Raw genomic sequence first — 56,321 nt, 5'->3', positions numbered from 1 at the left:
CAGCGTCGACTGGCGATAGACCGGCGGGCTGACGGGGGCGCCGGGCTGGCCGTGCGTGCGGCCTTCGTGGGCCAGGACGGTGTCGGTCGAATGCAGAGCGTTCAAGGTGTCATCCTTTTGTCGTCGATCGAAGCGAATTGATTCGGGAATCGCGTGCGCATCGTGTGTTGCGTCAATCGCGTTTCTGAAACCATGTTAATTGCGCGAGGACGAAAATTGTTTTCAAAGAATGGCGTGTCTCTGGGTATGATTAGGAATATTTTCTAAATTGGAGACGACATGGACAAGCGCGACACGCAGATACTCACGATGCTCCAGGAGGACGCGACGATCGGGCTCAACGATCTCGCGAAGGCGGTGAATCTGTCGCCGACGCCATGCTGGCGCCGCTTGCAGAAGCTGCGGGAAGACGGCGTGATACGCCAGCAGGTGGTGCTTTGCGATCCGGCGAAGCTGAACCTGAGCCTCACCGCGTTCGTGACGGTGCGCTCCAGTCAGCACAGCGACGAATGGACGCGGCGCTTCATCAGCGGCGCCCGTTCCATTCCGGAAATCGTCGAAATATATCGCATGACCGGCGACGTCGATTATTTGCTGAAAGTGGTCGTGCCGGATATCGCCGGATATGACAGCGTTTACAAAAGGCTGATTAAAAGCGTCGAATTACTCGACGTCAGTTCGGCATTCGCGATGGAAGTCATCAAATGGACGACCGCGTTGCCGCTCGATTACGTCGAAGCGGCGTGACGCAGGTGCGCCGCCGAAGGGCGGCGCGGGAAATGCCGGCACGCCGCGTGCGTGCCGGATTCCGATGCGCGCCGCCGATGCGGCATGGCCGGCCGCGTCGGCGGCGGCCACGCCGGTGACGGCGCCGCGCGTCAGGCGGCGCCGAACGCGTCGCGGTACGCGAACAGCGCGGGCGCGCCGCCGGTGTGCAGGAACAGCACCGGATCGTTGCCCGCCACGCGTCCGCGCGTCACGCCGTCGATCAGGCCGGCCATTGCCTTGCCGGTATAGACGGGATCGAGCAGCAGTCCTTCCGTTTCCGCGAGCAGGCGGATCGCGTCGAGCCCCGCCTGGTTGGGTTCGCCGTAGCGCGGCGCGAAGTATTCATCCCACAGCACCACGCGCGTGTCGGCCGGCGTGTCGATGCCGAGCAGCGCGCTCGTGCGGCTCAGCAGATCGTCCACCTTGGGGCGCTGCGCCGCGTCCGTGCGCGACACCGTGACACCGATCACGGGCGTCTGCGGCAGCACGTGCGCGAGCGCCAGCGCGAGACCGGCGTGGGTGCCCGCGCTACCCGACGCCAGCACGACCGCCGAGAAGTTCAGGCCCGCATCGGCAATCTGCTGCGCGAGCTCCAGGCCGGCGCGCACGTAGCCGAGCGCGCCGAGCGCGTTGGAGCCACCGATCGGGATCACGTACGGACGTCGGCCTTCGTCGCGCAGGCGCTGCGCAGCGGCCTCGAGCTGCGCGTCGGCGTTGTCCAGGCTGTCGACGTCGATCACGCGGGTGCGGAACAGGTCGAGCAGCAGCCGGTTGCCGTTGTGCAGGTAGTCGGCCTGGGTGGTGCCGGTCGGGTTCTCCAGCAACGCGACGCAATCGAGCCCGAGCCGGGCCGCGAGCGCGGCGGTCTGTCTCACGTGGTTCGACTGGATCGCGCCGGCGGTCACGAGCACGTCCGCGTTGTGCCGGATCGCGTCCGCGCCGAGGAACTCGAGCTTGCGCGACTTGTTTCCGCCCATGGCGAGCGGCATGAAATCGTCGCGCTTGACGTAGATGTCGCGGCCCAGGCGTGCCGACAGCCGGGGCAGCGGTTGCAGCGGCGTGGCCGCGTCGATCAGTTCGAGGCGCGGAAAGGCGCCGAGCCTGGCGGAGAGGGGCGTGTGTGTCATGTCGGGCATGCGAACAGGGTTGGATATCGCGCGTGCCGGCGGCCGCCGGCGCGGCGGCGATCAGTGCAGGATCTTGTCGAGGAAGTCCCGCGCGCGCTCGGAGCGCGGCGCGTGGAAGAACGCGTCGCTCGCGGCGTCTTCGACGATCACGCCGCGATCCATGAAGAGTACGCGATCGGCGACCTTCCGGGCAAACCCCATTTCGTGCGTCACGCACACCATCGTCATCCCTTCGCGCGCCAGCTCGACCATCACGTCCAGCACCTCGTTGATCATTTCCGGATCGAGCGCGGAGGTCGGCTCGTCGAACAGCATCGCGACCGGGTTCATCGACAGCGCGCGGGCGATCGCCACGCGCTGCTGCTGCCCGCCGGACAGCTGGCCGGGATACTTGCGCGCGTGCGCCTTCAGGCCGACACGCTCGAGCAGCCTGAGCCCGGTGGCGTTCGCCTCGTCGCGGCTCCGGCCGAGCACCTTGACCTGCGCAAGCGCGAGATTGTCGAGCACGGACAGGTGAGGAAACAGTTCGAAATGCTGAAACACCATGCCGACGCGCGCCCTGAGCTGCGACAGCCGGGCCGCCGGATCGTCGAGCCGCGTGCCGTCGACGGTGATGCGGCCCTTCTGGAACGGCTCGAGGCCGTTGATGGTCTTCACGAGCGTCGACTTGCCCGAGCCGGACGGCCCGCAGACAACGACCACTTCCCCTTTCGAAACTTCCGCGGAGCACTCGGAGAGCACCTGATGCTTTCCGTACCACTTTGACACGCTGTCGAGAGAAATCATGTTCTGGTTCACCGTAGATGGGGAGATGCGCACGCCGGCCGGCGTGCGGACCGGAAAGCGCAGCTCAATGCACGGACGGCAGCGCGAGCCGGGTTTCGACGCGCACCTGGAGGCGGGTGAGGACCGTGCTCAGGAGCCAGTAGATCGCGGCCGCGGTCAGGTAGAGCGGCAGCGGCTGGAACGTCGCGGCGATGACTTCCTGCGTCGAGCGCAGCAGCTCCGTGACGGTGATCACCGACACGAGCGACGTGTCTTTGATCAGGCTGATGAGCGTGTTGCCGAGGCTCGGCACCGCGAGGCGCAGCGCCTGCGGGCATACGACGTGGCGCAGCGTCTGCAGGTGCGTGAGCCCGAGGCTGTGCGCGGCGGCCCACTGGCCGCGCCCGATCCCGAGGATCGCGCCGCGCATGCTCTCGGACAGGTACGCCGCCGCGTTGATCGTCAGCGTGAAGATGCCGGCCGTCGTCGGGTCGAGCGAGATCCCGAGGTCGGGAAAGCCGTAATACACGACGAACATCTGCACCAGCAGCGGCGTGCCGCGCATCAGGCTGACGTAGCCTTGCGCGACGCCGGCCGCGAGCCGGTTGTGGCTGATCCGCATGATCGCGATGACGAGGCCGGCCATCAGGCCGAACACCATCGACGACACCGCGAATTTCAGCGTGAGGGCGGCGCCTTTCGCCATCGCCGGCAGGGTATGGATGACGAGATCGAGGGCTTCCATGGCTTGTCTCCTGAATGTTGTTGTCCGGCGCGCCGGCGCGAACGGCCGCGCGGCGCGCCTGCGGGCCGCGCGGGCCGCGCGGGCCGTGCGGGTTATTGCGTGACGGGCTTCGACGTGTCGGCGCCGAACCACTGCATCGAGATCTTCTTCAGCGTGCCGTCCTGCTTCATCGATTCGATCGCGTCGTCGATCGCCTTCGCGAACTTCGGATTGCCCTTGCGGAACGGGATGCCCATCTGGTCGTCGCCGCCCGGCACGACCGAGCCGGGGCGCAGCGGCAGGTGCGAATTCCGGATCAGGTAGCCGAGCATCAGCCGGTCGTTGACCGCCGCGTCGATGCGGCCGGCCGCGAGGTCGCGCAGGTTTTCGGGGGTGCCCGGGTAGACCTGCAGATCGATCGCGGGAACCGTCTTCACGAGATCGACGTAGTTGCTGCCCATCGTCACGCCGACCTTTTTGCCTTTCAGGTCGTCGAGCGACTTGAACGCGCGTGAGTCGTTTTCCCGCTGCAGCAGTTGTGCGGACGAGTACACGTACGGCTGGCTGAAGTCGAGCGCCTGCCTGCGCGCCGGCGTGATGGCGACCTGGTTGACGATCACGTCGAACTTGCCGGCCTGCAGCCCCGCGATGATCCCGCTCCATTCCGTCGTGACGAATTGCGGCTTCACGCCGAGGCGCGCGGCGACCGCCTTCGCGACGTCGACGTCGAAGCCGTCGAGCTGCCCTTCGCCGTTGCGGTAGTCGAACGGCGGGTAGGTGCCTTCCAGTGCGATCCGCAGCACGCCGGCCTGCTTGACGGTGTCGAGCAGGTCCGCCGCGTGGCTCGAGGTGGCGGCGACGCAGAGCAGGGCGGCGGCGAGTCCTTGCTTGAACTTCGGGTTGAAGCGCTTCATTTTTCTCTCCATTGGCAAAAGTCAGAGCGTGCGAGCCCCCACGCCGTCAGCGCGTTGACGGCGGTCTCCTTGAGGGGGCGGGAAGGGTGTCGCGTTACGTGCGCAGGGGCGCGTGCCGCGGTGTCGGACAGGGGGGCGGGCGACCGTGCGTCGCGGCGCCGGCAAGCCGCGCGACGGGCCGCGTACCGGTGTTGCCGGAGGCGGGCCGGAGCGCGGCGATGAGTTCAAGCGTGCTGTTCATGATTGCCCGTGCGACGAAGTGAGTCCGGTTGACCGGAGGACGGCGGCGGCGCCATCCGGCGGTCAAGAATGCCGAACGACTGAGGGCAATCTTAGTTTTGCCAAAATGGAAAGTGTTTCCAAAGATATGCGGGTACGCCGCGCTTCGTGAAAAATTTTTCTAGTGCGGGGCGGCGTGGCGCAACCCGTCTGCTGCGAGTGGCGCTGATCGGAGTGGCTGTTGCGCTGCGGGCCGGCCTGCGTCGCTACTTCGCGGCAGGGCGATCCGCGCGTGCGTTGCCGGCAGGGCAAGGACGCGCATGGCTGGTATGGCGGTCAGGCGGGTACGGCGACACGGCGCGACGATCGGGCGCGAGGGGGGCTGTGCGGCGGGTGTGTGCCGGCGCGCGGCAGGGGAAGCCGGACGCGCCGTCCCTGCATGAAGCAGCACGGCGGCCGTGGCGGGTCACGGCACGCGGTGACGCTCGCCGCGCGCGAATCGGCCGGCGTCGCGCGGCCGGCCCGGCGAGGCGAGCGGGAAGCGGCGTTACGCCTGCAGCTCGAGCGCGAGCAGTTCGTCGATCGTCTGCCGGCGGCGGATCAGGCGCGGCACGCCGCCATCGACCAGCACTTCCGGCGCGAGCGGCCGGCTGTTGTAGTTCGACGACATCGACGAGCCGTATGCGCCCGCGTCGTGCAGGAACAGCAGGTCGCCGATCTGCGGCTGCGGCAGCTTGCGGTGCGTGACGACGCCGCCCGCGTCCTGCGTGAACACGTCGCCGGATTCGCACAGCGGCCCGGCGATCGCGATGTCGGCGAGCGGCCGGTCGGCCGGCGTCGCGCCATCGGGCGCATGCACGGACACGCCGTGATAGCTGCCGTACATCGCCGGGCGCATCAGGTCGTTGAAGCCCGCGTCGATCAGCACGAAGTCGTGCTTCGGGCGGTGGTTGATCGCCTGCACCTGCGTGACGAGCGTGCCCGACTCCGCGACGAGGAAGCGGCCCGGCTCGATCTCGATGCGCACCGCGTGGCCGAGATGCTGCTCGATCCGCTTGCGCGCGGCGTCCCACTGACGGAAATAGTGATCGACGTCGACGCGCGGCTCGCCGTCGCGATACGGGATCGACAGGCCGCCGCCCGCCGAGATCGCCTCGATGTCATGCCCGAGCGACGTGACGACGCCGACCATCGCGTCGCACACCTGCGACAGATGGTGGTAGTCGACGCCCGAGCCGATGTGCATGTGGATGCCGACCAGCTTCAGCCCGTGGCGGCGCACGATCTCGATCGCGCGCGGCACGTCGTCGATCCAGATGCCGTGCTTGCTCTGCGGGCCGCCGGTGTTGGTCTTGTTGCTGTGGCCGTGGCCGAAGCCCGGGTTGATGCGCAGCCACACGCGGTGGCCGGGCGAATGCTCGCCGACGCGCGCGAGCATGTCGAGCGAGCCCGCGTTGACGGTGACGCCGTGCTTCAGCACCGCCGCGAGCGTCGGCGGGTCGATCAGGTCGGCGGTGAACACGACGCCTTCCGGCTCGCCGTCCGGGCGGAAGCCGGCCGCGAGGCTGCGCTCGATTTCGCCGAGCGACACCGCATCCACGAGCGCGCCCTCGGCGCGCATCAGCTTCAGGATGTGGACGTTCGAGCACGCCTTCTGCGCGTAGCGGATCACGTCGAACTGGCGCAGTTGCGCGATGCGGTCGCGAATGACGTCGGCGTCGTACGCCCAGAGCGGCGTACCGTATTGCTGCGCGAGCGCGGCGAGCTGGCGGGAATCGAGGGACATGGCGATGGAGTCGGGTCGAATGAACGGATGGTTCGCATGATGCGCCGGATCGGTCATCCAGTAAAATGCCAATTCATCGCGATTCGATTCATTCCTGATATATGTCCGCACTCACGCATCGCCACATCGAGGTTTTCCGCGCGCTGATGCTGACCGGCAGCGCGACGCGCGCGGCCGAGATGCTGTTCACGTCGCAGCCGACGGTCAGCCGCGAGCTGGCGCGGATGGAGCAGGTCGTCGGCTTCACGCTGTTCGAGCGCGTACACGGGCGGCTGCGGCCGACGATGGCCGCGCTGACGCTGTTCGACGAGGTGCGGCTCGCGTACGTGGGGCTGGAGCGCGTCGCCGCGACGGCCGCGCGGCTGCGCGAATTCCGCGACGGCCAGCTGTCGGTGATCACGCTGCCGGCGTTTTCGCATGCGATCCTGCCTGGCGCCTGCCGGCGCTTCCATGCCGCGCACGCGGCCGTGAGCGTGTCGGTCGCGACGCAGGAGTCGCCGATGCTCGAGGAATGGCTGACCGCGCAGCGCTACGATCTCGGCCTGACCGAGCACGACGTCGCGCCGGCCGGCACCGTGCTGACGCCGCTGCTCGAAGTGGACGAGGTCTGCGTGCTGCCGAACGGCCATCCGCTGCTCGCGAAGGACGCGCTCGACCTGGCCGATCTCGCGGACCGTCCGTTCATCAGCCTGTCGTTGAACGACCCGTACCGGGTGCTGATCGACGAGGCGTTCGCGCAGCTCGGCGTCGCACCGCGGCCGGTGGTCGAGACGCCGTCCGCGGTGTCTGTCTGCGCGTTCGTGCGTCAGGGGCTCGGCGCGGCGATCGTCAATCCGCTGACCGCGCTCGATTTCGCCGGGCGCGACCTGCATATCCGGCCGCTGACACGGTCGTTCCCGTATCGCGTGAGCATCATCGTGCCGGAGCATCGCCCGAAGAACCTGCTCGTCGATGCGTTCGCCGGCGCGCTGCACGACGAGGCGAACGCAATCCGGCGCAAGCTCGCCGCGCAGCTCGGCTGACGCGGCGCGTTCAGGCGTCCCGCTGGCTGCGCCGCGCGTAGCCAGCGCGATCGCGCGGCGTCAGTTGGCCGCGAGCCGGCCGGCGGCGAGCAGCAGCAGGCCGCCAGCGGTGCCTTCGACCCAGCGGCGGCGCATGTCGCTGAAGGTGCCGCGCTGTCCCATCGCGCCCATCGCGATGCCGACCAGCGAATAGACGATCGCGCACGACACGATGAAGATCGACGACAGCGCGAGCGCCTGCACGGCGACGCTTTCGCCGGTATGGATGAAGTTCGGCAGGATCGCGAGATAGACGAGCATGCCCTTCGGGTTCAGGAAGCTGGTCATGAAGCCCTTCGCGAGCAGCCGCTGCGCGTTCCCTTGCGGCAGCGCGAGCTGGCCGGTGCGCGACGCCGACAGCAGCATCCGGATGGCGAGGTAGATCAGGTACGCGACGCCCCCCCAGCGCACGGTTTCGAACAGCAGCGGCGACGCCGCGACGAGCGCCGCCACGCCGAGCGCGCCGAGCACCGCGTGCGCGACGTAGCCGCCGAGGATGCCCAGGTTCGCGCGCGTCGCCGCGCCCGTGCCGCCCGACAGCCCCTGCGACGCGACGAAGAGGATGTCCGGCCCCGGCGTGCAGACGAGCGGCATCACCGTTGCCCCAAATACCACCATCGTTCCCAACTGCATGTTCGTCCGTCTCCGTTTCGCTGATGCCCGGGCGAAGGCGCCGGCGGCGCGCCGCGTTCGGGCATCGAAGTGCGTGAAATCTTAAGCCTTTTCACCCAAAATTCGGTTTCAAAGTTGCCAGTATTTCGGTCAGGATTGGAGTACGATGCCAATTATTGAAAAATAGTGGAACTGGATGCCAATGAAGCTCGACGAGATCGACAAGCGCATTCTGCGGGCGCTGCAACGCGACGGGCGCCTGCAGAACGTGGAACTGGCGCGCGAGGTGGGGCTGTCGCCGTCGCCGTGCCTGCGGCGGGTGCGGCTGCTGGAGGAAGCGGGCGTGATCAGCCGCTATGTCGCGGTGCTGGACGGCTCGAAGATCGGCGCGAGCCTGTCGCTGTTCGCGCGGGTGTGGTTCAAGGCGCAGGACGCCGAGACGACCAACGGCTTCATCGAGGCGATCAAGGCGATGCCGCAGGTGGTCGAGTGCCATGTGATGGCCGGCGAATGCGATGCGCTGTTGCGGATCGTCACGGAGGATCTGGCGTCGTACCGGCGCTTTCACGCGGACCATCTGACGCGGATTCCCGGCGTGCAGAGCGTCAAGACGGAAGTGCCGATGGAGACCGTGAAGCTCACGCACGCATTGCCGCTGTGACGCGGCGCGTGCCGCCGCGCGCCGGAGATTGCCGCCCGTTGTCGCAGCCTGCAGAATAGCGAACCAGACAAGCAAACGGGCAGCGCGTGGGCATCAACTTCGACCTGACCGACCTGCAGGCTTTCCGGGCGGTGGTGCAGCTCGGCAGCTTCCGCAAGGCGGCGGACGCCATCAATATTTCACAGCCGGCGTTGAGCCGGCGTATCGAGAAGCTCGAGGAGGCGCTTGGCGTGCGCCTGTTCGAGCGGACGACGCGCAGCGTCACGCTGACGACGGTCGGACGCGTGTTCGCGCCGAGCGCCGAGCAGCTGCTCGACGATCTCGACGTCGCGCTGCTCGGCATCCGCGACGTGTCGTCGAGCCGCCTCGGCCACGTGACGATCGCGTGCGTGCCGTCCGTCGCGTACTACTTCCTGCCGAACGTGATCGCGCGCTATCGCGCCCGCTATCCGAAAATCCGCATCAAGCTGATCGACGCGAGCGCGAACGAGGTGCTCGACGCGGTGATGAGCGGCGAGGCGGATTTCGGCGTCGGCTTCATGGGCAGCCAGGAGAGCGGCGTCGAGTTCAAGACGCTGCTGCAGGAGCGTTTCGTCGCCGCGTGCCGGCGCGATCATCCGCTCGCGGCCAGGAAGCGGGTCACGTGGAGCGAGCTGTACGAATACGACTACGTGTCCGTCGACAAGACCTCCGGCAACCGGCTGCTGCTCGACCAGGCGCTGGCGGGGGTCGCGCCGCGCACGGCGAGCGTGTGCGAGACGCGCCACGTGACGACGATGCTCGGGCTCGTCGAGGCCGGCCTCGGCGTGGCGGCGGTGCCGTCGATGGCGATGCCGCTGCCGACCCACCCGATCCTGACGAGCGTGCCGCTCGTCGATCCGGTCGTCACGCGCCGGGTCGGCATCGTCCGGCGGCGCGGGCGCGCGCTCACGCCCGCCGCGCAGGAATTCCTGCGTTGCGTGATCGAGGGCAAGCCGGCCGGGCCGCGCAAGCGGGCGGCGGGAGCGTCCGCGTGATGCGCATGCGGCCGTTCAGGCTGCTCTACGTGCAGGTGCTGGCCGGGATGGCGCTCGGCGTCGCGGTCGGGCATCTCTTTCCGCACGCGGCCACCGCGATGAAGCCGCTCGGCGATGCGTTCATCGCGCTCGTGCGGATGATGGTCGCGCCGATCGTGTTCTGCACGATCGTGACGGGCATCAACTCGGTCAGCGACGGCAAGCGCGTCGGCCGCACGATCGTCAAGGCGCTGGTGCTGTTCTACGCACTGACCGCGGCGGCGCTCGTCGCCGGGCTGGCGGTCGCGTTCGCCGCCAGCCCGGGCGCGGGCCTGCACGTCGCGGCGAGCCGCCTGGACACGTCGGCGCTCGCGTCGCTCGCGGCTCACGCGCCCGCGCGCGGCCTTGCGGCGTTCGTCCTGCGGATCATTCCCGATACGCTCGTCGGCGCGTTCGCGACCGGCGAGGTGTTGCCGGTGCTGCTGGTCGGGTTGCTGTTCGGCTTCGCGCTGAACGCGACGGAAGGGCGCAACGGCGTCGTGCATGCGTTCGTCGACGGCGTCGCCCAGGTGCTGTTCCGCATCCTCGCGCTCGTGATGCGGCTCGCGCCGCTCGGCGCGTTCGGCGCGATGGCGTTTGCCGTCGGCCGCTTCGGCATCGGGTCGCTCGGCTCGCTCGGCAAGCTGATCGCGTCGATGTACGCCGCGAGCGGCCTGTTCGTCGTGCTCGTGGTCGCGCCGCTCGCGCGCTGGCACGGCTTTTCGCTGTGGCGGCTGCTGCGCTATCTGCGCGAGGAGCTGCTGATCGTGCTCGCGACGTCGTCCACGGAGCCGGTGCTGCCGCGCCTGCTGGTCAAGCTCGAGGCGCTCGGCTGCGACAAGGGCGTCGTCGGGCTCGTGCTGCCCGCCGGGTATTCGTTCAATCTCGACGGCACCGCGATCTATCTCACGCTCGCGGCGATGTTCATCGCGCAGGCCTGCGACATCCCGCTGTCGGCGACGCAGATCGTCACGCTGCTCGCGGTGATGCTGCTCACGTCGAAAGGGGCGGCGGGCGTGTCGGGTAGCGGCCTCGTCGCGCTGATCGCGACGCTGACGGTGGTGCCGGATCTGCCGGTCGCGGGCGTCGCGCTGCTGGTCGGGATCGATCGCTTCATGTCCGAGGCGCGCGCACTGACGAGCGTGATCAGCAACGCGTGCGCGGTCGTCGTCGTGTCGGTCCGCGAGCGCGCGTGCGATCGTGCAAGGCTCAATGAGGTGCTGGATGCGAAGCGGTAGCGGCAGCGGCGCGCGTCATGTGCAGAGCATCGAGCGGTGGGAGGCGAGTGGGGTGTAACGAACGGTGCGCTGCGGACGGCGGCGCGCCGCGTGCGATGCGTCAGTGCATGCCATGCAAAACAGGCCCGGCGCGAGGGCGGGCCTGTCGGCGGTCCATGCGCGCCGACAGGCCGTTCAGCGGGGCGTGACGGAATCGAGCCCGGTCGCCTGCACGACCGGCTGGGCTGGCGACGACGCGAGGTAGTCGAGCAGCCGCTTCGCGCGGTCCGGATGCTGCGCGCCGGCCGGGATGCCGCCCGCGAAGCGCGTGACCGACTGCACCGGCTCGGGAATCTTGCCGGCATACGTGACGCCCTGCACCGGCAGCAGTTCGCTGACCTGCTGGAAGCCGATCTCGTAGTCGCCGTTCGCGACGACCGACGCCACCGGGATCTTCGGCACCATCGCCGCCTTCGGCTTCACCTGCGCTTCCACGCCGAGCTTCCTGAACATCTCCCGCTCGATATAGACGCCGCTCGCGCTGTCGGAATACGCGACCGATTTCGCACCGAGCAGCACATTCTTCAGCCCGTCGACGGTCCGGATGTCGGGCGCCGGCGCGCCCGCGCGCACGACCATGCCGATCCGCGAATCGGCCAGCTCGACGCGCGAGCCGGGCACGACCTTGCCTTGCCGGATCAGGTCGTCGAGCGCGTAGCCGACCATGATCACGACGTCGGCGGGCTCGCCGCGCGCGAGGCGGTTCGGGATGGCTTCCTTCGACTGGCCCATCGACGGGCCGGGGATGGTGTCGAGCATGTCGCCGGTCGCGGCCGTGAAGCCCGGGCCGAGCTGCTTGTAGGCGGCGGTGAAGCCGCCGGAGATCATCACGCGCAGCGTCTCGGCCTGCGCATGGAGTGCGACGCTGGCGAGCGCGGCGGCGAGCCAGAGCGCCGCGCGGCGGGGGAGCGGATGGCGTTTCATCGTGCGTGGGTCGGAAAAGGGGGAGGCGGCGCGGCCAGCGCCGCGCCAGGGAAACGTCAGGCGGCGCGCATCGCGGCGCCGCGGCGGCTGTACAGCAGGACCGTCGCGCCGAACGCGCAGGCGGCGGCGAAGCCCATCCAATAGCCGGGCGCGGCCTTGTCGCCGGTCGAGTGGATCAGCGCGGTCGAGATCGCCGGCGTGAAGCCGCCGAAGATCGCGGTCGCGAGGCTGTACGCGAGCGAGAAGCCGGCGACGCGCACCTCGGCGGGCATTACCTCGGTCAGCGCGGCGACCATCGCGCCGTTGTACATCCCGTACATGAACGACAGCCAGAGCAGCACGAGCAGCATGTTGATGAAGCTCGGCGCGTGCGCGAGCAGCGACAGCGCGGGGTAGGCGGTCAGCACGTTCAGCGCGGTCATCGCGAGCAGCACCGGGCGCCGGCCGAAGCGGTCGGACAGCGTGCCGCCGATCGGCAGCCAGATGAAGTTCGACACGGCGACGCACAGCGTGACCAGCAGGCTGTCGGCGGTGCTCAGGTGCAGCACGGTCTTGCCGAAGGTCGGCGCATAGACGGTGATCAGGTAGAAGCTGGTGGTCGTCATCGCGACGAGCAGCATGCCGGCCAGCACGGTCGACCCGTTGCGCATCAGCGTCGAGAACACTTCGCGCGTGCCGGGGCGGTGGGTGCGCTGCGCGTATTCCTCGGTTTCCTGCAGGTTGCGGCGCAGCAGGAAGATCAGCGGCACGATCATGCAGCCGACCAGGAACGGCACGCGCCAGCCCCATGCGGAGATCGCCGATGCGCTCAGCGACTGGTTCAGCGCGAAGCCGAGCGCCGCGGCGACGACGATCGAGACCTGCTGGCTGGCCGACTGCCAGCTCGTGTAGAAGCCCTTCTTGCCGGGCGTCGCCAGTTCGGACAGGTAGACGGACACGCCGCCCAGCTCGGCGCCGGCCGAGAAGCCCTGCAGCAGGCGGCCGATCAGCACGGCTGCCGGCGCGAGCAGGCCGATCGTCGCGTAACCGGGCACGAACGCGATCAGGATGGTGCCGCTCGCCATGATCGACAGCGTGACGATCAGGCCCTTGCGGCGGCCCACCTCGTCGATGTACGCGCCGAGCACGATCGCGCCGAGCGGACGCATCAGGAAGCCTGCGCCGAACACCGCGAACGTCATCATCAGCGACGCGAAATCGCTGCTCGACGGGAAGAATACCGACGCGATCTGCGTCGCATAGAAGCCGAACAGGAAGAAGTCGAATTGTTCGAGGAAGTTGCCGGCAGTGACGCGGAACACGGCCGCGGCCTTCGAACGGGGTGGGGTCGCCACGGAATGTGACATCGGGTTGTCTCCAGGATCTTGTGTTGGATGGCGACGACTGATGGATGGGTCGCCGTGCCGATGTTCCTCCGGAATGGCGCCGCCGATAAGTGCATTTTTCAGAATGATTGATGCACGTTCGTTATCAATCTGTGCGGTGTGGTGGCGGGCCGATCCAGTCGCGTTGCCGCGAACCGGCGAGCCCGCCGAGCCCGGCGGCGCATACAATACGCGCTCTTTGAAACAGGGAAGCGCATCATGACCGAACAGGAAGCCGAACAACTCGCGACGCACCGCCATTACAAGGGCGGGCTGTACCGTGTGATCGGCGTTGCCCGCCATTCCGAAACGGAGGAGTCGCTCGTCGTGTACGAGCACCTGTGGCCGCGTGAACGCGGATTGTGGGTGCGGCCCGAGGCCATGTTCAACGAGACGCTCGAAGACGGCACGCCGCGCTTCCGGAAGCTGCGCGACTGAGCCTCACGCGCCAGGGCCGGCGCAAGCCCGTTATTCCCGGGAGCAGGCCCTGGCCTGGCCTTACCCGGCGCTGTTTGACTTGCCGCCCGACGTGCTCCGGTGCAACGCGAGCGTGAAAAATCGCCGGATCTCATCCATCAGTTCCGCTTTCACCGCCGCGAAATCGAACGTGTGCCGGCTTTCGTGCGCGTAGCGCTCGCGCCATTCCTGCGCGGCGTGCCGCGCGTCGCGGGCCCGCAGCGCATCCAGATCCGGCGTGCGCAGCGCGTGATCGGCGATCAGCATCACGCCGTCGCGGGTCACTTCCAGCACGCCGCCCGCGACCAGAATCCGGCGATGCTCGCCCGTGCCCGCATCGGTGATCGTGACGATGCCGGGCCGGATTCGCGTAAACAGCGGCGCATGCCGCGGATAGATGCCCAGTTCGCCGCTTTCGCCCGGCACGACGACGAACCGCGCGTCGCCGGAGTACAGCACCTGCTCGATGCTCAGGATGTCGAGTTTCAGCACGGAATCCATGTTTCGCCTCCTTCAGACAGCCGCCGCGCCCGCGACGATCTCGCACAGCTCGGTGGTGATCTGCGCCTGCCGGGTCTTCTGGTACAGGCGCTTCAGGTCCCGCAGCACCCGGTCCGCGTTTTCCGTCGCGGTCTGCATGCTGAACATCCGCGCGCATTGCTCGCATGCGTAGTTCTCGACGATGGCCTGATAGAGCACCGCCTCGACGTAGCGCAGCAGGATCGTGTCCACCACCTGTTTCGGGGCGGGCTCGTACAGATAGTCGGAGCCCGCGTGATTCTCCGCGGCGCCTTCGTCGTCGAGGCCGGCAAGCGGCAGCACCCGGTCGATGCGCGGCTCGTACGTGAGCGCGCTGGTCAGGCGGTTGTATGCGATGTGGACTTCGTCGAGCTCGCCGTCGATGAACGCGGTGAGCGGCACGAGCAGCGCGCCGAGCAGCGCGTCGAAGCGCGGCTCGCCGGCGATGATGCTGGCGCGCGCGACGATGTTCGCGCCGTAGCGCGCGAGCGGCGTGATGCCGCGCGAGCCGATCACGCTCAGCTCGGCCGCCACGCCCGAGCGGTTCCACGCTTCGAGCGCTTCGATGCAGTCGACGAGGAGCCGCGCGTTGAGCGGGCCGCACAGCCCCCGATCGGTGCTGACGACGATGAGGCCGACGCGGCGCACCGGTTCGCGACGCGCCGTCAGCGCCGACACGTAGTCGGGCCGGTCGCGCATCATCCGGCCGGCCATCGCCGTGACCTTTGCCGCATACGGCCGGAAATCGTGCGCGCGCTTCTGGGCGCTCGCCATTTTGGTGCGTGCCATCATCTCCATCGCGCGGGTAATCTTGCGGGTGGACGACGTGCTGGCGATCTTCGAACGGATTTCTCGAACGTGCATGCTCTTTTCGGCGGCTGGACGCATCCGGTCATACCGGCGCGTGTTGGGAACGTGGCGCAGCCGGGTGTCGGCGCGCCGCGCAAGGCTATCACGGCGGCTGCCGGTCGGCATGCCATCGCGGCTTCGATCGATGCTATAGGGACTTCACCTGAAACTTCTGATGGAAATCAAATTTTCGTTGGACGGATGCCACAGAATGAACGGCATGCCGCGCGCTCTTCGCATCGGTAGTTCGGGATCACGCGGCGCCGTGCGGCGACCGTCCATGCAGCCGGGGTGTCATGGGATCGTTACATTTCCCGGCGTATCCTGATCCTCCCGCATGCTGGTGCGTCCACCTCAGCCGTCATCGATCAGGGAGCCTTGCCCGATGTCCGATTCCCGTCAGCATGAGAAGTACGATGCACTGATCGCGCGCTGTCGCGCGCTTTCCCCCGTCACCGTCGCGGTCGCGCATCCGTGCGACGAAGTATCGTTGCGCGCCGCCGTGGATGCCGCCCGTGCCGGCATCATCGAGCCGGTGCTGGTCGCGCCGGCCGCGCGGCTCTCGGCGCTCGCCGATACGCTCGGTCTCGACCTGTCCGGCTACCGGCGCATCGACGTGCCGCACAGCCATGAGGCGGCGGCGCGCGCGGTCGAGCTGGTGCGCGCCGGCGAGGCGGATGCGCTGATGAAGGGGAGCCTGCACACCGACGAACTGCTCGCCGAAGTCGTGCGCGCCGACACCGGCATCCGCACCGAACGACGGCTCAGCCACGTGTTCATCATGGACGTGCCGACCTATCCGAAGCCGCTCTTCATCACCGACGCGGCGGTCAACATTCGCCCGACGCTCGAGCAGAAGGCGGAAATCGCGCAGAACGCGATCGACCTCGCGCGCGCGCTCGGCGTCGACACGCCGAAGGTCGCGATCCTGTCGGCCGTGGAGACGGTCAGCTCGAAGCTGCCGTCGACGGTCGATGCGGCCGCGCTGTGCAAGATGGCCGAGCGCGGCCAGATCACGGGCGGCCTGCTCGACGGCCCGCTCGCGCTCGACAACGCGATCAGCGCGGAAGCGGCCCGGCTCAAGCATCTCGGCTCGGCCGTCGCGGGCGATGCCGACATCCTGCTCGCGCCCGACCTGGAGGCCGGCAACATGCTGGCGAAGGAGCTGACGTTCCTCGCCAACGCGGATGCGGCCGGCATCGTGCTCGGCGCGCGCGTGCCGATCATCCTGACGAGCCGTGCCGACAGCGAGCGCACGCGCATGGCGAGCTGCGCGGTCGCCGCGCTCTATGCGCGCTCGGCACGCGCGGCGGCCGCCGCGCGCGATGCGCGTTCACAGTGAGCGGGGCCGACATGCGACATCCTGTTCTCGTCCTGAATGCCGGCTCGTCGAGCCTCAAGTTCTCCGTCTACGACACGCGCGAAGACCGCTCGCTCGGCGAGGGCGTCCACGGGCAGGTCGGCGGCGTGTACACCGCGCCGCGACTCGTCGTGAAGGACGCACGCGGCGCGGTCCTCGCCGATCATCCGGTCGAACGCACGGGCCATCACGGCGCGATCGAGGCGATTCACGCGTGGTTCGCGCGTCACGTCGGCGACGAGGCCGCCTTCGACGGCGTCGGGCATCGCGTCGTGCACGGCGGCCGTCATTTTCTGGCGCCGGTGCGGATCGACGACGAGGTGCTCGCGATCATCGAATCGCTTGCGCCGCTTGCGCCGCTGCACCAGCCGCACCACGTCGACGCGATACGCGCGGTGAGCGCGGTCGCGCCCGACCTGCCGCAGATCGCCTGCTTCGACACGGCGTTCCATCACACGCTGCCCGAGATCGAGCGGGAATTCGCGCTGCCGCGCGCGCTGACCGGGCAGGGCATCGTGCGCTACGGCTTCCACGGCCTGTCGTACGAGTACATCACGACGGCGCTCGCCGAAATCGACGCCGACTGGGCGCAACGCAGGACGGTCGTCGCGCACCTCGGCAACGGCGCGAGCATGTGCGCGCTCGCGCGCGGGCAGAGCGTCGCGACGACGATGGGGTTCACGGCCGTCGACGGCCTGCCGATGGGCACGCGCACCGGCGCGCTCGACCCGGGCGTGATTCTCTACCTGCTGCGCCACGAAGGGCTTTCCGTCGACGACGTCGAGCACCTGATCTACGAACAGTCCGGCCTGCTCGGCGTCTCCGGCGTGTCGAGCGACATGCGCGCGCTGCTCGACAGCGACGTGCCGGCGGCCGCGCATGCGGTCGACCTGTTCGCGTACCGCGCGGCGCGCGAGCTCGCGTCGCTGGCCGGCGCGCTCGGCGGGCTCGACACGCTCGTCTTCACGGCGGGGATCGGCGAGAATGCGCCGCCCGTGCGCGAACGCATCTGCCGTGCCGCGGCGTGGCTCGGCATCGCGCTCGACGACGCGGCGAACGCCGGCAACCACCCGGTGATTTCGGCCGGCGCGTCGCGCGTGACGGTGCGGGTCATCCCGACGGACGAAAACCTGATGATCGCGCGTCATACGCGCGCCCTGCTGGACCATGCCCTCCTTCAACCTTCGAATCAGGACGCCTGAGCGAACATGAATCATCCGGAACACACTGCCGCCGCCAAGATTTCCGTCCCCGTGTTGCCGATCTTCTGGCCGTTTGCCGCTGCCGCGGCGATGGTCGAGGCCGGCAGCGAGTTATCGGCGCGCAATCTCCGCTTTCTCGCCGAAGAGGAGAAGCTGCACTTCGAAATGCATCCTTCGCTGGCGTCCGGGAACCGGCCGCTGCTCGATCTGCGCACGATGACGTTTCGCGATTACTCGATCGCGCCCGCCGACGGCCTGCCGACGATCGTCGATGCGCCGTATGCCGGCCACAGTGCGATGATTGCCGATTACCAGCCCGGCCAGAGCCTGATGGAGACGCTGCGCAACAACGGCGTGACGCGTCTTTACCTGACCGACTGGAAGTCCGCGACGGAGGACATGAAGGATCTGGAGATCGACCAGTATCTGGCCGAGCTGAACGTCTGCGTCGACGAGCTCGGCGGCCGCGTGAACCTGGTCGGCCTGTGCCAGGGCGGCTGGATGTCGGCGATGTATGCGGCGCGCTTTCCGGACAAGGTGGCGAGCCTCGTGCTCGCGGGCTCGCCGATCGACACCGAGGCGGGCGACGGCCCGGTCAAGCGGATGGCGCACTCGTACCCGACGTCCTTCTACGAGGAGCTCGTGGAAATGGGCGGCGGCCTGATGCGCGGGCGCTTCATGCTCGACGGCTGGAAGAACATGCACCCGGATCAGCACTACGTGAGCGAGCACGTCGATCTGTACGAGCACATTGACGATCCGGCCTATCTGCGCAAGGAGGAGGCGTTCGCGAGCTGGTATGAAAGCCCGATCGATCTTCCCGGGCGGTGGTACCTGCAGGCGATCGTGCAGCTCTTCAAGGAGAACCGGTTCGCGAAGGGCACGTTCGTCGCGCTCGGCCAGCAGCTCGACCTGAAGAACGTGACGTGCCCCGTGTACCTGCTGGCGGGCGAGGCCGACGACATCACGACGCAGGAACAGGTGTTCGATGCGCGCAAATACCTCGGCACGCCAGAATCGCAGGTGACGAGCCAGCTCGTGCCGGGCGGGCATATCGGCCTGTTCATGGGATCGCGCACGCTCAAGGATACGTGGCCCGGCATCGCCGCCTGGATCGCGAAGATGGCGTAGGTGGCGGGCGCGGTGCGCGTCCGGCGGCGAGCGTTCCATCGCCCGTCGGCATGCGGCCGGACGCGTGATGCGCTCACGCGACGCATCTGACAATCGTTGACAGATGCGTCGATCGAGATTCCTTATAGTGGGTTCATGCGCGTGCTGCGGCGCGCGCACCGATGACGCTTCCGACGCACGATACGTCCATGGCACGCAGGAGGCGGATCCGGCAACCTCACCCCCCACGAGGCCCGGAACCCTGAGCGGACATCCAGGCGGGTGCTTCACCGGCCCCGCATGGATGTCCGCTGATTTTTTTGGTTCATCGCGCCTTGTCGTTCGCTTTCTCGTTCAGCCATGACATGAAAACCGATATTCGGAGCGGCATGTCGGGAGCGGGCGGGTGCACCAGGTAGTAGCTGTATTGGCTGCGCTGGGAAAAGGCCCCGAACGGCAAGACCAGTTCACCGCGATCGATTCCCTGTTGTGTGAGGCGTTGCCGCCCGATGGCAACGCCGCAGTGGTTCAGGGCGGCAATGGCACACAGGTCCGATCGGTCGAAGGTGAAACTCCGTTCCGGCAAGTCGACGTCCGGCATATTCTGACGCGCCCAAAGCGCCCACTCCGCGTCGTGCGCCGCATGGTTCCAGGCAAGCGCATCGTGCAACAGCGTGCAGTGGGCGATATGTTCCGGATGACCGTGCAACCCGTGGCGTTCCGCATACTCGGGGCTGCACACCGGGGCGATGCGCTCGTCCATGAGCTTATGGCTGACGAGGCCCGGAAACTCGCCATTGGCATAGTCGATGGCCAGGTCGATGTTTTGCGTCCTGAAATCGATGTTGTCGTTGCCGACCCGCAGATCGATCGACAGCCCCGGATACCTGTCGGAAAACTCGCCGAGTTGCGGCACCAGCCAGCACTGCGCGACAGACGGGCGGGCGTACACGGTAATCCGGCCTTCGACGTAATCGCCCGACGCCGGCTCCAGCGCCTCGGCCAGTTCGGTCATCGCGCGTTGCAGGATGTCGAACAGGCGCTCCCCGTCGGAGGTCAGGGCGATTTTCCGGGTGAGCCGCTGAAACAGGTTCATTCCCAGCGCGGTTTCGAGGCGTCTGATTCGGTGGCTGACCGCGCTGGCGGTCAGGCAAAGCTCTTCCGCCGCGCGCAGAAAGCTCATGTGGCGTGCGACGGCCAGGAATGTGTGCAGATTGGCGAACTGGCTGCTGTCGAGACGATTGGCTATTCGTGGCGGCAGGTTGTGCATGATGTCTGTTTCCTCTGTCGTCGGTAAAGTCTCGACGTATCGCCGCTGCCGCGTCGATGTCGTGCGGCCGCCAGCCCCGGAACCGGCTGGCGGCCGCGCCGGTCAGGCGCTCAACGCCTGCCGGCCTTTGGCCAGGTAGGCCGCCATTTCCTTTTCCGGGACCATGCTGCCTCCTGTCGCCCACACGAGGTGGGTTGCGTTGGCCAGGATGTCCGGACGCATGCCCATGCGCTGGCGGTAGCCTTCCTGATCGTTGGCGAGGACGCGCGCCATGCCCGGCGCGCCGGCCAGCGCGGAAGGCTCGAGGCAGAGGCCTTCTTCTCGTTCGAGCAGCGCGAGCAATGCATAGAGCGCCTCGTCCGTGACGGTATAGTATCCGTCGACGAGCCGCTGCATTGCCTTGCCTGCGAATCCGGACGGCCGCCCCACTGCGAGTCCGTCGGCCGCCGTGACGTTATCGATGCCGAAATCCTGCACCGACACCTCGTCGTGCAAGCCCGTGTATACGCCGAGCAGCATGCACGGCGAATGCGTGGGCTCCGCAAAGACGCAGTGCACTGCGTCGCCGAACGCCAGCTTCAAGCCGAATGCCACGCCGCCCGGACCACCGCCGACGCCGCAGGGCAGATAGACGAACAGCGGATGCCCGGCATCGACGACGACTCCGGCCGTGTCCAGTTGCGGCTTGAGTCGGTCTGCGGCCACCGCGTATCCGAGGAACAGATTCCGCGAATTCTCGTCGTCGATGAAGTGGCACCGGGGATCCCTGGCTGCCTGCCTCCGTCCTTCGGTCACTGCCGTGCTGTAGTCCGACGCATGTTCGACGACTTCCACGCCGTGTGCACGCAACTTGTCCTTCTTCCACTGGCGCGCGTCTACCGACATGTGGACCGTCACCTGGAACCCGAGCGTGGCCCCCATGATGCCAATCGACAGCCCCAGGTTTCCGGTGGAGCCCACGGCGATTCGGTATTTTCCGAAAAACGCGCGGAACGCTTCGCTGTTGATCTTCGAATAGTCATCATTGATGTTCAGTATTCCTGCCGACAATGCGAGATCTTCGGCATGTTTCAGAACCTCGTAGATCCCGCCACGTGCCTTGATCGAGCCGGATATCGGCAAATGGCTGTCCAGCTTGATCCATAGCTGGCCCGGCAGCGCGCAGCCGTATCGTTCGCGCAGCGCCTCGTGGAAACGGGGAACGGGCCGGACCGGGGACTCGATGATTCCCGCCGCCTCCACCGTCTGCGGGAATACCTGCGCGATGTAGGGGGCGAACCGCGCGAGTCTTGCGCCGGCGTCCTCCACGTCCTCCCGGGTCAATCCTGCGTCGGACAGCGCTTCTTTCGCGGGCCGTACGGCCGGATTGAACCAGGCCGTTTCTTTCAGGGCGACGAGGTCTTCGATGAGTGGGTGGCTTTGCTTCCACTGCTCGACGGATTTTCCGGCAATCATGTTTCTGTTCCTCGTTTCAACAGGAATGGTGGGTCAGCGAACCCGGCAAGACTTCGCGTCTCCGATTCCCCGGAGAAGCAATGCCGGGATTTGACAGGTGAATTGCCGTGCTGACAATTGATGAATGATCAACGGACAGGTGATCTGAATTCAGCTGTGTGCCGTGTGGGCGAGGAGGCAGGGCGTCATGGCGCTCACGGACGGGCAGGAAGCATCTTGCGATTCGTGTCGTTCGGACGATCGCTATCAGGCTGCAGGAGCCATTTGAATGTTTTGTCCTTGCAACACGCAGCGGTACCCGCTGCGCACCGGCGTCGCACGACGATCACGCCATTCAGGCGACTGAGCGGCTGCTATATCCGCCGCTTGATGTATATACGCCGGTAAACGATCGTCCATACCGTCAGTCCAGCGTAGGTTCCGTATCTGACGAAGGCAGAGAGCAGATGACCGTGTTGACCGGCCATGCAGCAGGTCATCCAGAGCCGTACCGCGTTCTCGCCGACCAGACCTGCGCCCCAGACTGCCGTCATCAGGCGGATAGACTTCGCCAGTGCAGGGCGGGTCTGCCACATCATGTCGAATTCCCGTTCCCGCCCGGACCGCTCGCGGGCCACTGTCGACCTCGCAAGATAGAACACCAGTGGCCGATCCATCAGAAGCGACAGCAGAAAAAGCACGCCGATGATGCCGCTCACCAGCGGCTCACGCGCTTCGCGTACCCACCGCGAGGCGCCTGAAACGAGCACGAGCAGTGACATGGCGATACCCGCGAGAAACACCGCGCTCAGCGCATCGAAGTGTCGAAATCGCACGAGGTCGATGCATATCCATGCAAGCAAGGGGATGGCCGACGCAATCAGCCCGCCTGGCAGCCCATAGTGAACGTATCCGATCCGGTAGGCCAATACGGGCAACGCCACGTTGACGACAAATGCGAGTGCATAACGGGCAGAGGGAATCATCGGGGCGTCTCCCGCCTGGACATGGCCGCGCAGCGATCCGATGTTCATCTCTGCCCGGCAAGCGATGCTTTCAATGGTCAACGATCTGCACCGCGCTGCCGATCGACTCAAAGCGGCCGCCTGTTTCCCGGCGAGGCCAAGCCATGGCGGACCCGAATGGGGCACTGAAACAGACGTCGGGGCCGTCAGCATTCGCACGAACGGCATGCGAATGCATTGTCGGCGATATGAGGTGGATTGTCGAACGGCGGCTCTTGGCCGCTCTGACCGTTTGCCGGCCGTCGCAGGTATTGGGCTACCACTGCGCTCCCCGGTGATCCTCCGCTTCGTCGTATTGCCGGAGCGCGAGGTCGAGCGCCGCGACCGCACGCTGATAGCCGACGATGCTGTCCACGTGTTCCGGGTGTCTTTCGCGGTGGGACGACAATGCGGCGACAGCGACGGCATGACGCGTGATCAACTGCCCGCGCGTGACCCACTCGCGACACTCGCCGGTGTGCGAGGTCTTGATCAGTTTCAGGGGGCCGTTTCCCAGCGCCTCGGCGGGCGCGTGCCCGTTGATGAACTCGGCATAATGCCCGGAAAAGATCCGGTCCCACTCATCCGTGCGGGATTCGAGCTGATACGCGAACAGATGTCCATTGACGTCGATCGCGTAGCGATAGGACAGATCCTTGTGCCCCTCGGGTGAAGCCAGCTCCGCATCCTTGTTCACGCGATGGAACCTGTCGGCAAGCGATGCGGGAGCGTCCGACAGGTGCGCGGCAAGCAGGTAGAGGGCAGCGCCAGTCGGATAGCCGTCGTGTCGCATGTAGAACGTCGCAACGCCGCCGTACCGCAATGCGAACATGTAAGTCGCGCGCATACTCATTTCGATTTTCCCGGGGCGCTCACGAAGGTGGCTGCCACCCACACAAATGCACATCCTGCCGAGGGGCCGTCAGGCGCCTCGACTGGTTTGGTTGGCCGCACACGCGCACGCCGCGTATATCACTCCCGACGATAACTCGCGTGGCTGAACCCGTAGACGGACTCCTGCTTTTCAGCCGGCGGAAGTTAGCCTGACAGTGGCGACTTTGAGCCAGCACAAAGCAGGCGCGGTGCCGTCAATGGGCCGGTGTCCAGACGACAGCGTGTCCTGCCCCGCCCGCGGTGTATGCCACGCCGGACACATGCCAATCGTTGTCAATGCTCGTCGCATAGCTGTTGCTGCCACCGGGCAGGGCGCCGAGATCCGTCATCACGCCGTCTCGATACAAAAAGGCGTGATATTGCTGGCTCGAGGTGAGCGCGTAGCCGACTACCTCATCGCGTCTGGTGATGCCGGTGCCAACGCTGAAGGTTCCACCGGGAAGCGTGCCAAGATCGGAGATCGTCAAAACCTGGTCGGCTGCTGCCCTGTCTGCGCCAAGCGCCAACAGGGCAGTAATGCCCATGACAAGGCTCACACCGTAAATCTTTCTCAAGAGCGCGTACCTGTCATTCATTACGAACTCCTATCAAATGTAGTGGCCGCCATGTCAACCAGCGGCACACGGAACAAGCGGGCCCGATATCCCGGCGCTGCCGAGGCCCGTGGTCCGTTACTTGCACATGTTTCATCCCTTTGAACAGAGAAACGGCCCTGGCGTCGTAGCCTGGGGAGCCGAATCGGGGTGGCACGGGCGGCGGCAATGGTCAACGTATTGGCGTCAATCCCGGTTGGGTCACTGGCTCACAAGTCGGGCAGTTTCGGGCATGCATGAATCGCACCATGGCCGTCCGGTCACGGATTCCGAAATCCCGCCCCCGGGCGCGTGCGAAAAGCGTTTCAGCGGCGAAACGTGTCGGCTCGGGAGCAAATGTTCGGTGCGTGATGCGTGGACGCCGATTGGAGCCGAGGCGGGAAGTTCGAATGATCGGGATCGACCGACTCTGTTCGCAAGGACTTCCCGCAGGGGCCAAGATCGCGCTCGTTGCGCAAGAACTCGACTGAAGTACGGTACACGCTGGAATCCAGACAGGGGGCAGGACGGGAAAGTACCTGTTGGCGCCAATGCCTCAGAGCCGCCGTCATTCACGGACGGAAGACAGATGAAACTTTTCTGGCACGTCCAGTCCCAATTTATCCAGGCAGGGCTTGGTCGAGCCCCCGATGTTACGGCCTTGGCCCTGGCCAATGGCCGCGCCGGAGTACTGATAGCAGCTCATCGATTCGAGGATGATTTCAGTCGTGACACCCTGACGATCAAATTCAATGATCATTCGGCGGAATCGCATGTCCACGGCACCTACGGCAGCGCCTCCTGAACCCGCGAACACGACCAGTATCAGCCCGCCCAAGGTGTAGCTGCTGCCATACTCCACCCATGATTCGTCGACCGCCACAGTATCGGGCTCGCCGAACTGCATCAGGACGTCTTCGCGGGTGGATTCGCCTTTCTTGATCGAATCCGGAACGGTCGCGGGTACGTTGGCGCGGGAATCGTAGTCATAGCCCCGCCAAATGGGCACGGGGCAAGCGGCCAGCAGCAGCGTGGCACTGGCCGCGGCGCAGAGGGTCCTGAGCAGGTTCGCGCGCATCCCCGGCATCTCGATCAAGGCGAGTTTGGAAGATCCCGGACTCTGACCAACGCGTGGCGCCGCAGCACGCCGTGCTCGTCAAAGGCCAGTACCAGACTGAACTTGCCGTTCCATGCTTTCTCCCGTCGTCGCATCAGAATGTAGCCACCCTTATCCTCATCCAGCAGGTAGCTCAGGATGCGCCCTCCCTCAAACGTGGCGCTGGGCTCTGCCAGGTGCAGGTAGACATCTTCACGTGTCGTCGCGCCGTCCTTCAGGAACGCCAGCAGTTGCGGGTCGCCCACCGGAGTGACACCGCATCCTGCGAGGATGGTCGTCAGTGCGACCATGACGTTCAAGCATGTTTTCGATCGCATCCATTGCCCTCCGCACGCATGGGCAATGGGCGGTACATCACCTCTGTTCTTAACGGGATCGTCACCGCCTGGAGGCCCGCGCATCGCGCCTGGCTTTTAGCATAGGCGATTGGGGGCAGCACGCAACATACTCCGCCGTACTCGTCTTCGTCGAACCTTTCAACTCGCTGCGAGCGGGCGGTTGCCGGAAGTCATATTCCCGCTTACTCGTCCTTGCCCCGCGTCCCCCGCGCGACTTCGTCGCCGGCATCCGGCGCGAGCCGCCGCGTGATCGGAATCGATGCGAACGAGCACAGCCCGACGACGACGAACGCCGGCCAGAAATCCGACCAGACGATCGCCTGGTGCCCCTGAATCCAGTGCGACACATGCAGCACGAGCCCGGCGACGGTGACGCCGAGCCCGAGCGACATCTGCTGCACGACACTGCCGAGGCTCGTCGCGCGTCCCGCGTCGCGCGGCGAGATGTCCGCATAGATCATTGAATTGAGGCTCGTGAACTGCAGTGCCGGGAACACGCCGCCGACGAGCACGATCAGCCAGATCGCCCACACCGGCATGCCCGGATGAAAGACGCCGTACGCGGCGATCGCGAGCCCGGCGAACGCGGCGTTGTACATCAGCACGGTGCGGAACCCGAAGCGGCGCAGCGTGCGGGTGGCGGTGGAGCGGCTGACCGCGCCGCCGAGCGCCGACGCGCAGGTGATGAGGCCCGAATGGAACGCGCTCATGCCGAGCCCTTCCTGCAGCGCGAGCGGCAGCAGGAACGGCACCGCGCCGAGGCCGATGCGGAACAGCGAGCCACCGACGACGCTTGCGTGATACGTCGGGATGCGCAGGAACGCGAGATCCAGCACCGGCCGCTCCTTGCGGCGCGCATACGGCACGTACAGCGCGAGCAATGCCACGCCGCCCGCGCACATCGCCGCGGCGTTCCCGCGCGAAGTCAGCGCGCCGTCGAGCAGCGTGAGCCCCATCAGCAGCAGCGCCGCGCCGCTCGCCGACAGCAGGAAGCCGAACCAGTCGAGCGGCCCCGGGTCCGGCTCGTGCGTGTTCGCGATGTGCTTGTTCGCGAGATAGATGCCGTACAGGCCGATCGGCACGTTGATGAAGAAGATCATCCGCCAGTGCAGATAGGTCGTGATGAAGCCGCCGAGCAGCGGCCCGACCGTGGGGCCGAACAGCGCGGGAATCGCGAGGTAGTTCATCGCGCGCACGAGATCCGAGCGCGGCACCGCGCGGAAGATGATGATGCGGCCGACGGGAACCATCATCGCGCCGCCGATGCCCTGCACGAAGCGCGCGAACGTCAGCAGGCCGAGCGAGCGGGACGCCGCGCACAGCAGCGAGCCGGCGACGAAGATGCCGATCGCGGTGCGGAACACGGTGCGCGCACCGAAGCGGTCGGCGAGCCAGCCGCAGATCGGGATGAACACGCCGAGGCCGACGACATAGGCCGTGATCGCGATGTTCAGCGTGACGGGGCTATGACCGAAATCGCGCGCCATCGCCGGCAGCGCCGTGACGATGATGTTCGCATCCACGCTTTCCATGAACAGCGCACAGGCAACGATCAGCGGCGCAATGAAGGCGTGGAGGGCGAACGGCATGGGAAGGACGCGCGGTAAAGGCGCCATTATGCATCGCCTGCTGTCGGCGCGTCATCGCCGGCAACAGTTGTTTCCTGCGCGCCGCGCAGCAGGCACCGCCTCTCTTTCGTCAGAACGTGATCGTCGTGCGTACACCGACGATCGTTTCGTCGCCGACGCGCGCGCCCGGCGCGTTCGGGTTCGGGATGCCGCCCGACGGATGGAACACGTGCTGCAGGTCGGCCTGCAGTTGCCACCATGGCGTGACCTGGAATTGATAGGTTGCTTCGATCAGCGTTTCGGCGCTGCGCACCGGGTAGCCCGGCGTCGTGCGCCCGACGTTTGCATCGAACGCACTCGCATGCGAGCCGATCCTCGCGTAACCGACCGCGATGCCGGCGACGTCGTTGTCGCGGCCCGCGAACGGCGCCTTGAGCGTGACGCCTGCGTTGAAGCCGAAATCGACGACATTGCGATCGCCCGGCGCGCCCATCAGGCGCGCGAACACGCCGAGCGAGCGCGGGCTGTCGGCGGCGGGACGCCAGACCATCTGGTCGGCCACCGCATAGAACCCGTAGTTGCCGCGATGGCTCGCCGCGATGCCGTTGGCGTCGGTGTTCTGGTCGGCGAAGTGCAGCGTGTTGTACCAGACGCCGAGCTTGTAGGTGCCGGGCAGGCCGCCGGGTTGGGGGTCTTTCGGATCGGCGCTCGGCGCGTTGATCGCATACTGCACTTCGCCGATCAGCAGCGCGCCGCTGCCCAGGTTGAAGTTCGTGCCGTGCGCGTTCAGCACTTGCGGGTCGCCATTGATGCTGCCCGCCGGATTGCCGTCGTAGACGCCCGCGAGGATGGTCCACGAGTCGGACGGCTTCAGGCGCAGCCGCACGCCGAGCGACGACAGCGGGTATGCCGGGCCGCCCGCGGGCATGTCGGTCGACGGCAGCACCGGCCAGCCGAACGTCGCGTTCATGAATGGCGTCGCGTACTGGCTCATCATGAATTCCTGGTCGAGGCTCTGCTGGCCGATCCTGACGTCGGCCTTGCCGCCCGCGAACGCCTGCTGATACCAGAGTTCCCAGAGACGTGTCGTCGAATTCGCCTCGATGCCGGTCGCGAATTGCAGCGCCTGCAGGTTGCGCTGCGTGAGATTGGTGCCGTGGATCTGCAGCCCGGACGCGAAGAATGTGCCGCCCGGCAGGCCGACCGCCCGGTCGGTGTCGACGGTCACGCCGAGCTGCGTGATGCCGTCGTATGCGCCGCCGCGGTTGGTGCCGCCGGATACGTTGTTCAGGTACTCGCTGATTTCCTGCAGGCTCAGCGTGACGCCCGCGTCGCCGAGCTTGTCGCGCAGGCCGCCCATGTTGCCGAACAGGTTCGGGCGCTCCCAGAAGCCGGTCGGCGCGGGCGCGGCGGTGTCGCTCGCGCCGGCAGCGGCAGCTGCGGGCGCAGCAGCGGGCGCGTCCGATTGCGCGAACGACGGCGCGACGACGCCGAGCGACAGCAGCAGCGTCACACAGGTGCAAAGGCCGTTCCTGCGAAGCGTGGAATCGAATTTCTTATTCATGTAACTTCCGCGATTTGTTTAGTCTGGCTAATGAAATATATGGGGGCGGAGCGGCGACGGGGCGGACACTCACGAGCGGTCGCATGCGTGATGCGCATGGCGCTTGAGTTTGACCACGAACGATTGAATGAACATGACGAAGCTCCCGCCCGGTCCGGCGATGCCGGACGACGTGAAGAATCCCGGGCGCGCGGCGCGGCCTGCGATCGACGATTGAAACGTGACGGAGTGTGCGACGGACGAACCGGCCAAGGCCGATCCGGAGTGAAGCGCGCTAACCCGACTGGTGCGAGTCAGCGGCGAAGGGCATACCCTGGCGGCTATCTCGCGAATGCGTGGCCGGCCAGTGCCGGCATCGAACTGCCACTACCAGGGGATGTGTCCATGGACGGACTCCTTCTTTGAATTGCGGCGGATTGTATTCGCGGGCCGCGCGGTAGTGCAAGTAAAAAACGCGTAAAGGCGCGGCACGTTGCATCGATGCGATCGGCCTGCGCGATTTCCCGCACCGGCCCGTCCCGCGGGCGCTTCCGGCCGCGCGCGGATCGTCGCCGAAGCGCTGCTGAAAGGTTCGGGTACGTATTGGCGGCGTCAAAACTTTCAGTCGTCGAACCCCGAAAAATAATTTTGAGAAAGAGCGGGCAAAGGGGTTGACTTCCATTTCGGCCGATCCCTAGAATCCGCCATCTTCACAAATGGGGCAGATGCCTTGGACGCTTGCAGTAGTCGATCTTCGACTCGAATTTCCGCCTGAGCGACAGACGTCCGCGCCTCTTCAGAAGCCGCCGTTTGTCGTCAAGGCAAACGGTGCGCGCAGCAGTTTTCCGCAGTAACACTCCTCGTGCACCCTTTTCGCGCCAGATAGCGCCGTGCCGTCGCGCATGCGCAATCCGGCTTTGCCGCCGCTCGTTCGCGGCCGCGTTCGCGCACGCCTGTTCGCAGGCCGGCGCGCACCCGGCTGCGTCCGTCGTGGCGGCTCAACCGTTCTCCGGAACACGAACAGGAGCTGACATGAACGACAGTGACAGTTGCCCCTTATGCCGCTTGACCCTTTCAACCATGGGTCGCAGGGGCAATCCGGCCGAGTAGCCTGACCACGAACGGCACTCCGGATTGGCTCGCGCCCAGCCATGCGGCGAGCATGTCTCGTGCCGCCGCCCGGAGCCAGATCATGAATTTCGGCCTTTTGCTGCCGCAACTCCCGCAAGTCCCGGAATCGCGTCCGCACTACGAAGCGATGCTGTCGCTCGATTCCCGGAAGCCGGCGCTCGTGCGCCTGATCCGCCAGCTGAAATCACTCGTTTCCTGAACCGTCGAGCGTTCCTCGGCATAGGCACGCCTGGCCGCCGCGACGCGGCCGGCACGCGTGCATATGCCGAGGGCGAGCGCTTGCCTGACAACCTTTAGCCCGTACGGAACACATCATGTCCACGCCATCCAACGTTTCTCCACCCATCGCCGCGCAGCGCAGCGCCGTCCTCGACGACGCGCACCTCGGCGACATCCACGGCGCGCTCGGCTCGATCGCGCACCATGACACCGCGCCGCGCAACACGTGGTGGGCGCGCTTTCGCACGCTGCTCGCGATTCTCGGGCCGGGACTCATCGTGATGGTGGGGGACAACGACGCCGGCGCGTTCGGCACCTATACGCAGGCGGGCCAGAACTACGGGACCACGCTGCTGTGGACGCTGCTGCTGCTCGTGCCGGTGCTGTTCGTCAACCAGGAAATGGTGCTGCGCCTCGGCGCCGTTACCGGCGTCGGTCACGCACGGCTGATCTTCGAGCGCTTCGGCAAGTTCTGGGGCGCGTTCAGCGTGATCGACCTGTTCATCCTCAACGCGCTCACCATCGTCACCGAATTCATCGGCATCACGTTCGTGCTCGATTTCTTCGGCATGCCGAAGGTCGCGGGCGTGTGTGTCGCCGCGGCGCTGACGATGGCCGCGGTCAGTACCGGCGACTTCAAGCGCTTCGAGCGCTTCGCGGTGCTGCTCTGCGTGCTGAGCCTGCTGCTCGTGCCGGTGCTGGTGGCGATCCATCCGCCCGTGTCGCAGATGACGCGCGACTTCCTCGTGCCGAACTGGCCCGCGCACGCGAAGCTTTCCGACGTGATGCTGCTCGTGATCGGCATCGTCGGCACGACGGTCGCGCCGTGGCAGCTGTTCTTCCAGCAGAGCTACGTGATCGACAAGCGCATCACGCCGCGCTTCATGAAGTATGAGAAGGCCGACCTGTGGATCGGCATCGTGCTCGTGCTGATCGGCTCGGTTGCGATGATCTCGTTCTGCGCGGCGCTGTTCGCCGGCCACCCGGAATCCGGCAACTTCACCGACGCGGGTGGCGTGATCGCCGGCCTCGAGAAGTATGCGGGCCGCACGAGCGCGACGCTGTTCGCGATCGCGCTGCTCGACGCGTGCATCATCGGCGCGGCGTCGGTATCGCTCGCGACGGCCTACGCGATCGGCGACGTGTTCAAGATCCGTCACTCGCTGCATCGCGGCGTGTCGGACGCGAAGGGCTTCTACCTCGTGTATTTCGGGATCGTCGCGGCGGCGGCGGCCATCGTGCTGATCCCTGGCAGCCCGCTCGGCTTGCTGACCGAAGCGGTGCAGACGCTCGCCGGCGTGCTGCTGCCGAGCGCGACCGTGTTCCTGCTGCTGCTCTGCAACGACAAGCAGGTGCTCGGCCCGTGGGTCAATTCGAAGACGCTCAACGTGTTTACCGGGGCGGTGATCTGGGTGCTGGTGATGCTGTCGATCATCCTCACCGCTTCGGTGATGTACCCGGACATCAGCGGCGAAACTATCATCGAAGTGCTGGTGGGCGGCACCGCGTTCGCCATCGCCGGTTACGCCGCGATGCTGCTGCTGCGCCGGGGCAAGGCGAGCGCCGAGCCGGTGGTCGACCGTTCGCTGCGCGACACCTGGCGCATGCCGCCGCTCGACACGCTGCAGCCGCAGAACATGACGCTCGCGACGCGAATCTGGATGGGCGTGCTGCGCGGCTACCTGGTGATCGCGGTCGGTCTCGTGATCGTCAAGGTCGTGCAGATGATGTTGCTGAAGTAAGCGGAAGCAAGCGGCGGAGTGCGCGAGTCAGCGTGCTTCGCCGAGCCGAACGCACATGCCGGCCTTCGAGGCCGGCATGTGCGTTTACAGCGGTGTGGTTCGTGACGGGGTGCCGTCAGATCAGCTGGAGCCTGAAACGAACGGCCGCCCACCCCGGGGCGAGGCGCCACGTCGTCCCGACGGCCGGCGATCAGGCGTAGTCCGCGACCATCGTGTGCTGCGGCACCGCGCGCGCGATCGGAGCCGGCTCGTGACGCTCGGCATGCGTCGTCGCCGCGCCGAACAGCACCAGCCGGTAGCCGACCGCATAGATCGGGATGATGCGCATGTTCTTGTCTTCGTCGAGACGCAGCTTCGAGCGGATGCGCGAGATGTGCGTGTCGAGCGTGCGCGACGAGACGCCCAGCTCGCGGCCCCAGACCGCTTCCTGGATCGCCTGTCGCGGCACGATCTGGTTCATGTTGTCGAGCAGGAATTCGACGACGTCGAATTCGCGCGGCGTGACGTCGATCTCCTTGCCGTCGATCTCGATCGTGCGGCGCAGGAAGTTGATCTTGATGTTGTCGATGTACAGGTATTTGCAGTCCATGGCAGCCCTCGCATGTCCGGTTGAAGTCGGTGACGAGGGGATTACTGCAATTGTCAGGCCAGGCGCATCGGAAGTCGCTTCGAACCATGGCTCAGCATTGAATTCAAACGAATTTTCGATATGGGGACGTGACGTTCCCGGTCGGGGGCAGAACGATTATGAAGGATTGTTACGTAGCATTGCCCGGTGACGTTACGTGACGTGACGGCTGGTGTTACGGCTGGTTCGGTCCCGCCCGCCGCCATCCGCACCGGGCCGCTACCGCGTGAGCGAGCGGTTTCGGGGAATGGGACCTAGAATTGAACCTGACGCCGGGTCATCGGCGTGGAACCCGTCGCGTTTTCTCCTTCCATCGACAGCAGCGGCCATGAACATTCGCGATACGCGTTTCGTTCGCCCGGCGCTCGGTGCGCTTTGCGTGGTGGCGCTTGCAGCGCTTCATGCGTGTGGCGGCGAAGCGTGTTTCGGCTTCGACAACTGCGTCGGCGGCACCACCATGCCGACCATCGCCATCTCGGGCACTGCCGCCACCGGCCGTGCGCTGGCGAGCGCGACGGTCATCGTCAGCTGCGTGCAGGGCTCCGGTTCCACCCTGTCGGACGGCGGCGGACATTACAGCGTCACGGTCAATGCGACGCTTCCCTGTGTCCTGACGGTGACCTCGGGCGGCACGACCTTGCATTCGCTGGCGTTTTCCGGCGGCACTTTCAATACCACGCCTGAAACCGAGTTGATGCTCGTCTATCTCGCGTCGCAACTGGGCACCGACACGGCCCACCTGATCGGCGATTTCCCGGGCAATTCCCGCTTCCAGCAAGTGCTGGCGAGCCAGGTCGACGTGCAGGCGGCGCAAGCGGCGGTCGTCAAGAATCTGCAGCAGCACTATTCGGTCACGCTGACGGTGTCGGCGTTTCTGACGACACCGTTCTTTGTCGGGCAAGCGGGCGTGGATAGCGATCTCGGCGCGCTGGCGGCAGCCGGCGCCATCGACGCGAACGGCATGCCCGATCCGGCCGCCGTGACGCTGTTGTCGCAGGCGGGCGCCGCTCGTCCACTGGCGGCAGCGCCCGCGCCGGGGATGTGAAGTCAGGTTCCGACGGCACGCGCCACCGGCGACCATGGGCGCGGGCCTCGCGAGCATGGCGCTCGCGGGCCCGATCGGAGCGGGCGGGGTGCCCGTGCCGCCGCGTGACCGGTGGAACGTCCAGCGATCAGCGATAGAAGGCGGCGACGACGCCCGTGCGCTCGTCGAGAATCCATCGGCCTGCGCGCGGGCCGCCATCGAAATCGAAGAGTCCGTTCAGCGACCCGGCGACCGCGTCGGCGGAACCATTGCCGATGCGTGACAGGCGCCAGTTGTCTTCGATAAAGCGCGTGATGGAAGACTGATCGGTCACCCGATGGTCGATGAAGTTGGTCTTCGCCCAGGGCGATATCACCAGCAGCGGCAACCGCGGGCCATAGCCGCAGCGCCCGTTTTGCGTGCCGCCTGCCGGGTCGGTCGGGCGCGGTTGGCCGCAGCTCCCCGGCGCCAGCAGTTGATCGTCGCTCGTGCTGGACTGGTAGACGACCGGTCCCATCACATGGTCGTACCATCCGTCGGAATCGTCGTAGGCAATCACGATCGCGGTCTCGCGCCACTCCGGTGAACGCATGAGGTCGTTGACCACGCCGACGATGAACGTCTGCTCGTCCAGCGGATCGGAGTATCCGGCGTGTCCGTCCTGGAACGCGCGCGCCTTCAGGAAGCTCACCGCCGGCAGGTTGTGATTCGCGAGCGCGGTGTGGAAGCGGCTCAGGTCGTATTGATGGTTTGCCTGGTCGGTCTTGCCGATCGCCGCATCCGAGCCCGGCGGCAAATGCTGCGCGTTCTGCGTGCTCTTCCAGTACTGGAAGAAGGCGTGGTGCGGAATGTAGTCCGCGCCCGCGCTGGCGCCCGACACATTGTTGTGCGCCAGCGTGCAGTTGTCGAAGCCGCCCATGAATGCGCCCCAGCTGATGCCCGACGCGTTCAGCAGGTCGCCGATGTTCGTGCCGGACATGGTGATCTGGGTGCGCTTGGGATTGGAGCAGACGTCGCCGGCCGGGTCCGGATCGCCGATCACCGCGCCGGTGGTAGCGCCGTTGGCGATATTGCCCGCTGCCGACAGGCCGTTGGTGATCGTTCCGCTGTAGGTCGTGCCGGCGACGAGGTTCAGAAGACCGGGGGTGGACGGGCCGAAGCTCGTTCCGAACGAGTTGTCGCTCATCGCATAGTGCTGCGCGTAATTCCACAGCGCAGTCACGGTGTTGCCGTCGTAGTAGCCGAGCGTGCTGTTCGGCCCGAGGTTCGCGTCCTTGCAGCTGTGCGTGAGGAAGCGGTCCATGAGACCGCCGTGAAACGCGAACTGTTCGTCCCCGTAACCGTGATCCTGATCGCACGTCACGGGCACGCTGCGGTCAATGCGAAACGGATTCGCCCCGTTGGGGTTATGGGTCAGCAAGCCGGCGCTCAGCAGGGTGTTGGCCGTGGGGGTGTCGTCCCTCGGTTTCTCGAAGAGGCGCGATCCGTCCTTGTTGGGCTGCGCATGCGGATAGGTGCCGAAGTAATGATCGAAAGAAACGTTTTCCTGAAAGATCACGACCATGTGCTTGATCGGGGTCCTGGTGGGAAATTCGCCGGCCGATCGGGCCGGCGTCGATATCAACAGTCCCGCACACATCATCGCCGCTGCCGTACCGGCCAGCGTCAACCCATCAGGCATCAACGTCTTCATGATCGGACTCCTGTCTATCAGTCATCGAAAGGGGATGCTCCCGGAAAACGCTTTGTCGAGGCTATCTGGGTGAGGCGATTGGATCGGGGGCTGGACTCAGCGTAGGCGGCGGGCATGGCACTTCGGTGACATCCGGCATGGCGGCGATGGAATTTTTTCGCCGTGCGTGGGGTCGCGTGCCGGTGTGACGGCGCGATGACGCGATCGTGTCGACAGGCTTCCTGTTGTGATTGCGCTCGATCGAGCACCAACAAAAAGCCCGCATGGCTTGTCATGCCTGCGGGCTGGTGTGCATCTCGTTTTTCGGGGCGAAACCGCCCCACCTCATCGTGAACAGGCGTCCCCCAGATTGCGCTGCGGGTTTTTCGTCAGCATGCGAACGTTCCGCTCCACGATTTCGAGCACCACGACCGAAGGCGATCGCCGGCGCACTTCGCTTCCGTCGACGTCGCGCCCGAGGTAAGACCACATGTGCGCGAAGTCTTCGGACAAGAACGGCATCAGCTCGCCGGAGAACGAGTCGCGATAGAGCAGCAGGCCGCCCTTTCCTTGCGGATTCTCGGTGAACTGTCCTTCGTCCGGCTGCGCATCCGCGGGCGCCGGAACCGAGCGCGCAAGCCTTGGCGTGCGCTTGTCGAACGTGGTGTTGAAATCCTCGAAATAACCGGGGAGGGACAGCAGGTTCACGGCGATGTCTCCCTGATCGAACGGATGCTGGGTGACGTGCCACTGATCGAGATCGGCCCACGGCGCGCCGGCAAGAACACCGTCACGCACCAGGCGGCCCATGATCGCGCGATAACCGTAAAACGCGCCGAGGGAGTTCCAGTGCGTATCCGTGCGCTTGTAAATCTCGTAGGGCGCGCTCGCCTTCGCATCGATCACGGGCCCGCGAAGATCGATCACGCGCAGATCGGGATCTCGTTCGCGCAGGAATGCGACGACCTGATCGGTTTCCGTCCGGGCGTCAGCCGGGACATGAACGCCCAGCTTTTCCGGATACACAGTCTGCTTGTCCGGCGCAATCACAAAATAGAACGGGATCTTGCACGCCGCCAGCGCCTTGTGGATGTCGCGAAGGTTGTGCCCGATATCCTGAAGTTGCGACGACGACAGCGGATCCTTGCCGAGCAGATCGGCAAAGTGAGGCTGTCCGGGCACGTGATACGGATCGAAAAACAGCCACCGGCCCGGCCCGACGACGACGTCCTGATTGGTCGGTGTGCCCGTGCGAGCCATCTGTAGCCGCGAACCGTAGTAAACGAGCGCATCGCGCATTCCGTATCGGTCGCTGAACCACCGCTCGAACTGCTGCAGCGTGTGGATCGACAGGTCGGGAAAGGGCGTCATGACGCGATTTTCGTGAAGCGGCGCGGGTGCGAAGCTCGCGCGCCCGAACCACACGACAGGCAGCGCGAGGAGGCCGAAGAAGACGGCCGCCACGATCGCCCGATTCACAGCGGCCGCCCAACGCCGCTCGCCGGCAGCCGCCGTGGATGATTCAACATTCTCGAACATGGCCGACTCAGAAGCGGAAGTAGATGAACGGGTTGTACTGGCCAAGCGCGATCGACATGGCCGAGAGAACGAGTGCCGGACCCACGAAGGCCGCGGCGATCCAGCCGTCGAGACTGCGGGCGCGAAGGACGGCGACGATCGGGGCAAGCCGTACCCGAGCCGCATGGAATGCGCCGCCGGCAAGCATCACCGCGCCGGCCAATAACCAGCCGAGGTGCGTCGAATAGAGGCTGTCGAACGTGACGGAAGGATTGGCCGGCACATGAATGCCGAACAACGCGCGATAAAACTGCGTCGCATGCTCCAGCGTATCGGCGCGGAACAGCACCCACGTCATCATGATGGCGAAGATCGCGTACGCATGACGCAAGCCCCGCCAGACAGGCCGGCCGCGTCCGTCGACGCCGGGCATGACGCGTTCCAGCGTGAGCAGCGCACCGTGCGCGGCGCCCCAAAGGACGAAATTCCACGTCGCGCCGTGCCAGAAGCCGGTAAGCAGGAACACGATCCACAGATTCAGCAGCGTGCGGCTCGCGCCGCGGCGATTGCCGCCGAGCGGGATATACACGTAATCGCGGAACCACGTCGACAACGAAATGTGCCACCGGCGCCAGAAGTCCTGCATCGAGCTGGCCACGTAGGGGTAGTTGAAGTTCTCCGGAAACCGGAACCCGAACATGCGGGCGAGGCCGATGGCCATGTCGGAATAGCCGGAGAAATCGAAGTAGATCTGCAGCGTGTAGCAAAGCAGGGAAAGCCAGGCCACCTGCGGCGCCAGCTCCGCCGAAGGAACGCTGAAGCCCGCATCGGCGACCACGGCGAGCTGGTTCGCGATCAGCACCTTCTTGGCCAGGCCCATCGTGAATCGAAGCGCGCCTGCCGTCACGTCGTCGAGAGACGCAACCCGGGATCGAAGCTGCGACTGGATGTCCTTGTAGCGGATGATCGGGCCTGCGACCAACTGCGGAAAGAGCGTGATGTAGAGACAGTAATCGATGATGCTGCGGTTCGGCCTGGCGTTCCGACGGTAGATGTCCACTAGGTAGGAGATCGCGTGGAATGTGTAGAAGGAAATGCCGATCGGGAGCGGAAGCGGCCGGATCACGAGCGGGCCCGCGCCTGCGTGCGCGAGCAGCAGATTGACGTTGTCGGCCAGGAACCCGGTGTATTTGAATGCGCCCAGGATGAAGAGATTGATCGCCACGCCGATGCCCACCACGCGCGCAGGCTTGCGCGCGGCGTCGATGGCGATCGCGAGGCGGTAGTTGATCGCGATCGACACGACCAGAAGAATCAGGAACCGAGGCTCGCCCCATGCATAGAAGACGATGCTGGCGACCGCCAGGGTGGCGTTTCGCCAGGCCCGAGGGGTCAGGTAGTACGCGAGGAACGTGACCGGGAGGAACAGCCCGAGAAAGGCAATGCTACTGAAAACCACTGGTTAGCTCTCTTGTTCGGTTTTGACCGGGTTCCACATTCACGGAACCCTGCCACGGGAGGATGCCGTCGCCAGAAGCAGACGGCCCGGCCGAGGTGTGACCGGAGCGGGCAGATTTTACCCGGTGGCTGGACAATTTGTCCGGTCGCACAACGGGCCAGATCGACGCGCGCTGCGTGCGTGTCCGGCCGGCGTTCGAACAGAGAGCGCGCATCGTATGCGCGCGACTCACAGCATTCTTCGCAGCACGCCGTTACGTGCGATCCACTGATGCTTGACGACCGCGAGCACATGCAGCACGACCAGCGCGGCGAGCAGCGCGCAACCTGCGCGGTGAATGGCGAAGAATCCGTCGGTGAGCGTGCCTTTCGCGAATGGCGTGTGAATCTCGACGAGGCCGAAAAACGAATAGCCGTTCGGCACCATCAGGAAACCGCTCGCGAGCACGACACAGATCGTCGCATAAATCAGGATGTGCATCCGGTGCGCCAGCGCGCGTTGCCGGGCAGAAAGGCCGGGCAGTGCGCGAGGCTCGACGCGCACGAGTTTCCAGCCCAGCCGTAGCGGAAAAAGCGCGATCAGCACCGTGGCGATCGACATGTTCAGCCGCGACAGGAAATCGTGCACCGATCCGCTGGCGAGGCGGGCCAATGTATAGCCCGCGATGCTGGCGTAAATGATGCCGGCGGCGAACACCCAATGAAAAAAACGTGCGATGCCGTCGTAGCGATCGAGATCGCGCCGGCTTCCCGGCTGACGTTCGTCGCATTGGCCGACGCAAGCGCTTGCAATGGCCGCGGCGTGCGGTTCGCCCGCGCAATCGCCGCCATGTGTTGCCGTTTGCGGCATCCGGTTCACAGACACGTTCAAGTCCAGGTTCGTTAGGCGGAGTCGAAACGCCGACGCGCGCTTCCCGCGTTGCTCGATGTTCGGCGAACGTCGAGCGGATTCGGCGCCGGTTCGCGAACGAACGCGCTTTCGAGGGCGAATCGTACCGATGCGGCGAATGCCAGTCAATGTAAACGCAAATGATAAACATCCGCATTTACATTTGTCTTGATGCGTCTTTCATATGGATTGCGCCAGGGTTTCTGGCGCCGGGGTTTCTTGCGGGGGCTGAGCGCGTGTGTGCGACGTTCCGCTTCCTGGGGCGCGGCGGTGCGGTGGTTCACGAACCGAGTTCGAAGGGCGGCATCGAGGCGCTTCGGCGCACTGGCTTCACGCGCAAGTGCCCCGCGCCGGCACCTCGCGCCTGTATCCGGCGCCCGCCCCCCGTGCGCCTGTCAGTCGGGCGGGTGCAGGCTAGACCGTGGTTTTCCCTTCGGCGAGCGCCGCCAGTGCATCGCGCACCGCCGCAACCACGCTGTCCCAGTCGCCGAGTGCCGGCTGCCGGAACAACCGCGCGCTCGGGTACCACGGACTGTCGGTGCGATCGAGCAGCCAGCGCCAGCACGTGTCGAAACGGTTCATGATCCACACCGGCTTGCCCATCGCGCCCGCAAGGTGCGCGACGGCGGTGTCCACGGTAATCACCAGGTCGAGGTTGTCCACGAATGCGGCGGTGTCCGCGAAATCGGCGAACGCGTGCGTATGATCGACGATACGCTCGGCGAATTCGGGGCGTGCGGGCAATTGCTGCGCGGGCGCCCCTTTCTGCAGGCTGTAGAACTGAACTTGCGGCACGTCGAGGATCGGTCTCAGCAGTTCGAGCGCGACCGAGCGCCGTGCGTCGTTTTTCCTCAACTCCGCGACGTGCGGCCGGTGGCCGCCGGCCCACACGAGGCCCACCTTCAGGGCGGGCGCGGCGCCGCTCGCGAGCCGTTCTTCCCAGTGCTGGACAGCCGATTCGTCGGGGCGCAGGTAACGCGTCGCGGCAGGGATGTCCGCCAGCGCCGTCCTGAATGCAAGCGGCAGGCTGAGCAGCGGCGTGTGGCAATCGAATGGCGGCAGCGGCGCGCCTTCCTCGATCAGTTCCGCGACGCCGTCGAGTGTTCCGAGCAGCCGCATCAGCTCAGGTGGCGCTTCGAGAACGACTTTCGCTCCCATGCCGGCGACGAGCGCCGCATAGCGACAGAACTGCAGCGTATCGCCCAGCCCCTGCTCGGCATGCAGCAGGATGGTTTTACCCTCCAGCGGAAATTCGCCGAGCCACAGCGGCTGAGCGAAGCGGCGCTGGCTCGCCTTGATCCGGTGGCGCTGCCACCGCCATTCATATTCCTGCCAGCCTTGCTCGAGCCGGCCCGTCTGAAGCAGGCACAGCGAGCGGTTCCAGTGCGCCTCGGCAGAGTCCGGCTCCAGCGCGAGTGCGCGTTCGTACGACTGCAGTGCCTGCTCGTGCTGGTTCAGGTCGATCAGCGTGAGGCCGAGGTTGTTCCACGCATCCGCGAGCGCGGGGGCCAATTCGATCGCGCGTCGATAACTCAGTTGCGCGTCGTCGGGGCGATTCATGTCGCTCAGTGCGTTCGCGCGATTGCTCCACGCCTCGGCGTAGCCGGGCTGCAATGCGATGGCCCGATCGCAACTGGCCAGCGCATCGGCGGGGCGGCCCATCTCGCGCAGCACGCAGGCACGATTACTCCATGCCTGAGCGAATTCCGGGCGCAACGCGAGCGCGCGCTCGAAACTCGCGAGCGCGTCCGCGAGCCGGTCGAGCCCGGCCAGCGCATTGCCGTGATTGTTCAACGCATCGGCGAAGTCGGGTTGCAGCGCCAGCGCGCGACTGGCGCTCGCCAGGCCCTCGCCGAAGCGGCGCTGCGCGTTATACGCATACGCGAGATTCGAGTGAAGCGGCGCCTGCATGGTGTTGATCGCGATGGCGTTCTTCAACAGCACGATGCCTTCGTCAAAACGTCCCGCCTGCAGCGACAGTGCGCCCAATAGCTGGGTGGCCTCAAAGTGTTTGGGGCGTATCGCGAGAATCTCGCGATAGAGTTCCTCGGCGTCCGCATGCGCGCCGTTCTGCTGCAACGCGACGGCCTGGCGCAGCATCGCATCGAGCTTGCGTTGCTGATTTGCTGTTTTGCTCATAAGGGGCGGGATTGCCGGCTCATCCGTGGACGCCGCGGCGGGTGACGCGGCCGGCTTCGATCTTGATCGGCTGAATGGCTGCGATTATCGCCGAAAAGCTGCGGTGCAAAGCCATTCCGCATCCGGCCATTCAGCAAAGGCCGCGAGGAACGCCCTCGGATTCTGTGGTCGCATCGGATGACGGCCATGGAGGTTGCGCCTAGACTGAAACGTGTCCCCGGGAGCGCGCCGCGTTGCCCGATTGCGAAGCCCGCGGCGGTGCGCCGGTTCCATGATGGTTTTCATGCAAGGGAGTGGAGGGCGCCATGCGCTACGAACTCTATTACTGGCCCGGCATCCAGGGCCGCGGCGAATTCGTGCGGCTGGCGCTTGAAGCGGCCGAAGCGCAATACGTGGACGTGGCACGCGAACCCGCACGTAACGGCATGGGCGTCCCGGCCATGACGCGCGTGCTCGAAAGCGCATCGGAAGCATGCCTGCCGTTTGCGCCGCCGTTCCTGAGGGCCGGCGACCAGATCATCGGGCAAACCGCCAACATCCTGCTGTTTCTCGGCGCGCGGCACGACCTCTCGCCTCGCGACGAGGCGGGGCGGCTGTGGGTCCACCAACTGCAGTTGACGGTGGCCGACTTCGTCGTCGAGATTCACGACACGCATCATCCGATCGCCAGCAGCCTGTATTACGAGGACCAGATGCGCGAGGCCGGGATGCGGGCCAAGGATTTCATCAAGCATCGACTGCCCAGGTTCCTCGATTATTTCAGCACGGTACTCGCCCACAATCCGCACAAGAGCGGCCACATGGCCGGCGCCAGCCTGAGCTATGTGGACCTGTCGGTGTTCCAGGTGATCGAGGGCCTGCGCTATGCGTTCCCGCGTGCGATGGCGCGCATCGAATCGAAACATGCCGCGCTGATCGAACTGCATGACAGGGTCGCGCGGCATCCGCCCATTGCGCGCTATCTGGCGTCGGATCGACGCATCCCGTTCAACGAAGAGGGGATCTTCCGGCACTACGCGGAACTGGATCGATAGCGTCTGCACGATACCCGGCCGTCAGGGGCGCGAACATTTCGGCGTTGCGGCGATTGTCCGCTGGAACGTGGCCGCACCGCCAGAATCCGGTGGCGTCGAATCGGTGCGCCGTATCCCGCTTCTGCATCGACGGAAAAAACGGTAATCGAGCGACGCTCGTGACGCCCGTGAGCGCCCGATTCGCGCGTGCCACCGCCGTTTTTCGCCATCATTCATCGCCGAGCCTGACCGGACTCCGAAAAATATTGACGCGAATATTTCCTACAAATCGACTACAAAATGCCATCGTGAGCATTACTTTTAAATCGACCGCACAACCGCGCCGCGGATCACTGTTGCATATTCCCAACTAATGGTGCATCAAGGCGCCATAAGACTATGAGTCAGCAATATGAAGCGCTATGCTCCGGGCCGCAGCTTTAATCAACGTTCTGTCCGGGCATTGCGCCGGCCAAATAAGTAGCGTCGTAGGGGACCCCATCTGATGAAAAAAATCGTCATTTCCAGTGCCGTTGGTGCACTTTTCGCTGTTGCTGCGTCGTCGGCATTCGCTCAAAGCTCGGTCACGCTGTATGGCCTCGTCGATACGGCAATCCGCTATCAGACGAATGCGGGCCCGGATGGCAAGGACGTCGTCGGCATGACGGTCGGCCCGGAAACCCACAGCCGCTGGGGCCTGCGTGGCAGCGAAGATCTGGGCGGTGGTCTGGCCGCGATCTTCCGTCTTGAAAACGGCTTCGAAGTCAACACGGGCAGTCTTCACCAGGCGAACACGCTGTTCAGCCGGCAGGCATACGTCGGCCTGAAGAGCGACAAGTACGGCGAACTGACCTTCGGTAACCAGTATGCGCCGCTGTACGACACGATGGGTGACGTGTTCGATCCGTTGACGGTCGGCGACTACTGGCAGGACAGCTGGGCGTGGAACGGCATCGGTTCGTTCCTGACCGTCAACAACTCGGTCAAGTACAAGTTCTCCGCCGATGGCCTGAGCATCGACGCAATCTACGGCTTCGGCAACCATGCCGGCGCAATGGGCCTCGACGCCACGTATGGCGTGGAACTGACGTATACGCACGGCCCTGCGTCGCTCAACGCGGGCTACCAGCAGACCTCGGTGTCGACGGTGAACGGCGCCACGACGGCCAACGGCGCGAAGGTCAGCATGGCGCACGTGAGCAGCGCGTACCAGATCACCCCGACCGTACGCCTGCTGGCTGGCTGGCTGCACGCGCAAGACAAGACGGGCACGACCGACACCAACATGCAGCAATCCGGCGCGCCGAAACTGCCGGGCCGCAGCCCGAACCGTATCGACGATACGTTCTACGTTGGCGCGAACTGGCAAGCAACGGCGCCGCTGCTGATCACGGTGGCCGGCTATTACGGTCACGCTCGCAATGCTGAACGTCTCGACGGCACGCTCGGCTCCGGCATCAACTACTCGGCTACCGTTCTCGCCGAGTACTCGCTGTCGAAGCACACGGAAGTCTATGGCACCGCGGACTTTGCGCGTGGCAACGGCGCGTTCGCCGCTGACTATCCGGGCGCGACCAACCGTACCACCGGTTCCGTCGACCAGATCGGCCGCACCAACAACGTCGGCGTGGCAGTCGGTATCCGCCAGATGTTCTGATCCCGCACGGGATGTCGTTTGCGTCCATGCGTGACGCAAACCGCCTCCGGTTTCGGTCCGCACCGCGGCTGAAGCCGGAGGCCGAAAACCGCTGTCCTCATGCGCCCGGCCGAACGGTTCGGGCGTCATGCACGCGAGCGGATTGACCGCAGGTTCAATCGCTACGCTCGCGAACCCGGCATCCCCTGTCGGGAAGTGCCCGCGTCATCCCGAATGACCGCCGCGGCCGAACACCCTCTCAAGCTCCCTCTCATGCTGCACGCCTGTTGCGCCCGTTCGCGTGCGCCGGATGCGCGCACGCGAACGGTGGAATAGTTCCGGCCCATGCGGGTCCGGGCGAACGATGCGGGCCTTTCGGGGCATGCCGGCCACCACGTGCGACAGCGATCGCAGGCCCCCGGGCAGCGGGAGATCGATGCCGGCGCCGGCGACAGAAGCCTGCAGAAAGGTGGCTGTCGACGAAATGTAGTCGTCGGACAAAACGTCGACGAGCACGGATGCACGCTATTGGGTCGGCAGCGAGACAAACGTGCTTGGCGATGGTGCATGCGATCCACGTGCCAATTGATATGCAATCCGAATCGACGTTCGGGAAATGGCTTTCCGGGGCAAGCCCGATGCCACGATTCCATTGCCGTGTCGACCGCCGAACGACGGGGTGCATGCCGTGTGATCGATCGTGCCCGGGCGCGCGTTCGGGCGGCGCGTTTCGCGTGCATTGTCTCGGCTGGCACGACAGTTGCTCACTTCATCGGATGGTTATGCAGGTGTCTATGTCTGATTGGGTAATGAAAGGGAGACCAGATGAAATTGATAAGTGCAGTCATCAAGCCGTTCAAGCTCGATGAGACGCGCGAGGCGTTGTCCGCCCTCGGCGTTTCGGGCATCACGGTGACGGAGGTAAAGGGGTTCGGGCGCCAGAAAGGGCACACCGAACTGTATCGGGGCGCCGAGTATGTGGTCGACTTCCTGCCGAAGATGAAGATCGAGGCAGCCGTGTCCGACGATCTCGTCGACCAGGTGGTCGAGGCGATCGAACGGGCCGCCCGCACCGGCAAGATCGGCGACGGCAAGATCTTCGTCACGCCGATCGAGCAGGTGATCCGGATCCGCACCGGGGAGACAGGCGCGGACGCGCTGTAACACGAGACGAGCGATTAGAGGAAACCAAAGATGCGCAAACTTCTGATGTCCCTGCTGATGGCCGGCTCGCTGATCGCGGCCGGCGTCGGTTCCGCAATGGCAGACGACGCGGCTTCCGCCGTGACGGCGTCCGCCCCCGCAGCATCGGCGCCCGAGGCATCGGCTACCGCCGCGCCGGCCGCTTCGGCCGCCGCCGCGTCCGACACGTCAGCTTCCGCCGCCGCGGCATCGGCTGCCGCACCCGCATCGGCTGCCGCCGCACCGGCTGCGCCGACCGCGCCGTTCTCCGTCGATTCGTCGAAGATCAATTCGGGCGACACCGCGTGGATGCTGACCTCCAGCGCGCTGGTGCTGTTCATGACGATCCCGGGCCTCGCGCTGTTCTACGGCGGCATGGTCCGCAAGAAGAACGTGCTCGCGACGGTGATGCAGAGCTTCGCGATCACCGCGGTGATCACGGTGCTCTGGACGGTGATCGGCTACAGCCTCGCGTTCACGCCGGGCAGCGGCTTCATCGGCGGCTTCTCGCGCGCGTTCCTGTCCGGGATGAACTACATCAAGGGCGACAAGGCGACGACGCTGACCGTGAGTCACCTGGCGACGACGATTCCGGAATCGGTCTATTTCATCTACCAGATGACGTTCGCGATCATCACGCCGGCGCTGATCTGCGGCGCGTTCGCCGACCGGATGAAGTTCTCGGCGATGCTGGTGTTCATGACGCTCTGGTCGCTGATCGTCTATGTGCCGATCGCGCACATGGTCTGGGAGCCGAGCGGCTGGCTGGCGACGGACGGCGTGCTCGACTTCGCGGGCGGCACGGTCGTGCACATCAACGCGGGTATCGCGGGCCTGGTGTCGTGCCTGGTGCTCGGCAAGCGCGTCGGCTACGGCCGCGAAGCGATGGCGCCGCACAACCTGGTGCTGACGCTGATCGGCGGCTCGATGCTGTGGGTGGGCTGGTTCGGCTTCAACGCAGGTTCGGCGGTGGCGGCTGACGGCCGTGCCGGCTTCGCGATGCTGACGACGCAAGTCGCGACCGCCTGCGCGGCGCTCGGCTGGATGTTCGCCGAGTGGATCGCGAAGGGCAAGCCGTCGGTGCTCGGCATCGTGTCGGGCGCGGTTGCCGGCCTGGTGGCGATCACGCCGGCGGCGGGCTTCGTCGGCGTGACGGGCGCGCTCGTGATCGGCATCGCGGCGGGCGTCGTCTGCTTCTGGTCGGCCACGTGGCTCAAGTCGAAGCTCGGCTACGACGATTCGCTCGACGCGTTCGGCGTGCACGGCGTGGGCGGCATCCTCGGCGCGCTGCTGACGGGCGTGTTCGCGGTGAAGGACATCGGCGGCGCCGACGGCAGCGTCATGCTCCAGCTCAAGGGTGTCGTGATCACGCTGGTCTACAGCGGCGTGCTGAGCTTCGTGTTGCTGAAGGCGATCGACATGGTGATCGGCCTGCGCGTGACGGAAGAGGAAGAGCGCGAAGGTCTCGACGTGATCCTCCACGGCGAGGCGATCGAGTAATCGACCCGGCGCCCGCCCATCGGCGGGCGTCGACGCCAGTCGGCCAATTCTGTCGAAACAAACGACCCGTACCGGCCGGCAGTCGCTTGCCGGCCGGCGGGCAAGTGCCGGCCGCAATCGCACGATCCCGGCGGTTCGTCACGGCCGGGCGCCGGCCATCAGGCATTCGCGGCGTGGACGTTGCCTTGCTGCCGACCGTAAAACGGAATGACACGTGAGAGGAAACCGACATTGCAGCTGCGCAAGGCAGTGGGGCGCGCGACGCTCGCATACGGATACGCCTGCGCAACGCCATCGGCCGCGCCGGGCATGACGAGAGCCGCTTCATGAAAGACGACGATCAGCGTCATCCCGTCGTATTGATCGTGCTCTCATCCCAGATCGTCTGTCTGGCGACATTCGCATTCGCCGAGGAATTCGTGGTGAAAAACCGGTGGATGGGCGCGGGTTTCGGATTGAGCTTTCTGTTCGGCCTGATCCTGACGCGCGGCTATATCGGCATGTGGCGCAATCGTAGCGACGAGATCAGCCTTGTCGGGTTTCTCCGGGAAAATCCAGCCTATTTTGCAGTGTTGACCGCAACGCTGGGCGAGGCAGTGGCGATACTGGCCGCCCGCCATGTTTGAGTTTTCATTGTTTGACCACATTGCGGAGTTTGACGGTATGAAAAAATCTCTGTTGGCACTCGCGCTGTCGGGACTGTTTGCCGTGTCGGCACACGCGCAAAGCAGCGTCACGCTGTACGGTCTCATCGACACGGGTATCGTCTATACGAACAACCAGGCCGGCCACAGCGCGTGGCAAATGGGTACGAGCTCGACCCAGAACACGGTCTTCGGCCTCAAGGGCTCGGAAGACCTCGGCGGCGGATTGCATGCCGTCTTCAAGCTGGAGCAAGGCTTCAATCTGAACAACGGCACCATGGCGTTCGCCGGCGACGGCTTCGGTTCGCAGGCGTGGGTCGGGCTGCAGAGCGATTCGTATGGCACGGTGACGTTCGGGCGGCAGTTCGACGTCGTCAACGACCTGCTCGGGCCGCTCTCGGCCGGCAGCAACACGTGGGGGGGCAACATGGCCGCTCACCCGTTCGAGAATGACAACCTGGCCGCAGATTCGGTCGTGACCAACAATACGGTCAAGTACGTGAGCCCCACCTGGAACGGGCTCACCTTCGAAGGCATGTACGCGTTCAGCAACAAGGCCGGCAGCTTCGCGAACAATCGCTCGTATGGCTTCAGCGCGTCGTATTCGCAAGGGCCGGTCAACTTGGCGGCCGGATACCTGCAGTTCAACAACGCCGGGGGCGGCGTGGCCGGCTCCAATCTGAATGGCGCCATTTCGCAGGGCGACGGCAGCGCCAACTTCATCGCGGAGCGTCAGCGGATCTGGGGCGCAGGCGGCAACTATACGTTCGGCCCGGCGACCATCGGCCTGGTATGGAGCCATACGCAGATCGACAACATGGCGAGCGTCATCTCGCTGGGGCTCGGCAGTTACCTGCCGACGAGCGGAACCCTGCGTCTCGACAACTACGAGGTGAACGCGCGCTATGCGATCACGCCTGCATGGAACGTTTCGGCGGCGTACACGTTCACGGACGGCGCATACGACAATGGCACGACGGCTTCGTCGCCCGCATGGAATTCCGTGATGCTCCAGACCGACTACGCGTTGAGCAAGCGTACCGACGTCTACCTCGAGGGCGTTTATCAGCATGTGCATGGCGCGCCGGCCGGTTCGACGCTCGGGCAGGCGATGATCAACACGCTCTCGCCGTCGTCGACGGGCACGCAGGTGGCGGTTACGCTGGGCTTGCGCCACCAGTTCTGACGGCGCGGCCCGCGGGCAGCGGCACGGTCCGGCGCGTGGTCAGGCGCCGGACCGTGCCGCAGGGGCGCATGACGTGCCACCGGGTTGGCGCGGGCTACCGCGAACATCCGGGTTCACCGACATAAGCCGCAATGTCTGTTGTGCGCGCCATTCAACAGTTGTTTCGCCGTGCGCTTCCGGCAGCTCATCGATCCACCATGCCGCGATGCGCGTTCGGGTCCGCGGGTTCTCCCGCACCAAGTTTCGTCTTCCTCGCCCGCTGCCCTCGATGCGGCGCCCGTCTTCCCCGGCATCCCCCCGCTTGAAGTTCTCTTTCCTCCATGCACCGGCTTCCTGTCCCTCCGCGAAAGGATGATCGGAGAACTCCCGTTTTATGCAAATTCGCATAACTACATATCCGATATGTCCTGTCGAGTCTTTCGCATCGTCGATCCGGCGCGGCGCGCAGAATCTTGATATTGCTCAAGCTTTAATATGGAAAACGTTTTCCTGAAGGGTTTTCCCTTAGCGTTTGACAAATTCTTTTAATGGATAAATAGGACGATTGCCTATTCGAAAACGGAAGCGTAGTGCGTAAACAGCGAATCGTTGCACACCATGGCGAAGCGGTCCTGCGCCATTCGACGTGTCGCTCGGCAAGCGGCACGGAAAATGGCCTCATGGACGAAGTCGGTTGGCGAAGAACGAGCGGCTGGGAGCGTTCCGCGAGGTCCACGTCGCGACCGCTCAGGTCGACTGAACGACGTGGCGAAACGCGGCGTCGCCGAAAACCGGTTGCCGCAGCAGCACATCCCTGAGGTTGCCGCACGAGCGCGCGATGCGATTGCAGCGTGCGGTCGCTCGTCACTGCCGGCCGCGCGTCAGGCCGGCTGGTTTTCGATCCGTACGCATTTGAAAGGATTCGCGAATAGCGGAATGCACGGGGCGTTTTGCCTTGTGAATCGCGCTAATTCGAAAGGCTATTGTAATTATGGGTGGACCCACCGAAGATCTGGCTTTCAGCCTTTTTGCGCTTGACCAAAGCGTTCTTGGCGCCGCCGATTTCTATATGCTCGCGCGTTCGCTCGTGGAATGGGCAACGCGGGCGGGCCTGGCCGCGGCGTTTGTCGTCACGCCGGATTCGCAGGGTTGGCTGCGCCCGGGGCCGTCGGCTGGCGACGGCGTAGACGCGTATCTGCACGACACGCGGATGTCGATTCACGATTCGTGCGCAGAGGGACGCGGGCCGGCTGGCCGCGCGTGGCGATCGCAGCAGTTGCAGGTCACCGCGCTTGCGCGTCGTGACGACGGCACGGACGCATGCCGATCCGGCGAGCCGGTGACCCGCTGGCGCGCCTGCGCGACAGTGCCGCTCGCGGATGCGCGGCAGTGCATCGGGCTGCTCAACCTGTTCAGCGACGACGAGGACGCATTCACGCAACCGGGGTGGGCGGAGGCGCTCGCGCATATCGGCCTGATCGTGAGTGTCGCGCTCGACAGGCTGCACCTGAGCGTGGAGCAGACCCGGTTGCGTGAGCTGTCGTTGCAGGACGCATTGACCGGGCTGCCGAACATGGCGGCGCTTTCGCTCCATCTCGAGCAGGCGCTGGCGCGCGCGTTCCGCGCGGGCATTCCACTGGTGGTCGGGTTGCTCGATCTGGACAAGTTCAAGCCCGTCAACGATCTGTTCGGACATGAGGCGGGCGACGACGTGCTGCGGGAGATCGCCGCCCGCTTGCGTGATGAAGTGCGCGCGAGCGATTTCGTCGCGCGTCGCAGCGGCGACGAATTCGTGGTGGTTCTCGAGGGCGTGCAGGACCCCGAGGGCGTGCTCGGGCCGTTCCTCGAGCGGATGTATGCGCGGCTCACTCAGCCCGTCAACATTGGCAGCATGTCATGGCAGTGCGGCGTCAGTCTCGGGCTTTCCGTCTGGCGGGATTTCACCGCGACGAGTCCGGACGATGCGCTGTCCGAGGCCGACCGCGCGCTGCGCTCGGTCAAGATACGCGGAGGCGAAGGCGAGCCCTGGTGGTGCTGGGCGACGGAGGGCGATGTACCGGAACAGCTCGCGACCGGCACCCGGAGCGATTCCGATTCATACAGCCGGCATTGGGCAACGGAACTGGCCGAGTTGTCGGTGCAGCTCGAGCGCAATGCGGCCGTCATCGTCAACGATTTCTATCAGCGCCTTTCGCGTTTGCCGAAAAGCAAGCGAATTCTCGACGCGCTCGACGTCCCGGGGCTGCAGCATCTGAAGGCGCAGCAGATCCGGAACCTGTTTGCGCTCGCCGACGCGAACCTGACCGAAGCCGATCATCGCGCGACGGCGTTGCGTGTCGGCCGCATTCACGCGATGGTGGGCCTGGATCGCGAGGAGCTCGTGCGCAGCCGGGGCATTCTGGCATCAGCCGTGGATCGCCGGCTGGCGAAGTCGGCCGGCCGGGAAGCATTGCAGGTTTTTGCGCGGCGCCTGAACCGTGATCTCGCCTTTCAGGCGGAGGCTTACCAGTTCATCGAGGAGGAGCGCCGGCGCGCGCTGTCGCAGATCGCGCGCGTGGCATGGAACAGCGAAAGCTACGCGGACCTGATCGCGCGCATCGTCGACATACTCGGCACCTGCGACGAGGTCGCGGGCTGCGCGATCAGCCGGCGGGACCGGTACGGCGTGTTTCGCGTCGAATCGGCGGCCGGGCGGATTCTCGCCGGCCGCATCGTGGAAGCGGAAGACGCGGGCGCCGGCGCGCCGCACGATTTGCCGCTGCTGGCGTCGGCATGGCGCAGCGGAAACATCGAGCGCTGCATCAATGTCTCGACCGATCCTGCGATGACGCATTGGCGGTCGGCGGCGATACGCGAAGGGTTGCGTTCGGGTGTCGCGATTCCGTTGCGGCAGAAGGGCGGGGTGACGTTTGCGGTGCTCGCGTTGTACAGCGCGTTCCCGGGCGGCTATTCGTCGGCGGATCAGGAGGCCTTCATCGATCTGTTGCAGACGCTGCTGTCGCTCGCGATCGGCCGCTTCGCGAGCCACGAGGGCACGGCCAGCGCGATTCCGCATTCGACGCGGAAACGATGGAAGGCGCTGCTGCAATCCGACGCGCTGCAGATGTACTGCCAGCCGATCGTCGAACTGAAGACGGGCCGCGTGACCAAGGTCGAGATGCTGGCCCGGCTCGACGACGGCGCGCGCGTGCTGACGCCGGGCGAATTTTTTCCCGCGCTCAGGTCCGGCGATTTCCTCGATCTCTATGTTCGCGGGTTGCACGTGGCGTTGTCCCATCACGCGGATTGGCGCCGGCGTGGCATCGAGCTGGGCGTGTCGCTCAATCTGCCCTGTAGCGCGCTCCTTGACATCCGTTATTTCGACGCCACGCGGCAGGCACTGGAAGTGCATGGCTGTCCGCCTCACATGCTGACGCTGGAATTGCTCGAGGCCGAGGCGCTGCCTTCGGACGCCAGCGTGTCCGTCGAGCTGGCCAGGTTCAAGTCGCTGGGCGTGACGCTTGCGGAAGACGATCTCGGTGCGGGGCACAGCAGCCTGTCGAGGTTGCGTGAGCTGCCTTTCGACTGGATCAAGATCGATCGCAGCATCGTGAGTCTCGCCGGCCACGATGCGTCCACCGTGCTCAGCTTCATCTACCAGCTGACGCGGCTCGGCCACTCGCTCGGCAAGTCCGTGATCGTCGAAGGTGTCGAGAGCGAGGAATTGCTCGAAGCGTGCAAGGTGCTGAATGTCGATGCGGTGCAGGGATACGTGCTCGCGCGGCCCATGCCGTCCGGGCAGCTGCCGGAGTGGATCGCGAGCCGGCCGGCCTGGACCGGTCTGCCGGATGCGCCGGACGGCATGCTGGGCAAGCTCGCGCGGCTGCTCATCTGGGAGGAGCGGTTGCATCTGGTGCGGGGTGATCTGAGTGCGGTGGCGCGGCTTGTCGAGGTCATGCGGGCGCGCGCGAGTCCGCCGATCGCGCATGTGGCCCAGTCGTCGCAGCAGCCGTTCTGCCGGGAGTGCCGGCTCTCCGAGTTCTTCACGGGAATCGATACGACGCTGCCCGATGACGAAACCTTGACGCAGGCACTGGTCGACGCGGCGGTCATGCACGGTCCGCGCAGCGCCGCTTACCACGCGGCGCGCAGTCGTGTCGTTTCCACGTTCAGTATCGATTCGCCGGCACCGTAAGCGGGGCGATGGCCGGCGGCGCATGGGGCGCGTCGTCCGGCCCGGGGCGCGATGAAATCGCGTTGTCAAGAAACAAGCATGTGGCCGGCGCGGTGCGGGCCGGTGGCCGTATCGCGCGCTTCGGCTCATTCGCGGCACGTTGGGTTGGCATCCTGGAAGCGCTCCCGGGGACGAAGAAAATGAGAAGAAGCATTGACCGGAACGATGGTTTCGAGCGGATATGGGCCCGACTCGAAACGTTCTCAAGGAATCCGAATGACAACCGTGTCCTGCGGGGGCAGGTCGACGATTTGTGCATCGAGTTGTTCGATCGCTGGTGCGAGCGCCGCGAGCTTGCGCCGCTCGTCTATCTTTTGTATGCGTGGCCTTTTTTTGCGTCGACACGTCATCCGGTCGAGACACTCGCGGCCGTGCTGCAGGAATTGCTGATATTCCACGATGACGTACTGGACGATATGGATCGCGAACTGATTGCCAACATTCATGAATTGACGGGTTGCTGAATGCTGCCGACTCTTTCTGTTCCGCTGTCCGGCGCAGCGATGCTCGCCGGCCGCAACGCGTTCGTCCGTCACGACATGCTGCGGGAGAAGCGGCGCCTGCATCTTCGCGTCGAGCATCCTCCGGATATGCGTTGATTGCACGCGATCGTCCTGTTTGTCAGGCGATGAAAGCCGATGTCATGCACGCCATTCCGGGAGGCTGAAAACGCTTTTGCGCAAAGCGGAAAAGACCTTTCGGAGGGCCGCAAAGCAATCCGCGCAGAACCGTTGATTCTGATCAATCGGGCGAATTCATAGGGATTTTCGGTGCGGGCATACTTGCGTTCCCTGCGGCGGTCCGTGCGCCATTGCGCCGGCCGGGATACGGCGACATCGGGGTAAATGCCGCTTCCACGCTGCGGCGGCGAGTTCAAATCAGCGAGATAAACAATAAGATGCGTATCAATCTTCCCGTCGCGGATAGCGAATACCTGTTGCCACCGGATGAAGTCATCATCACCCGGACCGACTGCCACGGCGTCATCGAATATGCGAATGCCGCCTTCTTTCGCAGCAGCGGATTTTCGCGTGACGAGGTCATTGGCCAGCCGCAAAATATCGTGCGCCATCCCGACATGCCCGAGGCGGCCTTCGAGGATCTGTGGTCCACGATCAAGAGTGGCAATCCGTGGACGGGCGTCGTCAAGAACCGGCGCAAGGACGGCGGGTTCTACTGGGTGCTCGCCAACGTTACGCCTGTCGTGCGCGACGGCCAGATCACCGGATACGTCTCCGTGCGCACGCGTCCGAGCGCCGACGACGTCGCGTCGGCCACGCGGCTGTACGAGGATCTGCGCCGTGAGCACGGGTCCAGGTGGCGACTCAAGGGAGGGCGAGCGATCCGCAAGGGCATGCTCGGCGCTCCGCAGCGACTGCTCGCGCTTTCCGCGGTCGGACGCCTCGACGCGATCCTGGCTGTCGAGGCACTCATGATCCTGCTGGTGCCGGCCTGCATGTCGGCCGGATTTTTCGGGCAGGCGACCGGGGTGCGGCTCGGATGGGCGCTCGCGATCGTGGCCGCGTCGTGCTGCGCGATCATGGCGGCATACATGGCGCGCAATTTCTTCGCGCCGCTTGCCCAGTTGAACGACAGTGCGCTCGTCGTCCTCGCCGGCGAATTGCAGCACCGGTTTCGAGAGTGCGGCGATGCGCAGATGCGACTTCTCGGACGCTTCCTCAACCAGATGAACGGCAAGCTGACCGGCGTGCTGATGGATGCGCGCGGATCGATCGACAGCGTGCGCAATGCGTCTTCGGGGCTGGCGCTCGGGAATGCCGATCTGTCGGCGCGCACGGAACAGCAGGCGAGTGCGATCGAGCAGACGAGCGCGACATTGGGCCAGATCACCGACACGGCCAAACACAATGCCGAGTCGGCGGAACTCGCCAACGCCGAAGGGCGGCGCACCGCCGAGGCGGCATCGGCCGCGGCGGATGCCGTGCGCCGGTCGGCGCGCCTCATGGAGGATCTCACCGGCCACTCGCGGCGCATTTCCGAAATTACCGGCACCATCGATGGCATCGCCGTGCAGACGAACCTCCTCGCATTGAACGCGGCGGTCGAGGCGGCCAGGGCGGGCCAGCACGGTCGCGGGTTTGCCGTCGTGGCCGGCGAGGTGCGCACGCTGGCGAAACGGGCAGAGGTGGCCGCCAGGGAAATCAAGTCGCTGATCGAGAGTTCGCTCGACATGATGGCGGCGAGCGCGCAGGCAGCCGCGAGCGCCGGGTCTGACATGGGCAAGGTCGAGCAGTCTGTGGCGGAACTCACACGAACCATCTCGGCAATCGCTCAGGCAAGTGCCGGGCAAAGTCTCGAGATCGGGGAGACGCAGCTCGCGGTGGAACAGCTGGCTCAAATCACGCAGATGAATGCAACGCTCGTCGAGGAGTCGGCGGCGGCGTCGTCCGATCTCAACAAACAGGCGCAGTCGCTCGAGGATGCAGTCCAGGTATTGATGTGCTGACCGGTGGCGCGCGTGCATCAGGGCTGCGCGAATCGGGTGACGTTGCAGTACAGGCAGAATCTGCAAGAATGGGAGGCTCTGCGCGATCGAGTGACCGCGCAGGTCTGTCAGCTCAAAGGGTGTCCATGAACAAATTGATTGCAGCAATCGCATTCGCGGCGGACAAGCATCGTCATCAGCGGCGAAAGGATCACGAGGGTTCGCCGTACATCAATCACCCGATTGCGCTCGCCAACGTACTTGCGAACGAAGCCGGGGTGGAGGACGAGCGCGTGCTGGTCGCTGCCGTGTTGCATGACACCGTCGAGGACACCGAGACGACCGAGCAGGAATTGCTGCGCGTGTTCGGCAAGGACGTGGCGGACATCGTGATGGAAGTCACGGACGACAAGGATTTGCCGAAGGATGAGCGCAAGCGCCTCCAGATCGAACATGCGGCGCACATCAGCCGCCGCGCCAAGCTGGTGAAGCTGGCGGACAAGATATGCAACGTGCGGGATATCGTCACGAGCCCGCCCGCGGATTGGCCGCTTGAGCGAAAGCAGGCGTACTTCGACTGGGCAAAGGCCGTCGTCGACTGCATGCGCGGCGTTCATCCCGGGCTGGAGGCGATTTTCGATGCGGCCTACCAGGCGCGGCCGCTGGCTTGAGCGTGTCCGCGGAGGCGCGCGTTCCTGACGATCGTCGCATCGGGGCTGCGTAGGCGGTGCCGCGCGCCGTTACCGGCATCGATGTCGGGGGAAACGGAAACGCGGGCTCGGGCGACGCCTCGAGCGCGACGTCGTGGCGGTGCCGCCGGCCGAGTCGCGACCGTTCCACGATCGGCCGGCACGGCGGGCAGATCCGCCGTCGGGCGCTGCTCGCCGGGCGCATGTCTGCAATCTAGGCGTCGAGAATGGATGGGGGAATGCTTTCCGGATCCGGATCATTCGCCTGTTCGTCATGCGCTTCCGCATCGTCGACCATCGTCGCCGCGACGTCGATCAACTCGAGCAGGCGCTGCAACAATGCCTCGCGCCAATCCTCGTCCGCTTCCTGTTCGGGCGTCTTGTCCATTTGCTCGAGGATGGATTCCGCGGTGTGCAGAAACGGGATGGCTTGGTGGTAGTTCTCGATTGCCAGCATGGCCGCATTGCGCGCGCCCACGAGCATCGCCCGGTAATCGTCCGCGAGCTCGGATTGCCCGCCGATACGGTGCAGCACATCTGAAATCCGCTGCAGGCGCGGCGGCACCTGTTCTTCCAGGGCGGTTGCGCGCCGGCGAAGTGCCGCGTAGGCAGCGCGAAGGTGTGCTTCGTCGAATGGGGTGTCGCTATCGTTCATCGGTGAAGTGGATTGGAGCGGTCGCGGCATGATACTCGACAGCGAGCCGGGCCTGCGCTCGGGACCCGGCCGGGTGAACGGTATGCCCGAGTCGTTTCGGGGATGTGTGTGCGATCCATATTGAGGAGCGGGTGAGGGGGGGGATGAGGGAGGTGGGGCTCGGCCCGCGCGTCGGCCGCGCCGTATTAAAGATCGTCACCCGTCAAATGCGTCCGGCGTGATGGCTGGCTTATTCGTTAAAAGCCTGCGTGTGCAGGCTTTTAATATTTTTTTCACAAACCTCTTG

50 protein-coding genes are annotated in these 56,321 nt (G+C 65.5%); 23 read left to right on the top strand and 27 right to left on the bottom strand.

Annotated features, from left to right (window positions below; translation table 11 throughout):
* Positions 1–279: 279 nt before the first annotated feature.
* Entirely contained in the window at positions 280–747 is a 468-nt protein-coding gene (locus tag LIG30_RS13145) for an Lrp/AsnC family transcriptional regulator (protein ID WP_038712818.1), read from the top strand.
* Positions 748–878: 131 nt separating this feature from the next.
* Here the strand turns inward: LIG30_RS13145 and LIG30_RS13140 are convergent, their stop codons facing one another.
* From LIG30_RS13140 to lysA, 5 genes are all read right to left on the bottom strand, one after another.
* On the bottom strand, positions 879–1,895 hold the full coding sequence (locus LIG30_RS13140) for a D-cysteine desulfhydrase (RefSeq protein WP_038712841.1): 1,017 nt from the start codon (positions 1,893–1,895) through the stop codon (positions 879–881).
* 60 nt (positions 1,896–1,955) lie between these two features.
* Entirely contained in the window at positions 1,956–2,681 is a 726-nt protein-coding gene (locus LIG30_RS13135; RefSeq protein WP_038712840.1) for an amino acid ABC transporter ATP-binding protein, read from the bottom strand.
* A 64-nt stretch (positions 2,682–2,745) separates the two neighbouring features.
* The gene (locus tag LIG30_RS13130; protein ID WP_038712817.1) at positions 2,746–3,405 is read right to left on the bottom strand and encodes an amino acid ABC transporter permease; all 660 of its coding nucleotides are present in this window, start codon (positions 3,403–3,405) and stop codon (positions 2,746–2,748) included.
* Positions 3,406–3,497: 92 nt separating this feature from the next.
* Positions 3,498–4,298, bottom strand: coding sequence for a transporter substrate-binding domain-containing protein (locus tag LIG30_RS13125; RefSeq protein WP_038712814.1), 801 nt, complete (start codon positions 4,296–4,298; stop codon positions 3,498–3,500).
* Between the two features lie 766 nt (positions 4,299–5,064).
* On the bottom strand, positions 5,065–6,303 hold the full coding sequence (gene lysA, locus LIG30_RS13120; protein WP_038712838.1) for a diaminopimelate decarboxylase: 1,239 nt from the start codon (positions 6,301–6,303) through the stop codon (positions 5,065–5,067).
* 101 nt (positions 6,304–6,404) lie between these two features.
* Here lysA and LIG30_RS13115 point away from each other — a divergent pair, with 101 nt between their 5' ends.
* On the top strand, positions 6,405–7,325 hold the full coding sequence (locus LIG30_RS13115; protein ID WP_038712812.1) for a LysR family transcriptional regulator: 921 nt from the start codon (positions 6,405–6,407) through the stop codon (positions 7,323–7,325).
* A 60-nt stretch (positions 7,326–7,385) separates the two neighbouring features.
* On the opposite strand, the gene LIG30_RS13110 is transcribed toward LIG30_RS13115, so the two are convergent.
* Entirely contained in the window at positions 7,386–7,997 is a 612-nt protein-coding gene (locus LIG30_RS13110) for a LysE family translocator (protein WP_038712810.1), read from the bottom strand.
* Positions 7,998–8,178: 181 nt separating this feature from the next.
* Here LIG30_RS13110 and LIG30_RS13105 point away from each other — a divergent pair, with 181 nt between their 5' ends.
* The 3 genes from LIG30_RS13105 to dctA all read left to right on the top strand — a co-directional run bounded on the left by LIG30_RS13105 (position 8,179) and on the right by dctA (position 10,909).
* On the top strand, positions 8,179–8,637 hold the full coding sequence (locus LIG30_RS13105; RefSeq protein ID WP_200929683.1) for an Lrp/AsnC family transcriptional regulator: 459 nt from the start codon (positions 8,179–8,181) through the stop codon (positions 8,635–8,637).
* 86 nt (positions 8,638–8,723) lie between these two features.
* The gene (locus tag LIG30_RS13100; RefSeq protein ID WP_038712806.1) at positions 8,724–9,653 is read left to right on the top strand and encodes a LysR family transcriptional regulator; all 930 of its coding nucleotides are present in this window, start codon (positions 8,724–8,726) and stop codon (positions 9,651–9,653) included.
* A complete protein-coding gene (gene dctA / locus LIG30_RS13095; RefSeq protein WP_038712836.1) occupies positions 9,653–10,909 on the top strand; it encodes a C4-dicarboxylate transporter DctA in 1,257 nt (418 codons plus the stop codon). The genes LIG30_RS13100 and dctA overlap by 1 nt, the downstream gene beginning before the upstream one ends.
* A 174-nt stretch (positions 10,910–11,083) precedes the next feature.
* Here the strand turns inward: dctA and LIG30_RS13090 are convergent, their stop codons facing one another.
* Together LIG30_RS13090 and LIG30_RS13085 are read right to left on the bottom strand one after the other, a co-directional pair.
* Positions 11,084–11,872: a substrate-binding domain-containing protein gene (locus tag LIG30_RS13090; RefSeq protein WP_038712805.1), complete on the bottom strand. Its 789-nt coding sequence runs from the start codon at positions 11,870–11,872 to the stop codon at positions 11,084–11,086.
* Positions 11,873–11,928: 56 nt separating this feature from the next.
* On the bottom strand, positions 11,929–13,218 hold the full coding sequence (locus LIG30_RS13085; protein WP_038712802.1) for an MFS transporter: 1,290 nt from the start codon (positions 13,216–13,218) through the stop codon (positions 11,929–11,931).
* 237 nt (positions 13,219–13,455) lie between these two features.
* On the opposite strand from LIG30_RS13085, the gene LIG30_RS13080 reads away from it, so the two are divergent.
* The gene (locus tag LIG30_RS13080; protein ID WP_038712801.1) at positions 13,456–13,674 is read left to right on the top strand and encodes a DUF1653 domain-containing protein; all 219 of its coding nucleotides are present in this window, start codon (positions 13,456–13,458) and stop codon (positions 13,672–13,674) included.
* Positions 13,675–13,734: 60 nt separating this feature from the next.
* On the opposite strand, the gene atpC is transcribed toward LIG30_RS13080, so the two are convergent.
* Together atpC and atpG are read right to left on the bottom strand one after the other, a co-directional pair.
* Positions 13,735–14,193 carry an ATP synthase F1 subunit epsilon gene (gene atpC, locus LIG30_RS13075; protein WP_038712798.1) on the bottom strand — a complete coding sequence of 153 codons (459 nt, stop codon included), beginning with the start codon at positions 14,191–14,193 and terminating at the stop codon, positions 13,735–13,737.
* Positions 14,194–14,205: 12 nt separating this feature from the next.
* Positions 14,206–15,075, bottom strand: a complete 870-nt coding sequence (gene atpG, locus LIG30_RS13070) for an ATP synthase F1 subunit gamma (protein ID WP_038712834.1) — start codon at positions 15,073–15,075, stop codon at positions 14,206–14,208.
* 370 nt (positions 15,076–15,445) lie between these two features.
* Between atpG and LIG30_RS13065 the strand changes: the two genes are divergently transcribed.
* Genes LIG30_RS13065 through LIG30_RS13055 form a run of 3 tightly spaced genes read left to right on the top strand, consistent with a single transcriptional unit; the run spans position 15,446 to position 18,753 of the window.
* Entirely contained in the window at positions 15,446–16,402 is a 957-nt protein-coding gene (locus LIG30_RS13065) for a phosphate acetyltransferase (protein WP_038712797.1), read from the top strand.
* 11 nt (positions 16,403–16,413) lie between these two features.
* Positions 16,414–17,622, top strand: coding sequence for an acetate/propionate family kinase (locus tag LIG30_RS13060; RefSeq protein WP_038712795.1), 1,209 nt, complete (start codon positions 16,414–16,416; stop codon positions 17,620–17,622).
* A gap of 6 nt (positions 17,623–17,628) precedes the next feature.
* Complete coding sequence (locus tag LIG30_RS13055; protein WP_038712794.1) at positions 17,629–18,753, top strand: alpha/beta fold hydrolase; 1,125 nt, start codon at positions 17,629–17,631, stop codon at positions 18,751–18,753.
* Between the two features lie 304 nt (positions 18,754–19,057).
* Here LIG30_RS13055 and dsdC read toward each other — a convergent pair whose 3' ends face one another.
* The 9 genes from dsdC to LIG30_RS13010 form a co-directional block, all read right to left on the bottom strand.
* On the bottom strand, positions 19,058–20,002 hold the full coding sequence (gene dsdC, locus LIG30_RS13050; RefSeq protein ID WP_038712793.1) for a DNA-binding transcriptional regulator DsdC: 945 nt from the start codon (positions 20,000–20,002) through the stop codon (positions 19,058–19,060).
* Between the two features lie 102 nt (positions 20,003–20,104).
* Positions 20,105–21,457: a D-serine ammonia-lyase gene (gene dsdA, locus LIG30_RS13045; protein ID WP_038712790.1), complete on the bottom strand. Its 1,353-nt coding sequence runs from the start codon at positions 21,455–21,457 to the stop codon at positions 20,105–20,107.
* A gap of 353 nt (positions 21,458–21,810) precedes the next feature.
* Complete coding sequence (locus tag LIG30_RS13040) at positions 21,811–22,503, bottom strand: VC0807 family protein (RefSeq protein WP_235510301.1); 693 nt, start codon at positions 22,501–22,503, stop codon at positions 21,811–21,813.
* Between the two features lie 214 nt (positions 22,504–22,717).
* Positions 22,718–23,335: a hypothetical protein gene (locus LIG30_RS13035; protein ID WP_235510300.1), complete on the bottom strand. Its 618-nt coding sequence runs from the start codon at positions 23,333–23,335 to the stop codon at positions 22,718–22,720.
* Between the two features lie 193 nt (positions 23,336–23,528).
* Entirely contained in the window at positions 23,529–23,909 is a 381-nt protein-coding gene (locus LIG30_RS13030; RefSeq protein ID WP_051995013.1) for a hypothetical protein, read from the bottom strand.
* Between the two features lie 565 nt (positions 23,910–24,474).
* Positions 24,475–24,984, bottom strand: coding sequence for a hypothetical protein (locus LIG30_RS13025; RefSeq protein WP_083494030.1), 510 nt, complete (start codon positions 24,982–24,984; stop codon positions 24,475–24,477).
* Positions 24,985–24,998: 14 nt separating this feature from the next.
* A complete protein-coding gene (locus LIG30_RS13020; RefSeq protein ID WP_038712785.1) occupies positions 24,999–25,313 on the bottom strand; it encodes a hypothetical protein in 315 nt (104 codons plus the stop codon).
* A 230-nt stretch (positions 25,314–25,543) separates the two neighbouring features.
* Complete coding sequence (locus LIG30_RS13015) at positions 25,544–26,977, bottom strand: MFS transporter (RefSeq protein WP_038712782.1); 1,434 nt, start codon at positions 26,975–26,977, stop codon at positions 25,544–25,546.
* 82 nt (positions 26,978–27,059) lie between these two features.
* Positions 27,060–28,493, bottom strand: a complete 1,434-nt coding sequence (locus tag LIG30_RS13010) for a carbohydrate porin (RefSeq protein ID WP_038712781.1) — start codon at positions 28,491–28,493, stop codon at positions 27,060–27,062.
* A 1,171-nt stretch (positions 28,494–29,664) separates the two neighbouring features.
* On the opposite strand from LIG30_RS13010, the gene LIG30_RS27005 reads away from it, so the two are divergent.
* Positions 29,665–29,802, top strand: coding sequence for a hypothetical protein (locus tag LIG30_RS27005; protein ID WP_200929680.1), 138 nt, complete (start codon positions 29,665–29,667; stop codon positions 29,800–29,802).
* Between the two features lie 115 nt (positions 29,803–29,917).
* Entirely contained in the window at positions 29,918–31,564 is a 1,647-nt protein-coding gene (locus tag LIG30_RS13000; protein ID WP_038712776.1) for an Nramp family divalent metal transporter, read from the top strand.
* A 190-nt stretch (positions 31,565–31,754) separates the two neighbouring features.
* Here the strand turns inward: LIG30_RS13000 and LIG30_RS12995 are convergent, their stop codons facing one another.
* Positions 31,755–32,153 (bottom strand): winged helix-turn-helix domain-containing protein, encoded by a 399-nt coding sequence (locus LIG30_RS12995; protein ID WP_038712772.1) that lies wholly within the window; start codon positions 32,151–32,153, stop codon positions 31,755–31,757.
* Positions 32,154–32,520: 367 nt separating this feature from the next.
* Here LIG30_RS12995 and LIG30_RS12990 point away from each other — a divergent pair, with 367 nt between their 5' ends.
* Positions 32,521–33,237: a hypothetical protein gene (locus LIG30_RS12990; protein ID WP_038712771.1), complete on the top strand. Its 717-nt coding sequence runs from the start codon at positions 32,521–32,523 to the stop codon at positions 33,235–33,237.
* A 127-nt stretch (positions 33,238–33,364) separates the two neighbouring features.
* Here the strand turns inward: LIG30_RS12990 and LIG30_RS12985 are convergent, their stop codons facing one another.
* The 5 genes from LIG30_RS12985 to LIG30_RS12965 all read right to left on the bottom strand — a co-directional run bounded on the left by LIG30_RS12985 (position 33,365) and on the right by LIG30_RS12965 (position 40,892).
* Positions 33,365–34,909, bottom strand: coding sequence for a phospholipase C (locus LIG30_RS12985; RefSeq protein WP_038712770.1), 1,545 nt, complete (start codon positions 34,907–34,909; stop codon positions 33,365–33,367).
* A 324-nt stretch (positions 34,910–35,233) separates the two neighbouring features.
* Positions 35,234–36,427 (bottom strand): alginate O-acetyltransferase AlgX-related protein, encoded by a 1,194-nt coding sequence (locus LIG30_RS12980; RefSeq protein WP_051995012.1) that lies wholly within the window; start codon positions 36,425–36,427, stop codon positions 35,234–35,236.
* Positions 36,428–36,434: 7 nt separating this feature from the next.
* Complete coding sequence (locus LIG30_RS12975; protein WP_038712768.1) at positions 36,435–37,865, bottom strand: MBOAT family O-acyltransferase; 1,431 nt, start codon at positions 37,863–37,865, stop codon at positions 36,435–36,437.
* A 228-nt stretch (positions 37,866–38,093) separates the two neighbouring features.
* Positions 38,094–38,729, bottom strand: coding sequence for a cytochrome b (locus LIG30_RS12970; protein ID WP_235510303.1), 636 nt, complete (start codon positions 38,727–38,729; stop codon positions 38,094–38,096).
* Between the two features lie 438 nt (positions 38,730–39,167).
* A complete protein-coding gene (locus LIG30_RS12965) occupies positions 39,168–40,892 on the bottom strand; it encodes a tetratricopeptide repeat protein (protein WP_038712766.1) in 1,725 nt (574 codons plus the stop codon).
* Positions 40,893–41,197: 305 nt separating this feature from the next.
* Between LIG30_RS12965 and LIG30_RS12960 the strand changes: the two genes are divergently transcribed.
* The 4 genes from LIG30_RS12960 (at position 41,198) to LIG30_RS12940 (ending at position 46,223) form a co-directional block, all read left to right on the top strand.
* Positions 41,198–41,926, top strand: coding sequence for a glutathione S-transferase (locus LIG30_RS12960; protein ID WP_038712765.1), 729 nt, complete (start codon positions 41,198–41,200; stop codon positions 41,924–41,926).
* Between the two features lie 484 nt (positions 41,927–42,410).
* Positions 42,411–43,562: a porin gene (locus LIG30_RS12955; protein WP_038712763.1), complete on the top strand. Its 1,152-nt coding sequence runs from the start codon at positions 42,411–42,413 to the stop codon at positions 43,560–43,562.
* Positions 43,563–44,366: 804 nt separating this feature from the next.
* Complete coding sequence (locus LIG30_RS12945; protein WP_038712759.1) at positions 44,367–44,705, top strand: P-II family nitrogen regulator; 339 nt, start codon at positions 44,367–44,369, stop codon at positions 44,703–44,705.
* A 30-nt stretch (positions 44,706–44,735) separates the two neighbouring features.
* Positions 44,736–46,223: an ammonium transporter gene (locus LIG30_RS12940; RefSeq protein ID WP_038712757.1), complete on the top strand. Its 1,488-nt coding sequence runs from the start codon at positions 44,736–44,738 to the stop codon at positions 46,221–46,223.
* A 158-nt stretch (positions 46,224–46,381) separates the two neighbouring features.
* Here LIG30_RS12940 and LIG30_RS26275 read toward each other — a convergent pair whose 3' ends face one another.
* The gene (locus LIG30_RS26275) at positions 46,382–46,573 is read right to left on the bottom strand and encodes a hypothetical protein (protein WP_152986080.1); all 192 of its coding nucleotides are present in this window, start codon (positions 46,571–46,573) and stop codon (positions 46,382–46,384) included.
* Here LIG30_RS26275 and LIG30_RS12935 point away from each other — a divergent pair.
* The 7 genes from LIG30_RS12935 (at position 46,550) to LIG30_RS12910 (ending at position 55,362) form a co-directional block, all read left to right on the top strand.
* On the top strand, positions 46,550–46,849 hold the full coding sequence (locus LIG30_RS12935) for a hypothetical protein (protein ID WP_038712755.1): 300 nt from the start codon (positions 46,550–46,552) through the stop codon (positions 46,847–46,849). The genes LIG30_RS26275 and LIG30_RS12935 overlap by 24 nt on opposite strands.
* A gap of 37 nt (positions 46,850–46,886) precedes the next feature.
* On the top strand, positions 46,887–48,053 hold the full coding sequence (locus tag LIG30_RS12930) for a porin (RefSeq protein WP_038712753.1): 1,167 nt from the start codon (positions 46,887–46,889) through the stop codon (positions 48,051–48,053).
* Between the two features lie 1,048 nt (positions 48,054–49,101).
* The gene (locus LIG30_RS12925) at positions 49,102–52,206 is read left to right on the top strand and encodes an EAL domain-containing protein (RefSeq protein WP_051995010.1); all 3,105 of its coding nucleotides are present in this window, start codon (positions 49,102–49,104) and stop codon (positions 52,204–52,206) included.
* Between the two features lie 8 nt (positions 52,207–52,214).
* Positions 52,215–52,709 (top strand): hypothetical protein, encoded by a 495-nt coding sequence (locus tag LIG30_RS12920; RefSeq protein WP_051995009.1) that lies wholly within the window; start codon positions 52,215–52,217, stop codon positions 52,707–52,709.
* On the top strand, positions 52,710–52,844 hold the full coding sequence (locus LIG30_RS27460; protein WP_268760700.1) for a hypothetical protein: 135 nt from the start codon (positions 52,710–52,712) through the stop codon (positions 52,842–52,844).
* Positions 52,845–53,143: 299 nt separating this feature from the next.
* Positions 53,144–54,712: a methyl-accepting chemotaxis protein gene (locus tag LIG30_RS12915; RefSeq protein WP_038712751.1), complete on the top strand. Its 1,569-nt coding sequence runs from the start codon at positions 53,144–53,146 to the stop codon at positions 54,710–54,712.
* A 125-nt stretch (positions 54,713–54,837) separates the two neighbouring features.
* Positions 54,838–55,362 (top strand): HD domain-containing protein, encoded by a 525-nt coding sequence (locus LIG30_RS12910; RefSeq protein ID WP_038712821.1) that lies wholly within the window; start codon positions 54,838–54,840, stop codon positions 55,360–55,362.
* Between the two features lie 232 nt (positions 55,363–55,594).
* Here the strand turns inward: LIG30_RS12910 and LIG30_RS12905 are convergent, their stop codons facing one another.
* Entirely contained in the window at positions 55,595–56,065 is a 471-nt protein-coding gene (locus LIG30_RS12905; RefSeq protein WP_038712750.1) for a hypothetical protein, read from the bottom strand.
* Positions 56,066–56,321: the final 256 nt, after the last annotated feature.

Source organism: Burkholderia sp. lig30 (assembly GCF_000687455.2).
Classification (GTDB): domain Bacteria; phylum Pseudomonadota; class Gammaproteobacteria; order Burkholderiales; family Burkholderiaceae; genus Burkholderia.
This window is presented reverse-complemented; position numbering and strand designations above follow the sequence as displayed.

Coding starts and splice junctions, on each gene's coding strand:
- LIG30_RS27460 (WP_268760700.1), top strand. CDS start 52,710: ATGCTGCCGACTCTTTCTGTTCCGCTGTCCGGCGCAGCGATGCTCGCC.
- LIG30_RS13110 (WP_038712810.1), bottom strand. CDS start 7,997: ATGCAGTTGGGAACGATGGTGGTATTTGGGGCAACGGTGATGCCGCTC.
- atpG (WP_038712834.1), bottom strand. CDS start 15,075: ATGCACGTTCGAGAAATCCGTTCGAAGATCGCCAGCACGTCGTCCACC.
- LIG30_RS13060 (WP_038712795.1), top strand. CDS start 16,414: ATGCGACATCCTGTTCTCGTCCTGAATGCCGGCTCGTCGAGCCTCAAG.
- LIG30_RS12990 (WP_038712771.1), top strand. CDS start 32,521: ATGAACATTCGCGATACGCGTTTCGTTCGCCCGGCGCTCGGTGCGCTT.
- LIG30_RS26275 (WP_152986080.1), bottom strand. CDS start 46,573: ATGACGCTGATCGTCGTCTTTCATGAAGCGGCTCTCGTCATGCCCGGC.
- dsdA (WP_038712790.1), bottom strand. CDS start 21,457: ATGATTGCCGGAAAATCCGTCGAGCAGTGGAAGCAAAGCCACCCACTC.
- LIG30_RS13130 (WP_038712817.1), bottom strand. CDS start 3,405: ATGGAAGCCCTCGATCTCGTCATCCATACCCTGCCGGCGATGGCGAAA.
- LIG30_RS12915 (WP_038712751.1), top strand. CDS start 53,144: ATGCGTATCAATCTTCCCGTCGCGGATAGCGAATACCTGTTGCCACCG.
- LIG30_RS13080 (WP_038712801.1), top strand. CDS start 13,456: ATGACCGAACAGGAAGCCGAACAACTCGCGACGCACCGCCATTACAAG.
- LIG30_RS12965 (WP_038712766.1), bottom strand. CDS start 40,892: ATGAGCAAAACAGCAAATCAGCAACGCAAGCTCGATGCGATGCTGCGC.
- LIG30_RS13015 (WP_038712782.1), bottom strand. CDS start 26,977: ATGGCGCCTTTACCGCGCGTCCTTCCCATGCCGTTCGCCCTCCACGCC.
- LIG30_RS12945 (WP_038712759.1), top strand. CDS start 44,367: ATGAAATTGATAAGTGCAGTCATCAAGCCGTTCAAGCTCGATGAGACG.
- LIG30_RS12995 (WP_038712772.1), bottom strand. CDS start 32,153: ATGGACTGCAAATACCTGTACATCGACAACATCAAGATCAACTTCCTG.
- LIG30_RS13105 (WP_200929683.1), top strand. CDS start 8,179: ATGAAGCTCGACGAGATCGACAAGCGCATTCTGCGGGCGCTGCAACGC.
- LIG30_RS12925 (WP_051995010.1), top strand. CDS start 49,102: ATGCTCGCGCGTTCGCTCGTGGAATGGGCAACGCGGGCGGGCCTGGCC.
- LIG30_RS13115 (WP_038712812.1), top strand. CDS start 6,405: ATGTCCGCACTCACGCATCGCCACATCGAGGTTTTCCGCGCGCTGATG.
- LIG30_RS12920 (WP_051995009.1), top strand. CDS start 52,215: ATGGCCGGCGGCGCATGGGGCGCGTCGTCCGGCCCGGGGCGCGATGAA.
- LIG30_RS12930 (WP_038712753.1), top strand. CDS start 46,887: ATGAAAAAATCTCTGTTGGCACTCGCGCTGTCGGGACTGTTTGCCGTG.
- LIG30_RS12955 (WP_038712763.1), top strand. CDS start 42,411: ATGAAAAAAATCGTCATTTCCAGTGCCGTTGGTGCACTTTTCGCTGTT.
- LIG30_RS13085 (WP_038712802.1), bottom strand. CDS start 13,218: ATGTCACATTCCGTGGCGACCCCACCCCGTTCGAAGGCCGCGGCCGTG.
- LIG30_RS13140 (WP_038712841.1), bottom strand. CDS start 1,895: ATGACACACACGCCCCTCTCCGCCAGGCTCGGCGCCTTTCCGCGCCTC.
- LIG30_RS13010 (WP_038712781.1), bottom strand. CDS start 28,493: ATGAATAAGAAATTCGATTCCACGCTTCGCAGGAACGGCCTTTGCACC.
- atpC (WP_038712798.1), bottom strand. CDS start 14,193: ATGGATTCCGTGCTGAAACTCGACATCCTGAGCATCGAGCAGGTGCTG.
- LIG30_RS12960 (WP_038712765.1), top strand. CDS start 41,198: ATGCGCTACGAACTCTATTACTGGCCCGGCATCCAGGGCCGCGGCGAA.
- LIG30_RS12985 (WP_038712770.1), bottom strand. CDS start 34,909: ATGAAGACGTTGATGCCTGATGGGTTGACGCTGGCCGGTACGGCAGCG.
- LIG30_RS13025 (WP_083494030.1), bottom strand. CDS start 24,984: ATGCGCGCGAACCTGCTCAGGACCCTCTGCGCCGCGGCCAGTGCCACG.
- LIG30_RS13125 (WP_038712814.1), bottom strand. CDS start 4,298: ATGAAGCGCTTCAACCCGAAGTTCAAGCAAGGACTCGCCGCCGCCCTG.
- LIG30_RS12935 (WP_038712755.1), top strand. CDS start 46,550: ATGAAAGACGACGATCAGCGTCATCCCGTCGTATTGATCGTGCTCTCA.
- LIG30_RS13145 (WP_038712818.1), top strand. CDS start 280: ATGGACAAGCGCGACACGCAGATACTCACGATGCTCCAGGAGGACGCG.
- LIG30_RS27005 (WP_200929680.1), top strand. CDS start 29,665: ATGAATTTCGGCCTTTTGCTGCCGCAACTCCCGCAAGTCCCGGAATCG.
- LIG30_RS13030 (WP_051995013.1), bottom strand. CDS start 23,909: ATGAATGACAGGTACGCGCTCTTGAGAAAGATTTACGGTGTGAGCCTT.
- LIG30_RS12980 (WP_051995012.1), bottom strand. CDS start 36,427: ATGTTCGAGAATGTTGAATCATCCACGGCGGCTGCCGGCGAGCGGCGT.
- LIG30_RS13020 (WP_038712785.1), bottom strand. CDS start 25,313: ATGGTCGCACTGACGACCATCCTCGCAGGATGCGGTGTCACTCCGGTG.
- LIG30_RS12910 (WP_038712821.1), top strand. CDS start 54,838: ATGAACAAATTGATTGCAGCAATCGCATTCGCGGCGGACAAGCATCGT.
- LIG30_RS13065 (WP_038712797.1), top strand. CDS start 15,446: ATGTCCGATTCCCGTCAGCATGAGAAGTACGATGCACTGATCGCGCGC.
- LIG30_RS13090 (WP_038712805.1), bottom strand. CDS start 11,872: ATGAAACGCCATCCGCTCCCCCGCCGCGCGGCGCTCTGGCTCGCCGCC.
- LIG30_RS12940 (WP_038712757.1), top strand. CDS start 44,736: ATGCGCAAACTTCTGATGTCCCTGCTGATGGCCGGCTCGCTGATCGCG.
- dctA (WP_038712836.1), top strand. CDS start 9,653: ATGCGCATGCGGCCGTTCAGGCTGCTCTACGTGCAGGTGCTGGCCGGG.
- LIG30_RS13135 (WP_038712840.1), bottom strand. CDS start 2,681: ATGATTTCTCTCGACAGCGTGTCAAAGTGGTACGGAAAGCATCAGGTG.
- LIG30_RS13055 (WP_038712794.1), top strand. CDS start 17,629: ATGAATCATCCGGAACACACTGCCGCCGCCAAGATTTCCGTCCCCGTG.
- LIG30_RS12905 (WP_038712750.1), bottom strand. CDS start 56,065: ATGCCGCGACCGCTCCAATCCACTTCACCGATGAACGATAGCGACACC.
- lysA (WP_038712838.1), bottom strand. CDS start 6,303: ATGTCCCTCGATTCCCGCCAGCTCGCCGCGCTCGCGCAGCAATACGGT.
- LIG30_RS13000 (WP_038712776.1), top strand. CDS start 29,918: ATGTCCACGCCATCCAACGTTTCTCCACCCATCGCCGCGCAGCGCAGC.
- dsdC (WP_038712793.1), bottom strand. CDS start 20,002: ATGCACAACCTGCCGCCACGAATAGCCAATCGTCTCGACAGCAGCCAG.